This window comes from Conexibacter sp. JCM 18997 (assembly GCF_055391915.1).
Genome location: NZ_AP043885.1, coordinates 1,154,354 through 1,208,122, shown reverse-complemented (window position 1 = coordinate 1,208,122; position 53,769 = coordinate 1,154,354). Strand labels below are relative to the sequence as shown.

Below are 53,769 nucleotides of genomic sequence, written 5' to 3'. Positions count from 1 at the left end.
TCGTCGGCGCCTGAGCGCCAACGCGCCAGCGCGTACGCGCCACCGAGGTGTGCGTTCGGCCACACTGGCCGACTACTGGGGGCGCAGCACTCAGCATCTTCCCCCCAAAGAGGCAAGGACGTCTCCCCACATGCGCCTGACCCTGCAGACCAAGCTGCTGGGCGGGTTCGCGATCGTGCTGGTCCTCAGCGCGTTCGTCGGACTGTTCGCCATCAGCAAGATGAACTCCCTGTACGGCACCGTCGACAAGCTCGGCACCGATGATGTGCCCGCCGTCGCGGCGATGGGCGAGATCACCACGCTCGCCAACAAGATCCGCAAGGACCAGCTCCACTACATCTCGGCCTCCCCGGCCGACCGCCCGGGCGTCATCGACGACCTCGACGGCGACGCGACCGACTACGCGGCGCTGAAGCAGAAGTACGCCGCCGTCGCCCCGGGCGACGCGAACCTCCAGCGCTTCGACACCGCGCTGAGCGACTACCTGGGCAAGTCCGACGGCTTCCGCAAGCTGGCCGACGCCGGCGACCAGCAGGGCGCGGGCGACGTGCTGGGCACCGGCGCCGCCGACAAGGCCTGGGACGACGTCAAGGCCGCGATCGCGACCTGGCAGAAGGCCCGCCTGAGCGCCGCCGACGCCAACGTCGACGCCGCGCGCTCGAGCTTCCACACCGCCCGCACGCTGGTGATCGTGGCGTTGATCGCGTCGATCGTCATCGGGCTGCTGATCGCCCTCGTCCTGTCGCGTCGCATCCGCGCGCAGGTCGTGATCGTCCTGGACCGCATGCGCGGGCTGGCCGAGCACGACACGACGGCGCTCCAGAACAGCCTGGACGCGGCCGCGGCCGGGGATCTGACCGTCCCGGTCGCGCTGACCACCGAGCCGATCGACGCGCCCGGCTCGGATGAGATCGGCGACATCCAGCGCTCGGTCAACCTGGTGCGCGAGAACCTGCACGCGTCGGTCGCCGCCTACGGCGGTGCGCAGCAGGCGCTGGGCACCATGCTCGGGCAGGTCTCCGTCGCCTCGGCGTCGGTGGCCACGCAGTCCGAGCAGATGGCCAACACCTCCGAGGAGTCGGGCCGCGCCGTCACCGAGATCGCCAACGCCGTCGGCGAGGTCGCCGCGGGCGCCGAGCGTCAGGTGCGGGTCGTCGACCAGGCCCGCGACGCCGCCGAGCGGACCGCCACGGCGGTCGGCGAGGCGCGGTCGGTGGCCGCCGACGGCGCCGGCGCTTCGGCCCAGGCGGCCGAGGCGATGGGCGCCGTGCGGGCCGCCACCACGGAGGCCACCGAGGCGATCCGCGAGCTCGCCGCCAAGTCGGAGCAGATCGGCGGCATCGTCGCGGCCATCACCAGCATCGCCGAGCAGACGAACCTGCTGGCGCTCAACGCGGCCATCGAGGCCGCGCGGGCCGGCGAGCAGGGGCGTGGCTTCGCGGTCGTGGCCGAGGAGGTCCGCAAGCTGGCCGAGGAGTCCCAGCAGGCGGCCGGCTCGATCGGCGACCTGATCGCCGAGGTGCAGGCCGACACCGAGAACGCGGTCAACATCGTCGAGGAGGGCGCCCGCCGCTCCGACGAGGGCGCGACCGTGCTCGACGAGGCCCGTGCCTCGTTCACGCAGATCGAGGAGGCCGTCCGCGGCGTCGGCGATCTGATCACCGAGATCACCACCGCGACCAGCGAGGTCGCCGCGGTGGCCGAGCAGTCGTCGGCCGCCACCGAGCAGGTCTCGGCCTCGACGCAGCAGACCAGCGCGTCGACGCAGGAGATCGCCGCGAGCGCCCAGGAGCTGGCCGGAACGGCCGAGCAGCTGGCCGCGCTCGTCTCGCAGTTCCGCTTCGCGGGCGCTGCGGCGACCACGGAGGCCTGACGGCGCAAGGGCATCGCGCGGCGGGGTAGCCTGCCGCGCGATGCCCACCGTTGACACGCCCCGCCTGTGGACCTTCCGCCTGTCGCCATTCGCCGGCAAGGCGCGCGCCGCGTTCGCCGAGAAGGGCGTCGCGGTCGAGCTCGTCGAGATCCATCCCGGCCGCCGGCCGCCGCGCCTGAAGGAGCTGAACCCGTTGGGCCGCGTGCCGGTCCTCGAGGTCGGCGACGTGGCGATCCGCGAGTCGTCGGTCGTCTGCGAGTGGATCGAGGAGACCTATCCCGATCCGCCGCTGTGGCCGGCCGACCCGGAGCTGCGGGCCTGGACGCGCGGTTGGTCGCGCTACATCGACGACGTGCCGGTGGCCAACTTCTTCCTGGGCATGAACAAGCTGGCCTTCGGCCTGCGCGACGGCGACCCGCCCGACGAGGTCGAGCGCCTGCACCGGCGCGTTCCCAAGTCCTGGCCGCTGCTGGAGACCGCGCTGGCCGAGCACGACGGGCCGTGGCTGGCCGGCGAGCAGTTCACGCTGGCCGACCTCAGCGGCATGGCCATCTCGGTGCGCCTGCCCGAGTGGATGGCGCACCTGGCGCCCGATGCGCAGGAGTACCCGCTGACCGCCGCGTGGATGGACGCCCTGCGCACGCGGCCGTCGGCGGAGGCGATCGACGCGAAGGGCGACACGGTCCTCAGCGCCGACGGCTAGGGACGCGGGTCAGCGGGCATACCGCCTGCAGATCCACCGAAACGGAGTTCCGTCGTATGCGCATGTTGTCCCGTTCCACCCTTGCCGCCTCCGTCGTGACGCTTGCCGTCGTCACCGGCCCGGCCACCGCCGTCGCGGACGACGCCGCGATCAAGGCGTCGATCCCGGCCGCGTTCGACGCGCTGGCCAAGAAGGAGCGCGCCGCCTCCAAGGCCATCGCGCGCTTCAACAAGCGCGACAGGGCGACCGAGGCCGACCGCCAGGCGATCCGCGCGGTGCGTACCGCCGTGCGCAACTTCCAGACGCTGCTCGGTGCCCAGCAGGCCTCGACGCCTCAGGGCGACGCGGCCAAGAAGGCACTGCTGAAGGCGCTCGATCTGGAGGCCACGGCGTCCACCCGCATCGATCTGGCCATGAAGTCGGCCGGCCACTCGTCGACCGCCCGGACCAACCGCATCATCGCCCGGGCCAACACGACGCTGCGCAAGTCCAGCGCGGCGGCCTCGAAGGCGATCAAGCAGATCGCGGCGCTGTAATGCCTAGTGACGGCCGGCGGTGAGCTCGACGGCGTCGAGCTCGCGCCGGGCGCACCAGGTGACGAACTGCCCCTCGGGCGTGTCGAGCCAGGCGTGTAGCCCGTCCTCGAACCGACGCCACTGGCGCGCGCGGGCGCCCAGGACGGGGAACTCGGTGCGTTCTTCGGCGGGAAGATGCTCCATCTGGGTACAGCTTAGGGCACCCGAAAATGCAGTGACGTGAGGCTGGCGGGCCGCAGCGCGCCCGGCTAGCGCCTTTGAGCGGGACGTTATTTTGAGAGACTTGTTATAGTCCCTCAGGCAACGACCGTTTCGACCCGAAGGAGCAGCCGATGGCAACGACCAAGAACGCCGGCGCCGGCATCCTCTCAGAGGCCAATGCCGCGAAGCGCGAGGAGATCGTCGAGCTCCTGATCCAGGCGTACTGGATGGAGATGGAGACGGTCATGAGCTACCTCGCCAACGCCTCCAACCTCGACGGCATCCGCGCCGAAGAGGTCGCCGAAGCCCTCGACGAGGACGTCAACGAGGAGCTCGGCCACGCGCGCGCCTTCGCGCAGCGCATCAAGGAGCTGTACGGCACGCCTCCCGGCTCCGCCGACTTCACGTACTCGCAGCCGTTCCTCCAGCCGCCCGCTGATTCCGCCGATGTGGCGACCGTGATCAAGGGCGTCATCGAGGCCGAGAGCGGCGCGATCGAGCACTACAACCGCATCATCGAGGCCACCGACGGCGTCGACTGGGCGACGCAGGACATGGTCATCGACATCCTCCGCGACGAGGAAGGCCACCTGCGCAAGTTCGAGCGCTACCTGCGCGAGTTCGACTGATTCGAACCCGGTGAGGTTTATCCGCGCGCGCCGCGGGTACTAGGCCGTCGACTCTCCTCCGCTCCGCAGGCTCGGGACTTGTGTGCACCCGGGCCTGCGGAGCTCTCCTCTTTCTAGGAGAGCTCTTCCTGGCTCTTGGCGGCCACCGACGGCCGCTCCGTGCTCGGCGTCCCGCCGATCCGGTCCAGCCACTTCTCGCGCCGCGCGTCCCACTTGGCCGCGCGGACGGCCGCCCTCTCGTACTTCTTCGTGCCCGGCCGGTAGCGGCGCTTGGCCCACCAGGAGTTCGGCCGGGCCAGCCGGATCGCGCAGATCGGGCCCAGGAACGGGATGAAGAAGCTCAGGATGGCCAGCCGCGCTTTGCCCTTGAGCACGATCAGCACGACCCAGAAGAGCTGCTCGGCGACCAACACGCCGACGCCCCACCACCCGCCGCCCGAGTCGTCGTAACGCGGCGCGGTGCCGGCCAGCACGAGCGCGCCGATGGCGAAGCAGATCAACGCCGCGTCGGTCGACGCCCGTCCCTCCTTGGCCCAGTAGACGTCCTCGACGTACAGCCACAACGCGAACTCGTCGACGGTCAGGCCGATGCCGATGCCGAAGCCGGCCGCGCAGATCTCCAGCCACGGCGACGGCGGATCCACGGAGAAGCCGATGAACCCCGTCGAGATCAGCAGGATGATCCCGAAGACCATGTGGTGGACGTGCACGCCCTCGGTCTCGATCGAGCCGGGCCACCACGGCACCCGCGGGCTGCGCATCAGGCGCGTGGAGAGCCGGATGAAGCCGAACGAGAGCAGGAACGCGGCGAACAGGATGACGCCGGCGCGGTGGTTGGCGGTGTCGAGGGCGATCTCCATCGTTCCTCGCTATCGGCAGCCGCGGCGGGCGCCTTCAGCCCCCACGGGGAACCACCAGGACGCTGCTGGGCGCGTCGCGCACCACGCGCTCCGAGGTGGAGCCGAGCAGCAGACGGCGCACTGGGCCCCAGCCGCGCGAGCCGACCACGAGCAGATCCAGGTCCGCGGCGCGGGCGGCCAGCGCCGCCGCCGGCTTGCCGGTGAGCGCCTCGACGCCCTCGTCGACGGACGCTTCCCCGTCGTGGACGACCGTCAGCGCCGTGAGCCGGGCGTCGGTGGCCTGCGCGACCGTCGCGGCCACCTCCCGCGCGTGCAGCGACTCGGGCGAGCCGTCGAAGCCCACGCCGACGGTGCGCCAGGGCAGGGCCGTGCGGGCGATCAGCACCGGGCAGGGCGCGTGATGCAGCGCCGCGACGGCGATCGGGCCCGACGAGCCCAGCACGAGCAGCCGGCCGCCGTCCTCCTCGCAGATCTCGTGCAGCGCGCGCGCCGGTGACGTGTCGGGCAGCACGCGGACCTTGGCCCCGGGCGCGAGCTCGTCGCGCACCGTCTCGGTCAGCCGCTCGGCCTCCTGGTGGATCTCCTCGCTGACCTGGACCTCGGTGACCGTGCCCTCCAGCGGGAGCAGGTCGTACGGGTAGGCGTGGGCGAGCTCGAGGTCGGCATCCAGTGCCTCGGCCAGCGCGTGGCCGGCGAGCACCGCCGCGCGACCGTGCGCGCTCCCGTCGACCCCCACCACGATCGTCCCGAACACGCCGGGGAATCTACTTCAGCTCGGCGGCTTGGGCTCGTCGGGCCAGTGGCCGTGCTCGTCGTAGAAGTCGCGCGCGCGCTCCTCGCGCGTGCGGTCCTTGAGGTCGCTGAAGGAGAACCGGAAGATCGAGTTGGCCACCACGACGCACACCGCCGCGGCGATCAGCGCCTCCCCCACGCCCTCCTCGATGCTCGTGCCCCAGGTGATGACCGCGCCCACGACGAACAGCGTCAGCGGGAGGCCGTAGCGGACCAGATGGACGAGCTTCATCGGGCCTCCTTGCGGATCATGGCCCAGCGACCGTGGCGATGACCTTGGAGAGCTGACCGCCCTGCCAGGCGATCGGCGACTTGCCGGGCTCCTCGACGAGCAGGCGCGCCTCCGGGATCTCCGCGGCCCAGCGTTCGCCGGTGGCCAGCGGGTGCTCGGGATCGACCTCGTCACGGTCCGCGACGACGATGACCGGCAGATCCAGCGCGTGCAGGTCGCTCCAGGCCTCGAAGGGGCGTGAGCGCGGGATCTGCTGCAGCGCGTCCGCGACCGCCTCGGGATGCGCGTGGCGGCCCAGGCGCTGGCGCAGGACGGTCTGCACGGTCTCCTGCCAGGCGTCGGGCACGGGCGGGCGCCCGTAGGCGGCCAGGAAGCCCTCGACGCCGCCCTCGCGCAGGCCGGCGCTGAGTCGATCCCAGCGGGCCAGGTCGACGACATCGCGCTCGGGGTCGAACGCCGGCGTGGCCAGCACCAGGCCGAGCACGCGCTCGGGGTGGTCGAGCGCGATCCGCGTGGCCGTGTGGGCGCCCATCGACGCGCCGGCGAACACCGCGCTCTCGATGTCCAGGGAGTCCAGCAGCTCGATCACGTCGGCGGCCAGCGACGGGTAGTCGTAGCGGTCGCCGGGATCGGACTCCCCGTGGCCGCGCGCGTCGGGGGCGATCACCCGGTGGCCGGAGCGCTCCAGCGTCTTGGAGCCCATCACGACGTAGCGCCGGGTCGCGGTCAGGCCGTGCAGCAGGACCACCGGCGTGCCGGTTCCGCTGTCGTCGTAGGCGAGCTGCATGTCGTGTCCTAACGTATTGCAGGCCATGACCGTGATCGACGTCTCCGAAGCAGATTTCCAGCAGCAGGTCATCGACAAGTCGCACGAGATGCCCGTCGTCGTCGACTTCTGGGCGGAGTGGTGCGGCCCGTGCCGCCAGCTCGGCCCGGCGCTCGAGAAGGCGGCCAACGCACGCGAGGGTGACGTCGTGCTGGCCAAGCTCGACACCGACGCCAACCAGCGGCTGGCCCAAGCCTTCGACATCCAGGGCATCCCCGCGGTGAAGGCCTTCAAGGACGGCAAGATCGTCTCCGAGTTCGTGGGCGCGCAGCCGCCGGCCCAGGTCGAGCGGTTCTTCGACGAGCTCGTGCCCTCCGAGGCCGACCGCCTGGTCGACGTGGGCGACGAGGCCTCGCTGCGCGCCGCGCTTGAGCTGCAGCCCGGCCGGGCCGACGCGGCCGTGCCGCTGGCCCGCCTCCTGCTGGCCCGGGGCGACCGCGACGGCGCGCTCGAGGTGGCCGAGAACGTGGCCGGGTCCTTCCAGGCCGACGGCCTGCTGGCGCGCATCCGGCTGGAGGGCGCGGACGGCCTCGACCTCACCGACGCGTGGGCCAAGCTCGACGCCGGCGACCGCGAGGGCGCCGCCGACGCGCTCATCGAGATCATCCCGTCGTCCGACGGCGCCAAGGACGACCTGCGCGCGGTGGTCGTGGCGATCCTCGACGAGCTCGGCGTCGATCACCCGTTCGCGCGCGACGCGCGCCGCCGCCTGGCCACCGCGCTGTTCTAGTGCGCTGAGTCGCGGAGCGCGCCCAGCGCGTGGGAGCGGATCAGCGCGGCGGAGTCCTGCGGGCGCTCCCAGAAGAACAGGTGCCCGACGCCGTCCCAGATCTCCAGGCGCGAGTCGGGGATCGCGGCGGCGATCGCGTGGGCGTTGGAGACCGGCAGCATCTCGTCCTCGGTCCCGTGGACGACGAGCGTCGGCAGGCCCAGCCAGCGCAGCCGGTTGATCGCGTCGTGACCGCCGATCGCGTGCATCTGCATCGCGATCACGGGCATCGCCACGGGCAGCTCGAGCGCGCCCGCCCGGAATCGCGTCCACGCCTCCTCATCGGCCGCGAACGCCGCGCTGACGTTGATCTCCCAGGTCGCCCGCAGCACGATCTCGCGGTCGCGGCTCTGCCAGGCATCGGCCAGCCGCGACAGCGTCGCGGCCGGCGAGAGCGCGGAGCCAGGTCCGCCCGCGTAGGTGCAGCCGAGCGTCAACGTCCGCACCCGCCCGGGCCAGCGCAACGCGAGCTCCTGGGCGACCATCCCGCCCATCGAGATGCCGAGCACGTGCGCGGACGTCCAGCCGACCGCGTCAAGCAGCGCGACGGCGTCCTCGGCCAGCCGCGCGATCGTGAACTGCTCGTCGACGCGCGCGGACCGGCCCACGCCGCGATGGTCGTAGACCAGCACCTCGAAGTCCTGGGCCAACGCCTCCAGGAACGGCGCGCCCCACGTGCGGTGCGTCCCGCTCATGCCCATGATGGCCAGCAGCGGCTCGCCGGCGCCACGCCGCTCGTAGTACAGCTCGTGGCCGTCGATCGAGGTGCTCGGCATCACCGAACCGTACCGGTCGAAAGTCTCGTTCGATCGACGAAATCTGTTTAGAGTTGGTTCATGCCCGCGCTCAACGTCTCCGGTGTTCATCGTCTTCGCCGCTGGTTTGTCGGGGCAGCGGTCGCGATGGCCGCGCTTCCCGCGACCGCTGCAGCCGACGGCATCTCCTTCACGCCGAGCGGAAGCAATCAGCTAGCCGGCGTCGGGACGTCTGTGGCGGGCGACTTCAACGCCGACGGCGACCTCGATCTCTTGGTCACAACGACGAATTGGCCCAATTCCGCACTGGTCATGCTGCTTGGCGCCGGAGACGGAACCTTCACCGCGCTGTCACCGATACCACTCTCCCTCGAGTACGGCCCCATCAGCCTCGTGTCCGCCGACTTCGATCATGACGGTCATCTCGATATCGCAACCAGTGGCAACAACCACAGCGACACCGTGTCGATCTTCCTCGGTGATGGAACGGGACTTCTGACGGAGGCAGGTGGTTCGCCGATCACCGTCGGCGCCTCCCCCGAATTCGTCACCACGGCGGACGTCGACGCCGATGGCAACGACGACGTGATCGTCGCCGATTGGGGGGACGGGAACGCCGGAACGGGCGATGTGATTGTGCTCCTCGGCGACGGCACCGGTGGCTTCGACACGGCGCCCGGCTCGCCCATCGTGCCGGCGATCGATTTCGTCGGTTGGGTGGGCATCGGCGACTTTGACGGCGATGACGCCGCGGACATCGCGGCCGTCGGCCCGAAGAGTCCCGGTCCGAGTGGCGGTTGGCCCGGCACCGTCCAGATGCTGCTTGGCGACGGGACTGGGCAGTTCCAGTCCGGTTCGGGGCCATTGGTCACCGTCGGTGCCTGGGCGGGATCGGGCGCGGTCGCTGACCTGGACCACGACGGGAACCTCGATCTCGCGATCGGCAACCAGGACGGGCACTCCGCCTCAGTCCTACTGGGGAACGGCGCTGGTGGGTTCACCGATTCCAACGGGTCGCCGTTCACCGTCGATGGACACCCCCACCGTCTGCAGCTCGCGGACATCGACGGTGACGGTGAGCTTGACATCGTGACCGCAGGCGCCGGCGAAGGCACTGTGACGGTGTTGCTTGGTGATGGCGCCGGTGACTTCACCACGCCGATCGGCTCCACGTTCACGGCCGCGCAGAACACGAGCGGTCTCACGGTCGCGGACTTCAACGGCGACGGCCGGCCGGACCTCGCGGTCTGCAACTGGCCCAACAGCGAGGTCAAGGTACTCCTGAACACAACCCCCCAGGCGACAGAGCCGACCCAAGTCGATGTCGTCTCGGACGCCAATCCGTCTGTCGGCGGCCAAGCCGGTCACATCTCCGCGACCGTCTCGACGGTCGCGGCAGGCGGCGCCACCCCCACTGGGACGCTGACGTTCCGTGAAGGCGCCGTGGTGCTGAAAGTCGCGCCCTTGGACGCCTCCGGCGTGGCGACGATCACGCTGAAGCCGCTGGCCAGCGGGACCCACACGATCGTCGCGACGTATGACGGCAGCTCGACGATGCGGACCAGCGCGTCCGACCCGTTCGTACAAGAGGTCACCGCTGCCCAGACGCTCACGGCGCTGACGTCGGACGCCGACCCGTCCGTTGTGGGCCAGTCGGGATACGTGACCGCGACCGTTTCGACTGTCGCCCCAGGTGCCGGCGTCGCGACCGGAAACGTCACCTTCAAAGATGGCTCGACCACGCTGGCCACGATCAACGTAGGCGCGGGAGGCAAGGCGAAGCTCACGCTGGCGTCGCTCGCTGCCGGAGCCCATTCGATCACGGCCACGTACAACGGCAACACGACCAAGGCGCCGAGCACGTCGAGCGCCCTGGCCCAGACGGTGCAGCAGGCGTCGACCCAGACCACGCTGGTCTCTGACGCCAATCCGTCGGTCCTCAGCCAAACCGGCTACATCACCGCCACGGTCGCGCCGCTCGCTCCCGGTGTTGGGACGCCGACCGGGAGCCTCACGTTTCGCGAGGGCAGCACGGTCCTGAAGACGGCGAACCTCTCGGGTGGCGCGACACGACTGTCGCTCAAGACGCTCAGCGCGGGAACACACGTGATCACCGCGATCTACACCGGAAGCGCGAGCATGCTCGGGAGCACGTCGAGCTCCCTCAGTCAGGTGATCACACCGTGACCGCGCGCTACACCGGCAGCGCCAGCTGGCCGGTGTCGACCTCGGGCACGCTCGGGGCGTCGAAGCCGGCCACGCGGACGCCGAGCAGGCGCACGGGCCGCGCGGGGTCGTAGGCGCGGAAGAGCTCGCGGGCGACGGCGAAGACCACCTCGTGGTCGGTCGTCGGCTCGGAGACGGTGCGGGCCCGGGTCACGGTGGTCCAGTCGTCGAGGCGGACCTTGATGGCGATCGTGCGGCCGGGGCGCTTCAGGCCGCGGCACAGCTTCTCGCTCAGCTCGCCCAGCACCGTCTCGAGCTGCGCGCGGTCTGCGACGTCCTCGGGGAACGTCGTCTCGCGCGACTCCGACACCGCCACACGCGTCAGCGTCAGCGTGGTCGAGCCGTGGAACTGGGCCCGGGCCAGCAGGTCGCGGCCGTGGTTGGTGCCGAAGCGCTGCTGCAGCATCGCCTCGTCGGCGGCGGCCAGCGCGCCCAGCGTCTCGATGCCCAGCTCGCGCAGGCGCTCGACGGTCTTGGGTCCGATGCCCGGCACCAGGCCTGGGCGCGCGGTGGCGAAACGCGCGCAGGCCTGCTCGCGCGACAGCGCCACGAACCCGGCCGGCTTCTCCGCGTCCGAGCAGACCTTGGCCACCAGCTTGTTGGGCCCGATGCCGACCGACGCGGTCAACCCGGTGCGCTCGCGAATCTGCGCGACGACGCGGCGCATCGCCGCGCGCGGACGCTGCAGGTCCGACAGATCCAGATAGGCCTCGTCGAGGCCGACGACCTCGACCCGCTCGATCTGCTCGCGCAGCACGCCCATCACCTGCTTGGAGACGGCGCGGTAGGCCTCGAAGTCGGGCGGGATGAAGATCGCCTGCGGACACAGGCGGCGGGCGCGGGACGCCGGGATGGCGGAACCCACCCCGAACTTGCGCGCCTCGTAGCTGGCGGTGGTGATCACCGCCCGCGGCCCGGTGCCCGAGACGACCACCGGCTGGCCACGCAGCTCCGGGCGGCGCAGCAGCTCGACGGACACGTAGAACGCGTCCATGTCGAGATGGGCGATCGTCGGCACCCGGGAAACGGTACGCCCCGGGGCCGACGAACACACGTTCCTACCGCATCGAGACCTGGACCGTCCCGACCGAGCCGAAGTGCAGCTTGGCGGCGGTCGCGGCGGTCAGGTCGAACTCGCGCGCGCCCACGTAGGGCCCGCGGTCGATGACGCTGGCCTTGACCACGTGCCCGCGGTAGCGCAGCGTGAGCTTCGTGCCGCACGGCAGCGTCTTGTTGGCCACGCCGACGGTGCCCGTGGTCAGCGTTCCGCCACAACCGAGGTTGTTGCCGTACAGGCCGGGGCCGTACCACGAGGCCAGCGCCGAACGGAAGCCGGCCACCTGGCCGATGCGCTTGGTCGTGGTCGCGTTGGCGGCATCGCCGGCGAAGCGCAGGCGCGCGGCCGAGCTCGTCGCCGAGGCCAGGCGCTGGTCCAGGCGGAAGCGGCCCTGGCCGTCGGTGCGGTCGCGATCGACGGTGAACCAGCCGTGCCTGCCCCGGAACTGCAGCGCCACGGTGCGGCCGCTGCCGCCGTTGGCGACCGCGCCGCGCACGAGCGTCTTGCGCCCGGCGGTCACGTTGCGGCGCACGCCATGGGTGACCAGGCGCGCGCCGACGGATACTCGTCGCTGCGCGCTGGCGGGCACCGCAGCAACATCGGCTCCGGCCGCCTGGGCGACGCCGGCCTGCACGACGCGCACGGCGCCCGAGCGGCGCGGGTGGGCCCGCAGCGCGAACGCGCCGCCGGGACCGGTGGTCCCGTCGGTCAGCTTCGTCCACGTGGTGGCGCCGGCGGGCAGGATCTCCAGACGCACGGGCGCGTCGGCCTGGCCCGAGGCCAGGCGGCCCGAGACGACGATCGGCTGTCCGGGACGCAGCGACGCGTCCTTGACCGCGGCCTGGATGGCCGGGCTGCTCAGATCTGATGCGGGCGCGCCCGCGGCGTTGGGAACGACGATGCCGAGCGCCCCGACCGCAACAGCGGCAGGCACGGCGCGCAGCAGGATGTGCGGCCTCAAGGAGGTCCTCCTTCATGACTGCGGGCCTACGAGGTCAGCTGTCGGGCTCGCGCGTCCGCGCTATGTGGGCATCAGCCCACGATTCGCCCCGTGCCGAGAACGGTCTCGACGAGTGGGTCCCCCGCTCGCCATGGATGGGCCACGGCGACTCGGCCTGCTGGAAACAACGCCCCCCAAGGTATCCGTCGAACGCGCGTTCGAAGCACTTGTGTGCCCGACGTCACACCCCGCTGCACGGGCGCTTGCGCTACAGGCGCGTGAGCGGAACGCGCGGCGTGCCGGCCAGCAGCTGAGCGGCGAGCATCGACGAGGCCTCCCCCACCCGGGTGGGCGAGAGCTCGCCGGTGGCGGGCGACGGCGGCAGCTCCTGCGCGGCCTCCAGGAGGACGTCGATCGCCCGCAGCAGCGCCTCCTCGTGATCGTCGTCCATGCCGCCGGTGGGGATCTGACAGGCCAGACGGCCGAGCGCCAGCGCTTCGGTGGCGTCGCCTCCGCGGAAGCGCAGCTGCACCGCGATGGCCGCGTAGGCGACCGCGCGCTCGCCGGCCAGCCAGCGCGGCCCCAACGCACCCTTGCCGGGCGGGCCACCGAGGTCGGCGGACGGCTCGCCGGCCAGCAGGCGCTCGACGTTGCCGCCGGCGATCGCGGCCAGGACGTCCGGCCCGTAGCCCACTTCGATCGCACAGCGCAGGAAGGCCAGGGCGGCGAAGCGGCCCGAGCCGTAGGGCATGTCGGAGGCGAACAGGATCCGGGACGGATCGACGGTCTCGTACAGCGTGAGCAGATCGGAGACCAGCCACCACGAGGTGTCGAAGAAGAGGTTGGAGAGCTCGTTGGCCGCGGGCGCGACGAGCCCGAGGTCGCTGATCCCGGCGTGGGCCAGGATGAACGAGGCGCCCGGGTAGCGCCGGGCCAGCGCGACCAGGTCCTCCCCCAGCGCCGGGATACCGCGACCGGCGTGCACCAGGACGGGCAGGTGCTCGGCGTCGGCCAGCCCGACCAGCGCCTCGACCGACGGGTGCGACATGACGAACGCGTCCGAGCGCGGGTGCAGCTTGAAGCCGCGCGCGCCCAGCGCGAGCGTGCGGCGCGCCTCCGGCAGCGGGTCGCCGGCGTTGGGGTCGATGCGCGCGAACGGCACGAGGCGCCCGCCCGACGCGTCCGCTTCGGCCAACACGCGATCGTTGGCGGGCGGGTAGCCGTCGGGCTCGGCGGTGGTGAAGACGATCGAGCGCTGGACGCCGGCGCGGTCCAGACCGGCCATCAGCTCCTCGGCGCTCGCCGTGACGCCGTCCGGGTCGTTGGAGCCCGTGTGCGTGTGGGCGTCCATCCAGGGCGTGTCGGCCGGCAGGATCGCCCGCGCCGCCTCCAGGTGGCCGACCAGGATGTCGTCGTACGGCGCGCCTGGGATCTGCACCAGCGGGAGCTTACGCGGCCTGCACCTCGGGCCCGGTCTCGGTCAGCGCGCCGCGCATGCGCTCCAGGCCCAGGCGGATGCGGCTCTTGGCCGTCCCCAGCGGCGTACCGGTGCGCCGGGCGATCTCGTCGGCGGTCAGCCCACCCCAGTAGGCGAGCACGAGCGCCTCGCGCTGGGCGCCGGGCAGCTCGCGCAGGGCGCCGCGCACGTCCGCACGCGCCTCGGAGCGGGCCAGGATCGCGTCGGGCCGGCTGTCGTGATCGCGCCCAGGGCTCTCGACGGCGACCAGATCGCGCACGCGGTCGCTGGCCCGGCCGGCGGCCTGCCCCTCACGCCACACGTCCAGCGCCCGCGAGCGCGCCATCAGCCGCAGGTAGGGCCCCAGCTCGCCGCGCTTGGCGTCGAACCGCTCCGGCCGCGACCACACGCGCATGAAGACGTCCTGCACGACGTCACCGGCGCGGGAGGCATCGCCGAGCACGCGCACGGCGACGGCGTGGACGGAGCGGTGGTGGTCGGCGTAGGCGCGGGCGAAGGTCTCGGAGTCGTGCAGGTCCATGTGTTCTTGATTACCCACTGTGTAAGTAGCTTACACAGCTTGTTGAAGTTTGCCAAGACCGGTCTGGCAGACCACAATCGAGCGCGTGGCCAATCCCGATCGGCTCACGGGCCTCGACGCCTCCTTCCTGCATCTCGAGCGCGGCGGCCAGGCGCACATGCACGTCGCCGAGGTGCTCGTCTTCGCGGGCCGTGCGCCCGGCTACGTCGAGCTCGTCGACCACATCCGCAACCGCCTCGACCTGGTTCCCCGCTACCGCCAGCGCCTGGCCTCGGTCCCGCTCGGCCAGGGTCGCCCGGTGTGGGTCGACGACGCGCACTTCAACGTGCGCTACCACCTGCGCCACACGGGCCTGCCCAGCCCCGGCGACGACGCCGCGCTGAAGCGCCTGGCCGGCCGGCTGTTCTCCCAGCCGCTGGACCGCAACAAGCCGCTGTGGGAGCTGTGGCTCGTCGAGGGCCTGTCGGGCGATCGCTTCGCGGTGATCGGCAAGACGCACCACGCGCTGGTCGACGGCATCGCCGGCGTCGACATCACCACCGTCCTGTTCGACACCGCACCCGACCCCGCCGACACGCCCCGCGCCGCCACCGCGTGGGTCCCGCGCCCGGCGCCCACGGCGGCGCAGCTGCTGGCCCAGGCGCTGCTGGAGCGCTCGACGGTCCCGGCGGAGATCGGCCGCGGCGCGCGAGCCGCGCTGCGCGCGCCGCGCAAGGTGGCCAGCGGCGCCGCCGAGCGCCTGGCCGAGCTGGGGGCCTTCGCCTGGGCCGGCTTCGAGCCCGCGCCGCGCACCCCGTACAACGTCCGCATCGGGCCCCACCGCCGCTACGAGTGGGCCGACGCCGAGCTGAGCACGTTCAAGGCGATCAAGGACGCGCTGGGCGGCACGATCAACGACGTCGTGCTGACCGTCGTGTCGGGCGCGCTGGGGCGCCATCTGCGCGCCCAGGGCCACCGCACGGCCGGTCTGGAGCTGCGCGCGCTGGTGCCGGTCTCGGTGCGCGCAGCCGACGAGCGGCCGACCGGCAATCGCGTCGCCGCGGTGTGGGCGCCGCTGCCCGTCGGCGAGACCGATCCGGTGGCCGCCCTGAACCGCGTGCACACGGCGATGGAGCACCTGAAGGCCTCCCACGAGGCGATCGGCGCGCAGACGCTGACCGAGATGGCCGACTTCGCCCCGCCGACGCTGATGAGCCAGGCGGCGCGCTTGCAGTCCCGCCAGCGGCTGTTCAACGTCGTCGTGACCAACGTGCCCGGACCGCAGATGCCGCTGTACCTGCTGGGCCGCCAGCTGCAGTCGATCTACCCCGTGGTGCCGCTGGCCGAGAACCAGGCGATCGGCATCGCGGTCATGAGCTATGACGGCAAGCTCGGCTTCGGACTGCTGGGCGACCATGACGCGCTGCCCGACCTCAGCGCGGTCACGGAGATGCTGCGCGAGTCGATCGCCGAACTGGCCGCGGCGGCCGGCGTGACGACGACGAAGCGGCGGTCGCGCACGCGCAACACCAACGGGCGCTTCACCAAGGCGCCCGCGTCCACGTGAGGCGGGTCCTCGGCTTCGTCCTGGCCATCGTGCTGGCCACCGCGGGCGCCGTCGGCATCCTGCTGGCGCTGCAGTCGCGCGACGACGGCACGATCGACCGACCGCCCCCGACCGCCGCCCCGGTCACGACGCCCACCGGTGCGCAGCAAATCCCGTAGCGGGTAGGAGACGACGGTGGAGTCGTCTGACCGCAACTTCTGGCACGTCTTCGAGGCCAGCCGCAACCCGCTGCTGCTGATCGACCCGCGCTGGCACTACAGCGCGGCCAACGACGCCGCCTGCGAGTGCTTCGGCGTCTCGCGCGAGCGGCTGCTGCGCATGCGCCCGGGCGACCGGACGCCGGCCGACCTGCACCGGCGCCTGCAGGAGGTGCGCCCCGCGGTGCAGAGCGGCGAACCGGTGACGATGCCGTGGTCGTTCATGCGCGCCGACGGCAGCCGCAGCGACGTCTTCCTGCACATCCACCCGCAGGCCAAGGACGGACAGGACCTGCTGATCTTCCTCAGCGCCCCGCCCCAGGTCCCGGCGGGCGGGCTGACCCCGCGCGAGCGCGAGATCACCGCCCTGCTGGCCGATGGGTCCGACGGCCGAGAGATCGCCGAGCGGCTGGTGCTGTCGCCGGAGACGGTGCGCACGCACATCCGCAACGCGATGGAGCGCGTCGGCGCCCGCACCCGCGCTCACCTGATCGCCATCGCGCTCCGTGAACGCTTGATCGATCCCTAGCGTTCACCGCTTTGCGGTATGGCCGGGGTCCTGGGTGGCGCCGACTATCTGGACAGATGTGGCGTTCTCTGACCTTTCGCGTGGCGCTCGCGGGTGTCGTGCTGGCCGCGCTCTTCGCCGTGCTCGTCGTGGTCTTCGTGCAGGCCAGCGAGTCGGCGTCGCAGAGCTGGGCGCAGCGCAACCAGGCCGATCTGGTGCTCGACGCGGTCAACCGGGCCAGCGACCAGGTGATCGACATCGAGACCGGGCTGCGGGGCTACGCGCTGACCCGCCAGCAGCGGTTCCTGGATCCGTTCTGGCGCTCTCAGGCCACGCTGCCCGTGACCACGACGCGCCTGACGGCGCTGGCCGGCGGCGACGCGCGCCTGAGCGGCGACGCCGCGGCGATCGAGATCGCCATCGCCCGGTACGTGCACGGATACGCGCTCCCGCTGATGCGCCGCATCGACGCCGGCACGCGCTCGAACCTGGACCGGGAGGCGATCGACGGCAAGCGGCAGGTCGACCGGCTGCGCGCGGCGTTCGACCACCTGCGCGCCGCGGTCCGCACCCAGCAGCGCGCCGCCACCGTGTCGGTCACCGCCGACAACCACCGCGCCCGCTCCATCGCGTTGGCCGGCCTCGTCGGCGCCATGGTCCTGCTGATCGTCACGATCTTCGTCGTGGCCCGCGGTGCTCGCGCGCTGGACACGGTCAACGACCGCCTGGAGCGCCGGGTGGCCCGCCGCACCGAGGAGCTCGAGCGCGCCCGCGTCGAGACGCTGCAGCGCCTGGCCCGGGCGGCCGAGTGGCGCGACGACGAGACCCACGAGCACGCCGAGCGCATCGGTCGCACGGCGGAGCTGGTCGGCGAGCGGCTGGGGCTGGACGCCGCCGAACGCGCGCACCTGCGCCGGGCGGCCCCGCTGCACGACATCGGCAAGATCTCCACACCCGACGCGATCCTGCTCAAGCCGGGACGCCTCACGCCGCGCGAGCTGGCCGTGATGCGCCGCCACGCGGAGGCGGGCGCGCAGATCCTGTCGGGCTCGGAGTCGGACGTGCTGCGCCTGGCCGAGGAGATCGCCCGCAGCCACCACGAGCGCTGGGATGGCCACGGCTACCCCAACGGGCTGGCCGGCGAGGCGATCCCGCTGTCGGGACGGATCGTCGCGGTGGCCGACGTGTTCGACGCGCTCACCCACGAGCGCCCGTACAAGCCGGCCTGGTCGGTTCCCGAGGCGCTGACCGAGATCCGTCGCGGCGCGGGCACCCACTTCGATCCCGAGGTCGTCGACGCGTTCGAGCAGCTCGACCACGTGGCGCTGGTCGGTGCGGTCGAGCCGACCCGCCGCCTGACCCGGGTCGCCTAGTAGGGCGCGCGGACGGCGATCGTCATGCGCGTCACCGCGCACAGACGGCCGGCGTCGTCGCTGAACTCGACGTCCCAGATCCACGTCGTGCGGCCCCGATGGCGGCGCAGCGCCAGCGCGTGGATGGTGCCCTCGAGGATCGGTCGCAGGAAGTTCGTCTGGTTGGACAGCCCCTGCGGCACGAGGCCTTCGGGCACGACCCCCGCGCCGGTGGCCAGCGACGCGACGGACTCGGCGATCGACGCGTACACGCCGCCGTGCACCAGCCCCATCGGCTGACGGATCGCGTTGCGCACGAGCACGTGCGCGGTGGCACGCTCGGGCGTCATCTCGTCGATCTCCAGGCCGTACAGGGCGTCAAAGCCCTCATCCCAGGGAACGACGGGCTGCCACTTCGGATCGATCGCCATCGCGGCGGCACGATACCCGTCAGGTTCGACTAGCCTTCGCCCGCCCGTGAGCCGCCTGGACGACCTCAGCCCCGATCAACGCGCCGTGCTGCAGCTGCTGCTGCGCCAGGGCAAGAGCTACGACGAGCTCGCCGCGCTGCTGCGCATCGACCCCGCCGCCGTGCGCTCCCGCGCGGCCGGCGCGCTGGGCGCCCTGGGCCCCGCGATCGACGAGGCCGACCGCGACGAGCTCAGCGACTGGCTGCTGGGGCAGCAGGACGAGCTGGAGACCGAGGACACCCTCGATCTGATCGACGACTCCCCGGCCGCGCTGGAATGGGCCATCGAGGTCGGCGACGCGCTGCGCGAGGGTGGCCTGGAGCCCCGCGGCGTGCTGCCCGACGAGATCGAGGAGGACGAGGCGCCCCTGTCGGCGCCGGCGCCGCCGCCGGTCACGCCACCCGCCGCCCGCGCCCCGGCCGAGGCGACCCCCGTGGCCGCCGAGCGCGCCGCGCCCGCCGCGCCTGCCGCGCTCCCCGGGTTCGGCGAGCGCAGCGACGACGACGAGCCGCGCCCGTCGCGCCTGGGCGGCATCCTGCTGATCGCCGGCGTCGCCGCGGTGGTGGTGATCCTGATCGTCGTGCTGCTGACCCGCGGCGGCGACGACAGCTCCAACACGTCGGCCAGCACGAGCACGCCGGCCGCCCAGACGTCGACCGCGGGCGCCCAGACTGCGACGACGCAGGAGCCGATCACCGTCGAGGCGCAGGTCAACATGCGCCCGACCGCGCAGGGCGGAAAGGCGCTCGGCGTGGCCCAGTTCTTCACCGACGGGACCGACCACGGTGTGACCGTCACCGCCCAGGGGCTGCCCGCCAACACCAGCAAGGACGTCTACGCGCTGTGGCTGGCCGGCGGCACCAAGGACAAGGCCACGACGCTGCTGGGCTTCTCGCCCAACAAGGTCACCAAGAACGGCCGCTTCAGCGGCTCGATCACGCTGCCCGACGACGCCGGCGACTACCGCGAGATCGTGCTCACGCGGGAGACGCGCTCCAGCCCGACCGATCCGGGCACGGTCATCCTGCGCGGCGCGCTGGGCAACTAGAGCGCCGCTTCGAGGCCGTCCAGGGCCTCGCGCAGCTGCTTGCCGGCCGACCGGCGCACGAGCAGCCCGCCCAGCCGCGCGGCCCCCTTCATGCGCTGGCGCAGCTCGATCGTCACGCGCGTCCCGTCGCCCTCGGCGGGATCGAGGCTGATGTCGACCTCGTTGAGCACGAACACCCGCTCGAACGGCGTGCCCGCGACCTCCAGCGCCCAGGCGCGGCGCCGCGGGCGGCTGCTGGCCAGGATCCGCTGGTCGGCGCGCACGTCGACCCCGCGGTTGGACTTCAGCACCAGCGTGAAGCCCTTGGCCCCGACGCGCTCGACGCGCATCGCCCGCGGCCACCAGCGCGGCAGCTGATGGGCGTCGCCGACGATCGCCCACACGTCGCCGGGAGGCGCCGCCAGCGTGCGGCGGGCGCGCGTCGTGGGCACGCGGGCGCTCAGCCCCGGTCGTCGTCGATCACGGCGTGCACGTCGCGTCCGACGAGGCGCTCGCGGCCCGGCAGGTAGGACAGCTCGATCAGGAACGCGCAGGCCACCACGGTCCCGCCGGCGGTCTCGACCAGCTCGCACAGCGCCGCGGCGGTGCCGCCGGTGGCCAGCAGGTCGTCGTGCACGAGCACCCGGTCGCCCGGGCCGATCGCGTCGGTGTGCACGTGCAGCGAGTCGACGCCGTACTCGAGCTCGTAGGACACGCTGACGGTCTCGCGCGGCAGCTTGCCCGGCTTGCGGGCCAGCACGAAGCCGGCGCCCAGCTGGGCGGCCACGGCGGGGCCGAACAGGAACCCGCGGGCCTCGGCGGCGATCACGTGATCGGGCGCGTAGGGACGGGCCAGCGCGGCCAGGCCGTCGACGGCCGACTGGAAGCCCTCGGGTGAGGCCAGCAGCGGCGTGATGTCACGGAAGTTGATGCCGGGCAGCGGGTAGTCCGGGACCTCGCGGACCAGCTCGCGCAGCTGCTCGGCCGACAGGCCGGTCATCCGACCAACCCGCGCAGGTCGCGCACGAGCAGCAGGTGCTTGAGGTGGCTGGTCACCGCGGCCAGGTTCTCCAGGGCCTCGACGGCCTCCTTGCGGCGCTCCGGATTGCGCGAGCGCAGCGCCGGAGCCAGGATCTGCTGCAGCAAGGCGGCCTCCCGGTCGGCCGAGGAGCGGAACACACGCAGGTTGCGCCCGCCGACCCCGTAGCGGGCCAGCTCGGTGACCGCGCGGATGATCTCGCGCTCGGTCTCGTCGTAGTACTTCACGCCGGCCCGGTTCTCGCCCTTGATCACGCCGTACTCCTCGAGCTCGCGCACCAGGGCGGGATCGGCCCGCGTCTCCTCGACGACGTCGTCCATCGAGTACAGCGGGCCGCGCTCGCGGACGCTGACCGAGGGGCGCCGCTGGGCGCGACGGCCGCCATCGGGACCGGCGGCGGGCACGGGGGCGTCGACGTTGCGTCCGGCGGCCAGCTCCTGGCGGATGACCCGCAGGGGCAGGAACTCGTCGCGCTGCAGGCGCAGGATCGTGCGCAGCCGCTGCACGTCGGAGGGCGAGTAGAGCCGGTAGCCGCCGGGCGTGCGCCGCGGCGAGAGCAGCTTCTGATCCTCGAGGTAGCGGATCTTCGAGATCGAGATGTCGGGGAACTCCTGGACCAGCGCCTTGGTCACGGCGCCGATCGTCATCGCCTTCTCCCGCACGCCGGGTTCGGCGATGAGTGCGTCCTCGGGGAGTGGAAGCTCGAGCTCGGGGCCGTCCATGACGCTCAACGCTGGAGGAAGGTGAGCTTGTACTTGCCGATCTGCAGCTCGTCACCGTCCTCGAGCCGGTGCGACTCGATGCGCCGGCGGTTGACGTAGGAGCCGTTCAGCGACCCCAGGTCATCGAGGTACAGGTCGCCGCCGCGCCGCACGAGCAGCGAGTGGTCGCGCGACACCGTCACGTCGTCGAGGAACACGTCGGAGTCGGGCCGCCGCCCGATCGTCATGCGGTCCCGATCGAGCGGGAAGGACTCGCCCACGCGGCCGCCGCCGGACCGGATGACCAGCACCGGACCTTCGGAGGTGGCGGAGTCCAGATCGACCGGGATCAGCTCGCCGGTGTCCCCCACGCGGTAGGTCGCGGTGACCGGATCGCCGCCCGGGGTCGTCTCGGGCGGCACGAGGAACGCCCCGCACTTCTGGCAGTAGTTGGCACCGTCAGTGTTGACGAAGCCGCATTCCGGGCAGTGCAACGCCATCAGCGATCGGGGTCCCGCGGTCCTCTGGCGCGCGCTTACGCGCTGGGCTCGTCGCCGGTGCGACCGGCCAGGATGTCTGTGAGGCGACGCACGTCGTCGCCGGTGATGACGTCCTCGCCACCCTCGTGCTTCTTGCGCAGGCGGTTGACCAGCTCGGCGCGGAGGATGTCGATCTTCCCGTGCAGGATCCTGCGCTTGTAGGAGATGTCGACCTCCTCCTCCGTCAGCTGCTGGATGAGGTCCTTGAGTTCCTGATCGGAAAGTGACCCGAGATCGGGGAAGGTGTCCATGCGTTGACTCCTACCAAAGGGGGGAGGTCGAAGGGCGGCAGCATAGCCGATTCGCCCGCACCGTCAAGCTGACGTTGAGGGTTCCCGCAGCTGCGCCACCGCGGACGTACCGTAGAGCACGGTCGCCCACAGGGAGAGTACGAGACCCACGTACAGGAGGATCGCCGCGATGTCCTCCACCCCACAGAGGCCCAGCCCGATCGCACCCATGAGCGGCCAGACCGACCAGCGCCCCGGCCAGTTGATGTGCAGCTGGACCCCCCGGCGCACGACGAACGGCCCGACGACGAGCATGAACGCCTCGCGCGCGGCCAGCACGGCGATGGCCCAGCGCGGGAGCAGCTCGAAGTGCCAGCAGACGACGACGCCGGCCAGGATCGCCGCGCGGTCGACGATCGGGTCCATCAGCGCTCCGAGGCGGCTGTACTGGCCCGTGACGCGCGCGGCGATGCCGTCGGCGTAGTCGCCCGCGGTGGTCACGAAGAACAGCAGCACGATCGCCACGCTCGTCCCGTCCGGGCTGGAGAAGGCGACGATCAGGAAGACCGGGATCAGCGCGGCCCGCAGGTAGCCGATCGCGTTGGGGATCGTCCACGGGCGCAGCGGCTGACCGGCCTGCGTCTCGACCGGGTCAGGCCCCGAGCGGTCCAGGCCGCTCAGACGGCGAAAGGTCAGGGGGCGCTTCGCCACAGCTCGGCCACCGCGGATCCCCCACCGCGTAGCGCGACCCCGCCCTCGTGGTCGACGCGACCACGACGGATCTGGACCTCGGCGTTGCCCGACTCCAGCGAGCGCTTGCCCACGGTGACCCGCAGCGGGCACCCGAGCAGCTCGGCGTCGGCGAACTTCTCCCCGGGCCGCAGCGGACGGTCGTCGAGCAGGACGCTCAGGCCGGTCGCCTCGATCTCCTCGGCCAGCGCGGTGGCGGCGGCCAGCGGCTCCTCCTCGTTGCCCAGCGCGACCACGTGGACGTCCCACGGGGCCAGCGCCTTCGGCCACGAGATGCCCTTCTCGTCGGCGTACTGCTCGATCGCGGCGGCGGCGATGCGGGCCGGGCCGATGCCGTAACAGCCCATCCAGATGTGCTGCTCGGTGCCGCTCTCGTCCAGGTAGGTGGCGTTCAGCGGCTTGGAGTAGCGGGTGCCCAGCTTGAAGATGTTGCCGACCTCGATGGCCGGCTCGATGCGGACCGGGTGGCCGTCCACGGTGTCGCCCTCGACGACGGTGCGGATGTCCACGCGGTCGCCGGCGGGCACGTCGAGGACGACGTGGTGGTCGGGCTTGTTGGCGCCGACCACGTAGCGACCCGGGGCGACGGCGGCGTCCAGGAGCAGCTCGACCTGGTCGTTGGGCCCCATGAAGCCGCCGACCAGGCCCTTGGCGGCGAGCTCGTCGGCGTGCGCGGGCCGGAACGCCTCCCCCAGCGCGTTCTGCAGCTTGACGTCGTTGACGCGGTGGTCGCCGCGGACCATGACCAGCACGACGCCGCGGTTCTCGGTGACCACGGGGAACGCCTTCAGCAGCGCGCCGGGATGCACGTCCAGCGCCTGGGCCAGCGCCTCGATGGTCGAGGCGTCGGGCGTGAGCAGCTCGCCGGTGATCGCGTCGGGCAGCGCCGGCACGGGCTGGGGCTCGGCCGTGGCCACCTCGAGGTTGGCCGCGTAGCCGGGGGCCAGCACGACGTCGTTCTCGCCGGCCGCGCAGGGCGCCATGTACTCGTGCGCGCCCACGCCGCCCATCATCCCGACGTCGGACTCGACCGAGTACCACTCCAGCCCGGCCCGGTCGAAGATGCGGTCGTAGGCGCCCGCGTGGGCCTGGTAGCTGACCTCCAGGCCGTCCGCGTCGCGGTCGAAGGAGTAGGAGTCCTTCATGATGAACTCCCGGGTGCGCAGCACGCCGGCGCGGGGGCGCGGCTCGTCGCGCTCCTTGATCTGGATGTGGTAGAGCGAGAAGGGCAGGTCGCGGTAGCTGCGCACGACCTGCGCCGCGTGCGTGGTGACCGTCTCCTCGTTGGTCATCGACAGCACGAGGTCGGCGCCCTTGCGGTCGTTGAGCTTGAACAGCTCGTCGGCGGCGTAGCGGCCCGTGCGCTTCCACAGCTCGGCCGGCACGAGCACCGGCATGAGCATCTCCTGCGCGCCGATGCGGTCCATCTCCTCGCGCACGATCTGGGCGGCCTTCTGGTGGACGCGCCAGCCCGCGGGCAGCCACGACCAGATGCCGCTGCCGATCTGGCGGATCAGGCCCGCGCGCACCATCAGCTTGTGGGAGATCGCCTCGGCGTCGGCCGGCGGCTGGCGTTCGGTGGGAAGGAAGAGCTGCGACTGTCGATGCATCCGGGGTGACAGCCTACGCGGCCCCGTCCCGTAGGGTTGCGCCATGGGTCGCCTCCTCCTCTGCGCCGCGTTGCTCGTCGCGCTCGTTGCCGCAGCACCCGCCGTCGCCGCCCCCAAGGCCCCTCCGGTCGGCTCGCTCACCCAGCTGCGCGGCCCCAGCGGATGCATCGTGGGCGCCGGCAGCAAGGCGCGCAACTGCGCCACCGCGCGAGCGCTGGCCGGCCCCGGCCCGTTCGTCGGCTCCCACGCGATCGCCACCAGCCCCGACGGGCGCAACCTGTACGTGGCCTCGTCCAACGCGGACGCGATCGTCATCTTCTCCCGGGACGCGAGCACGGGCAAGCTGACCCAGCCCGACGGCGCCGGCGGGTGCATCGCGGCCGGCGGCGCCGACGGCTGCGCCCCCACGACGTCCCTGGACGGCCCCAACGCGGTCGCCGTCAGCCCCGACGGCCGCACGGTCTACGCGACCGCTCGCGACAGCAGCTCGATCGTCGTCTTCGCCCGGGACACCACGACGGGCGCGCTCACCCAGACGGGCTGCTTCGCCAGCGCCGACCCGGCCTGCACCGCCGGCCCGGCGCTGGGCGGCGCCGACACCGTGGACGTCAGCTCCGACGGGCGCAACGTCTACGTCGGCGCGTTCACGGGCAACGCGATCGCCGTCTTCGTCCGCGACCCGTCCAGCGGAGCCCTGTCGCAGACCGGTTGCCTGACCGCCGACGCCACCCAGGGCTGCACGACCGTGCCCGGCCTGACCGGCGTCGAGGGCGTCACGGTCTCCCCCGACGGCGCGAGCGTCTACGCGGCCGGCGCGCTGTCCAACACCCTGCTGACCTTCAACCGCGACAGCGCCACCGGCGCCCTGTCGTCGGCCGGCTGCGCGTCGGCGACCGGCACCAACGGCTGCACGCCGGCACGCTCGCTCGGCGGGCCCAACGCGGTCGCGGTCAGCGCGGACGGCACGACGCTGTACACGACGACCGTGCTCAGCAACGGCATGTCGATCTTCGCCCGCGCACCGGGCGGGGCGCTGACCCAGGCGACGACCGCCGACGCGTGCATCGCGGCGCTGCCGGCCGCGGGCTGCTCCCTGGGCCGCGGGTTCCGCCAGCCCGAGGGCCTCGGCCTGTCACCCGACGGGCGCACCGTCTACATCGCCTCGTTCGGCGGCGGCATCGAGGTGTTCGACTCGACCTCCCGCCAGCTGTCCGGCCGGGCCGGATGCCTGACGACCAAGCCGACGCGGGGCTGCCAGCGGGCGCGCGCGCTGCTGGGCGCCAGCTCGATCGTGGTCAGCCCCGACGGGCGCAACGTCTACGCGACGTCGTTCTTGTCCGGCGCCGTGACGGTCTTCTCGCGCCGCTAGCCCCCGCCGGCCGTGCGGGAGCTGCTGCTCGGCGTCACGCTGGGGCTCGGCGCCGGGGTCGCGCCCGGGCCGCTGCTGGCGCTGGTCATCCGCGCGGCGCTGGAGCACGGCCTGTGGGCCGGCGTGCGCGTGGCGCTGGCGCCGCTGCTCACCGACGCGCCGATCATCGCGCTCTGCGTCCTGGTCGTCGACCAGCTCCCCGGCGCGGTCGTCGCGGCGCTGTCGATCGCCGGCGGCCTGTTCGTCGTCTGGCTGGGCGTGGCCGACCTCCGCGCGCACCCGTCCGCGGACACGCCCGCACCGCCCGGCTCGCTGGTCCGTCGGGCGGTCACGATCAACCTGCTCAACCCCGCGCCGTGGGTGTTCTGGATCGGCGTCGGCGCCCCGATCCTCACCGACGCCGGCTCGGTCAGCACGGCCGCCGTGTTCATCGCGTTCTTCTACGCCACGCTGGTGGGCACGAAGGCGACGATCGCCGCGCTCGTCTCCGCGGGCCGCAAGCGCCTGCTGGCCGGTCGCGGCTACGCGATCGCCCTGCGCGGGGCCGCGCTGCTGATGGTGGCCACCGGCGTCCTGCTGGTGATCGAGGGCATCCGCGCGCTCTAGGCGCGGGTGAAGCGGCGCCCGGCCACGGGCGAGCTGGCCTCGTCGACCAGCGAGAGCTCGGGCTCGGCCGCGTCGGCCTCCTCGCGCGCCTTCTCGGCCTCCAGGGCGGCCAGGCGCTCGGGGGTCATGGCCGTGGCGTCCTCCTCCTCGGCCAGCCAGGCGGCGGCCTCGGCGGCGGCCGCCTCGTCGCGGACGATCGTCTTGCCCGCTGCGTAGTAGCGGTCGATCTCCAGGAAGAGCTCGTCGACCAGGTTCTCCGTGGCCACCTTCTTCAGCGGCTCGCCCTTGGAGTAGATCATCCCCATGTCCTTGGCCCCGGTGATGCCGAAGTCCGCGTGGCGGGCCTCGCCGATGCCGTTGACCGCGCAGCCCAGGATCGACACCTCGATCGGGTCCTCGTAGGCCTCCAGGCGCTGCTCGACCTCGGCCACGACGGAGTCCATGTCGAACTGCAGGCGCCCGCAGGTCGGGCAGGCGATCAGGACCGGCCCCCGCTCGCGCAGCTTCAGCGCCTTGAGGATCTCCCAGGCCACCTTCACCTCCTCCTCCGCGTGGAAGGTGGAGAGCGAGATGCGGATCGTGTCGCCGATGCCGTCGGCCAGCAGCGTGCCCAGACCGACCGCGCTCTTGATCGACCCGGTCCACTTCGTGCCCGCCTCGGTCACGCCGAGATGCAGCGGGTACGGGATCCGCTCGGCCAGCAGCCGGTTGGAGGCGATCGTGTTCGGCACCGACGTCGACTTCATCGAGACCTTGAAGTTCTGGAAGTCCAGGCGCTCCATCAGCTCGACCGTCTCGACCGCCGCGCTGACCAGCGCCTCGACGGGGTTGGTGTACTCGAGCTCGAGCAGGTGCTTGGGCAGCGAGCCGGAGTTGACCCCGACGCGGATCGGCGTGCCCTTCTCCTTGGCCTTGGCGATCACCTCGGCCACCTTGTCGGGGCCGCCGATGTTGCCCGGGTTCAGGCGCACGCAGTGGGCCCCGGCGTCGATCGCCTTCAGCGCCAGCGTGTGGTTGAAGTGGATGTCGGCGATGATCGGGATCGGCGACTGCTGCACGATCGTCTTGAGGGCCTCGACGTCCTGCTCGCGCGGGACGGCGCACCGGACGATGTCGGCGCCGGCGTCGGCCACGCGACGGATCTGGTCCATCGTGGCCTGCAGGTTCGCCGTCTCCGTCTTGGTCATCGTCTGGACCGCGACGGGGGCGCCGCCGCCGACGGGAACCGGCCCGACGTGGATCTGTCGCTCGGAGGCCATTGCCTCTTAGTGTAGGAAGCCGTCCTCCTGCGCCTGTGAACGTCTACGCCACCGCCCGGGGCCCGCTGGCCCGCATCGCCGAGCCGTTCGCCCAGCGGGCCCGTGCCGCCCGCCATCAGCAGTTCCTCCAGCGCACCGGCGTCACGGCGACCACGCGCATCCTCGACGTGGGCTGCGGCACCCTCGGCCTGCGCGGCCTGGCCCCCGACCTGGACATCACCGGGACCGACGTCGCGCCGCGCCCCGGCTACCCGGGTCCGTTCGTGCAGGCCGACGCCACCCGGCGTCTGCCCTTCGCCGACGGCGCCTTCGACCTGGCCTACTCCTCCAGCGTGGTCGAGCATCTCGCGCCCGCCGACCGCGCCGCCTTCGCCGCGGAGTTGCGCCGGGTCGCGCGCGGCTGGTGGGTGCAGACGCCGGCCTACTCGTTCCCGGTCGAGCCGCACGCGCTGCTGCCCGTCGCCCACTGGCTCCCGGTCGCCCTGCGACGCCCGTACTGGCGCCTGGGCGCCGCCGGCGGCTGGGAGGACATCGCCCTGCTGCGCCGCGGCGAGCTGGCCGCGCTGCTGCCCGGCTCGGAGCTCGTGGCCGAGCGGTTCGGCCCGCTGGCCAAGTCGTGGATCGCGGTGCGCCGCCCATGAGCTGGCAGGAGGCCATCAACACCGCCGACTTCGCCGCGCTCGCGGCGGACGTGCTCCCCGAGGGCGTCCTCGGCTACTACAACGGCGGCGCCGGCGACGAGCACACGCTGCGCGACAACGTGGCGGCCTTCCAGCGCCGCCGGCTGCGCCCGCGCGTGCTGATCGACGTCGACCACACGACGACGCAGACGACGGTGCTGGGCACCCCGGTGTCGATGCCGCTGCTGATCGCCCCCGCCGCGCTGCACCGCCTCGCCCATCCCGACGGCGAGCCGGCCACCGCCCGCGCGGCCGCCGCGGCGGGCACGATCTTCACGTTGTCGACGCTGGCCTCGTCGCGGCCATCGGAGGTGGCCGAGCACGCGCCCGCCGCGCCGCGCTGGTTCCAGCTCTACCTGTTCCGCGACTCGGCGATCACGCGCGCCCTGTGCGAAGAGGCGATGGGCAGCGGCTTCGGCGCGGTGGTGCTGACCGTCGACGCACCGCGCCCCGGGCGCCGCGAGCGCGACTTCCGCACCGGGTTCCACGTCCCGCGCGACATCGACCTGCCCGCCGCGCGGGCGGCCCTGGGCCTGGATGCCTCGCCCTCGCCCCAGGAGTTCTTCTCGGTGGTCAGCGGGGGCCTCACGTGGGACACCGTGGCCGAGCTGGCCGACGAGCTCGCGGTCCCGCTGATCCTCAAGGGCATCCAGACCGCCGAGGATGCCGAGCTGGCCTGCGCGTCGGGGGCCAGCGCGATCATCGTCTCCAACCACGGTGGGCGCCAGCTCGACGGCGTCGCCGCGACGCTCGACCTGCTGCCCGAGGTGGTCGACGCCGTCGGCGGGCGGATGGAGGTCTACGTCGACGGCGGCGTGCGCCGCGGCACCGACGTGGTCATGGCCCTGGCGCTGGGCGCGCGGGCGGTGCTGATCGGGCGCCCGGTGCTGTGGGCGCTGGCCGCGGGGGGCGAACCGGCGGTCACGCGGCTGCTGGCGCTGCTGCGCGACGAGATCGAGCTGGCGCTCAGCCTGCTGGGGGCGCCGTCACCGGCGCACGTGACGCGACAGCACGTCGCGCCGTAGCGGCGCACTGCGCCAGCGGCGTCGTGTAGAGCTCGGACATCAGGCGGCCCGGCTGGGCATCGTGATCGTGCCCGGCCAGATGGCCGAACTCGTGGACGATCACCGTGCAGAGCTTGGGCCAGTCGAAGGCGGCCGCGGGGTTCAGGTCGATGGCGCAGTCGCGGTTGGCCGCCGGATCGGCGTAGGCGTCCTCGGTCGGGCTGGACCAGGTCGACAGCGCGTTGATGTCGCGGGCCTGCTTGCGCCACGACACGGTGACCTGACCGTCGCACGGGTCGGTGCCCCAGTAGCTGCGGGCGATCTGCTCGGCCTGGGCGATGGCCGGCGACGTCGGGGCGAAGCGATCGGCGGCGGAGCGCTGCGCCGCCGGACCGGCGGACGCCGTCGCCGCCAGCAGGCCGGCGAGCGACAGAGCGCCCAGCAGAAGGGCGAGCGTGATGCGCGGGGGGAACGCCACGCCTCATGTGTCGGCGCCCCCCTGGGGATCCTTTACTGCGTTGTTCTCTCCCGGGCAAATGTACGAGACACGAGGTACAGAACCACGCCCAGGACGAGCAGACCGCCGGCGAAGGCGAACGTCTTGGCCTCCTGGCGGGTGAGCAGCCCGGCGCACACGATCGCGCCGATCACGGGAAACACCGTAGGCGCGTGGAAGTGGTCGTGGTCGGCGTCGTCCCGGCGCAGCACCAGCACGCTGATGTTGACCAGGATGAACACGGCGAGCAGGAGCGTCACCGTGGTGTCGGCCAGCGTCGACAGGTCGCCGACGATGATCAGCACCGCGCACAGGGCGGTGGTGAACAGGATGGCCAGCAGCGGCGTCCGGCGGCCCTCCAGCACGTTGGCGAACGCCTTGGGCACGATCCCCTCGCGGGCCATGCCGTAGGTCAGCCGCGAGGCCATGATCAGGTTGATCAGCGCCCCGTTGGCGATCGCGAACAGCGCGATCGCCGAGAAGATCTTCGTGTTGATGGCCAGCGGTCCCACCTGCGCGACCTCCAGCAGCGGGCCGCTGGACTCGCTCAGCTTGTCGGTGGGCACGACCATCGAGGTCAGCAGCGTCACGGCCAGGTAGATCACGCCGGCGACCGCCAGCCCGCCGAACAGCGCCCGCGGGTAGGAGCGGCGCGGGTTCTGCGTCTCCTCGGCCACGTTGACGGAGTCCTCGAAGCCGATCAGCGCGTAGAAGGCCAGCGCGGCGCCCGACAGGATGGCCAGCGGAACCGCCTCGCCGGACTTGAACTCGAACGCGCGCCCCGCGTCGGTGCCGCTGGCGCCGTCGCCCAGCGCGGCCGCGGCGATCACCACGATCAGGATCAGGCCGCCGACCTCGATCATGGTCAGGACGATGTTGACCTTGACCGACTCGGAGATGCCGCGGATGTTCAGGGCCATCACCACGGCCAGGAAGACCAGCGCGGCCAGCGTCGTGGGCACGTCGATGAACTCGCCCAGGTAGTCGCCGGCGAACGCCGTGGCCAGCGTGGCCGCCGAGGTGACGCCGGACGCCATCACGGCGAAGGCGACGAGGAAGGTCAGGAACGGCATCCGGAACGCCTTGTTGACGTACAGGGCGGCGCCGGCCGCCTGCGGATACTTCGTGACCAGCTCGGCGTAGGCGAACGCGGTGAACACGGCCAGCAGCAGCGCCAGGCCGAAGGCCGTCCAGATCGCGCCGCCGACCTCCGCGCCCACCTCGCCGACGAGCGCGTAGATGCCCGCGCCCAGCACGTCGCCGAGCACGAACACCAGCAGCATGTTCCGCGTGATCGCCTTCTTCAGCGGAGTGCCGTCCGCCCCGCCTGTCCCGGTGGGTACCGCTTCGGCCGCCATGCGCGGCCTGTACCCAACGGGGCGGGCTGTCAGTCGGAGTACAGCGCGGCGATCTCCTCGGCGTACTTCTCGTTGATCGGCCGGCGCTTGAGCTTCATCGTCGGCGTCAGCTCGTCGCCGCCGGGCAGCCAGTCCCCCACGACGATGTGGAAGCGCTTGATCTGCTCGACCCGGGCCAGCTTCGCGTTGGCGGCATCGACGCCGGCCTGGACCGCGTCGCGGGTGCTCGGATCGGTGGCCAGATCCTCCAGCGCGGTCACGCTCAGCCCCTGCTGCCCCGCCCAGGCCGGCGCGAAGTCGGCGTCGAGCACGATCAGCGCCGTGTTGAAGGGCCGGGCGTCGCCGATCACGGCGGCCTGGCCGATCAGCGGCGAGGCGGCCTTCAACGTCGCCTCGATGTTGGCCGGCGACATGTTCTTGCCGGCCGCGTTGATGATGATCTCCTTCTTGCGATCGACGATGCGGACGTAGCCGTCCTCGTCGATCTGGGCGATGTCCCCGGTGTGCAGCCAGCCGTCGGGGTCGATCGCCTCGGCCGTCTTGTCGGGCAGGTTGCGGTAGCCGGGCATCACGACGTCGCTGCGCATGAGCAGCTCGCCGTCGGAGGCCAGCTTGAGCTCCACGCCGGGCGACGCGGGGCCGACCGTGCCGATCTTGATGCGCTCGGGCGGGTTGACGCAGCCCGCGCCGGTGGTCTCCGACATCCCCCACAGCTCGGCCACCGGGATCCCGATGGCGTGGAAGAACTCGAGCACCTCCACGGGCGTGGGCGCGGCGCCGACGTTGACCGCCTCGAACCGGTCGAACCCGAGCTGCGCGCGCAGCGGCGCGAACACCTGCGCGTCGGCCTGGGCCCAGGCCGCCTCGAGCTCGTCGGGCACCGGCTCGCCGGCCTGCTGCAGGCGCACGCGCTGCAGCGACGCGGCCAGCGCCTTCTGCGCGCCCTCGCGCTGCTCCTCGGGCAGCCCGGCGAACATCGCCTCCAGCCCGGACTTCAGCTTCTCCCAGATGCGCGGCACCGCGAAGAACCACGACGGGCGCACCTCGGGCAGCACCGCGATGATCTGCCGCGGGTCCGGGCAGGTGGTGACGGTCAGCCCGTAGGCGATCGGCAGGTAGTGGTGGGCGACGCGCTCGGCCACGTGCGCGGCCGGCAGCCAGGAGATCACCCGGCCGTGCTCGGGCAGGCGGATCAGGTCGTTGACGATCCGCACCGCCGTCATCACGTTGCGGTGGCACAGCTGGACGCCCTTGGGCGGCCCGGTCGTGCCCGACGTGTAGATCAGCGTGATCACGTCGTCGGGGTCGATCAGCGCGATCGAGGCGTCGGCGTCGAACTCGGGATCGCCGTCGGCGACGACCTCGTCAAGGGTCAGGCAGCCCTCGGGCGCGTCGCCATCGATGACGATCAGGCGCTCGAGGTCGGGCAGCAGCTCGCGGGCGGCCAGGGCACCGGGCAGCAGCGCCTGCTCGACGATCAGCACGTGGGCGTCGGCGTCGGAGATCACGAACTCGATCTGCTCGGGCGCGTAGGTGTTGTAGATCGAGAACGGCGTGGCGCCCAGCGTCATCACGGCCAGGTCGGCGACGTGGAACTCGGGCCGGTTGCTCATCAGCAGCGCGACGCTGTGACCGCGCTTGACGCCGAGGCGCGAGAGCCCCGAAGCCAGCGCGTCCACCCGATCGCGCAACTCGCCCCACGTCCACTCGATGGCGCCGCCCTGGCTGCGCACGGCGAGGTCCTCGGGCCGCTCGTCGGCGGTGATGCGAAAGGCTTCGGCGACCGTTGCCGCATCCAGCGCGCTCGGCCGATATCCAGCAGCGGTGGGCTCCACCGTTTCTCCTCCCTCGGGGCTTGAGCGGGAGGCTAACGCACCTGAAAGCCGCCGTCGGCGATACGCCCGATGTCGTTGCTCAGGCCGAGCACGAACAGGCAGGCGACGAGGGCGAAGCCGATCAATCCGGCGCGCTCCATGACCTGGAAGGCGATCGGCTTGCCGCGCACCTTCTCGGCCAGCGCCCAGAAGATGTGACCGCCGTCCAGCGGCAGGAACGGGAACAGGTTGATGACGGCCAGCGAGAGCGAGATCAGGGCCAGCACCCAGATCGCGCGGGCGGTGTCGAACTCGAAGGACTGGCGCGTGGCCTCGTAGGAGCCGACGACGCCCGAGACCTCCTTGCGCGCCTGCGAGTCGTAGAAGATCTTGCCGATCGCGCTGACCGTGGTGTGGGTCACGAACCACATGCGGTCCAGGCTGGTGACCGCCGCCTCGCCGACGGGCTGCGTGACCTTGGGCGCGTGGTAGTCGGGCGAGAGCCCGTAGGAGAACCCGACCCGGGTGCGCTTGGCGTCGGGGTCGTAGACCGGGGTCAGCGTCAGCGTCTTGCGCTGCCCGTCGCGCTCGACGACCATCGTCACGGGCGTCGCCGCCTGGCATCCGTCGGTCGGCGTGCCCTCGCATTTGTGCGAGCTGATCGCGGTGCTGAAGTCCTGGACGCGCGTCTTCCCGTCCACCGAGACGATGCGGTCCTCCGGCTGCAGCTGCCCGGCCGAGGGCGAGCCCTTCTCGATCACGCTGACGTAGCGCTGCTGCTGGGGATCGGGGTTCTCCAGCCCGGAGAACATGACCAGGCCCCAGATCAGCAGGAACGCGATCACGATGTTGACGAACGGGCCCGCGCCGATGACCACGATCCGCTTCCACACCGGCTGGCGGTAGTAGGCCCGGGGCAGGACGTCCGGCGGGATGTCCTCCGCCGGGTTCATGCCGGTGATCTTCACGTAGCCGCCCAGCGGGATCGGGCCGATCCCGTAGGTCGTCTCGCCGCGACGGAACTTCGCGAACATCGGGCCGAAGAACAGCGAGAACTTCTCCACGCGCATGCCCGTGGCCTTCGCGGCCGCGAAGTGCCCGAGCTCGTGCAGGACGATCAGCGCCGAGAAGCCGACGAAGGCCAGGACCCAGCTCATCCGAGCACCCTCAACTCGTTCCCCGCCCCGGGTCGTTCCAGTGGGTGGTGCCCGTGACGAACTCCTCGACCAGCGCCGCCGCCTCACGGCGCGCCTCGCGATCGGCCTCGTACAAGGTCTCGAAGGCTCGGATCGGCTGACCGCCGAGCGCGCCCAGCGTGTCCTCGATCACCGCGGCGATGCCCAGGAACGGCAGCCGTCCCTCCAGGAAGGCGTGCACGGCGATCTCGTTGGCCGCGTTGAGCACGCAGGGCGCGGTGCCGCCGGCCACGGCTGCCTCGCGCGACAGGCGCAGGCACGGGAACGCGTCCAGATCGGGCGGCTCGAAGGTCAGGCTGCCGACCTCCTCCAGGCGCAGGCGGCGGGTGGGCAGCGGCGCCAGGTCGGGGTGGTGCAGCGCGTAGGCGATCGGGATGCGCATGTCCGGATGCCCCAGGTGGGCCAGCGACGCGCCGTCGATCAGGTCGACGACGCCGTGGACGATCGACTGCGGATGCACGACGACGTCGATGCGGTCGTACGGGGTGCCGAACAGGTGATGGGCCTCCATCACCTCGAGGCCCTTGTTCATCAGCGTGGCGGAGTCGATGGTGATCTTGCCGCCCATCGCCCACGTCGGGTGGTTGAGCGCCTGCGCGACGGACACGTCGGACAGCTCGTCGCGGGTGCGGCCGCGGAACGGGCCGCCCGACGCGGTGATGACCAGGCGCTCGACGGCCCCGATGGGCAGGCCGGCCATCAGCTGGTGCAGCGCGGTGTGCTCGGAGTCGACGGGGATCAGCGCGGCGCCGGTCGCCTCGGCCAGGGCGGTGACCAGCTCGCCGCCGACGACGAGCGACTCCTTGTTGGCCAGCGCCAGGTCGATGCCCTCGCCCAGCGTGGCCACGGTCGGCCCCAGGCCGGCGGAGCCGACGAGCGCGTTGAGCACGAGGTCGGCGCCGCTGGAGACGACCAGCTCGACCAGCCCCTGCGCCCCGACCAGCACCTCGCCGTCGGTCCACGCCTCGCTGGCCCGAGCGCCCGCGATCGGGTCGGCCAGCGCGATGCGCTTGACGCCCAGGCGGATCGCCTGCTCGACGAGCGTCTCCCAGGAGCGCTCGGCGGAGAGCCCGATGACCTCCAACTCGCCCCCGGAACGCTCGACGACGTCGAGGGCCTGGGTGCCGATGGAGCCCGTCGAGCCGAGGATGAGGACGCGGCGCGGCATGCCAATCCAGGGTAGGGGCGCGCCTCAAGCGTGCGTAACGACCGCGATGCCCAGCTCGCGGAACGGAGCGAGCGTGCTCTCAGAGACGCTCGCCTCCGTGGCCAGGTGGGTCAGCGCGGTGGCCGGCGCGCTGCTGAACGCGGCGGCGGTGTTCAGCTTGTCGGCCGAGCACAGGCCGACGACGCGGTCGGCGCGCTGCACCATCACGCGGCGCACCTCGGCCTCCTCCGGGTAGCGGCCGGCGATGCCGCCGCCAGCGCTGAGGCTCCAGACGCCGAGGAAGCACACGTCCGCGCTGATGCGCCCGTAGGCCCGGATCGTCTCCGCCCCCACGGCGACCATCGCGCGGCGATCGAGGATGCCCCCGAGCTGGACGACCTCGACCTCGGTGTGCCGGGCCAGCGCGGCCGCGACCAGCGGGCTGTGGGTGACGCAGGTGGCCGCGAAACCGGGCGGGATCGCGTCGACCAGCGCCAGCGCGGTGGTGCCGCCGTCGAAGATGTGCACGCCGCCGGGTTGCAGCAGCGTGGCGGCGGCCAGCGCCACCGCGCGCTTGCCCGCCGGCTCCTGGGCGCGGCGCTCGTCGTAGGTGCCGCCGACGCGCGAGCGCGCGACCGCGCCACCGTGCACGCGCTGCAGGCGCCCGGCCTCCGAGAGCTCCTCGAGATCCCGGCGCACCGTGTAGCCCGACACGCCCAGTCGCTCACCCAGCTCGGAGGCCACCAGGCGCCCCTCGCGGCCGAGCAGCTCGAGCATCCGCTGCTGGCGCTCCTCCTTCAGCACGGTCGCTCGCGCTCGGCCCACTGCAGCAGCAGGACCGTCTTGCCGTCGATGATCTCGCCCCGGCGCATCGCGGCCAGCGCCGCGTCCAGCGACAGCTCCACCACCTCGGTCTCCTCCCCCTCGTCGGCCACGCCCGCGATCCGGGCCCGCTCGCCGCTGCGATACGGCGCGGCGAAGAAGGCCAGGCGCTCGGTCACCGAGCCGGGGCTCATGAACAGCTCGAACAGCGGCGTGACCTCCCCCACGCGCACGCCGGTCTCCTCCTCGGCCTCGCGCCGGATGGCCGCCTCCGGGGCGTCGCCGTCCAGCAGCCCCGCGGGCGCCTCGAGCAGCATCCCGTCGGGGTGGCCGTTGACGAAGGCGGGGTAGCGGAACTGGCGCACGAGCAGGACCGTGCCGGCGTCGGGCTCGTAGAGCAGGATCGCCGCGCCGTTGCCCCGGTCGTAGGTCTCGCGCGTCTGGCGCGACCAGGTCCCGTCGCTGCGCCGCACGTCCAGCACGGTCCGCCGCAGCTCGGACCAGTCGTCGTGCAGCACCTCCGACTCGACCACCTTCACCTGCGTCATGTTGCCCTTTCCTGCCCGTTGTTCTGCGCAGTATTGCGCATCTGCACAATGAGACACAGATTCTCAGGGTTCGGGTCACCGAAGTCCGGGGTTGGCGCGGAGCGGCCGGCGACCTAGGTTCGCCCGGTGCGGGGATTCACGACGGGACTCGTAGTGGCGGTGGCAGCGCTGGCGGGCAGCGCAAACGCGTGGGCGGGCTGGTCGTCGCCACCGGGTGACCCCGGGGAGCTGCTGCTCGGCAACGGCTCGGGCTGGAACCACCACGACCCCAGCAGCGGCGCGGTCGTCGGCGTGACGCGCCACACGAGCTTCTCCAACGTGCCGGCGCTCTCCCCCGATGGGCGCTCGTACACGCTCGTGGACACCATCCAGCGCCGCTTGTTCGTGATCAGCCCGAGCCATCCCGCCGGGCGCATGACGCTGGCCGACGTGGACTTCTCCGACCTGCCGGCCAGCGGGCGGCTGAAGCTCGACACGGTGATCGACACGAGCTTCTCCCCGGGTGGCGATCGCCTCGCCGTGGTCGGTCTGGCCGCGGGCCACTACGGGCTGTGGGTGTTCGAGCTGACCCAGCTCGACCCCACCGCGCAGGACGCCGACGACCTGCCGGCGATCCCCGCGCCGGTCCGGCTGATGGACGTCCAGGGCGGGCCGAGCGAGCGGGTCCCGACCAGCGTCGTCTGGGACCACGTCACCGACCGCCTCGTCATCACGATGATCTCCGACAGCGGGCAGAACGACGCGATCGCGTCGATCGACCCCGACGGCGGCGGGACCACCATCCTGCGCTCGGGCATCTCCTCCGCGGGGCCGGCGGCGATCGGCCCGGACGGCACGATCCACTACCAGAGCCGCCAGCTCACCTCCGAGACCAACAGCCACGGGCTGGTGATCAGCGTGGACGACGACCTGTTCACGATCCCCGGCGGCAAGATCGTCGACAACCCGACGGTCGTGCACGTGCCCAACTGCCAGCACACCGACAGCTGCAGCACCGCCGCGGTGATCGGCGCGGCGCTGCCTGGGCCCGACGGGCGCTTCCTCGTCTACCGCACGCAGTACCACGCCGACGGCACGGCGACCACGACCGTGTCGATCCGCGCCACGCCCGGCGGCCCCGTCCAGCACGAGCTCACCGCCGTTCCCGGCGCCATGGCGTTGGGGTGGCAGCGCATCGCGCCGCCGATCGTCTACCTGCCCGGCTTCCTGGGCTCCGAGGTGACCTGCGACGGCACCGGCGACGGCGGCGAGCTGTGGCCCCGGATCCCGCTGTCGCCCAACACCGAGGCGATGCGCCTGGACAGCGACGGCCTGACCAACCTGGGCCTCGACGGGTGTGACCAGGCCGGGCCGACGGAGATCCTGCGCAGCGCCGGCGGCAAGGACGTCTACGGCAGGGCGGCCGACACCCTGGAGCGGATGGCCGACACCGACGCGCACACCTACGGCTGGGACTGGCGCAAGGCGCCGTCGGCTTCGGTGGCCGAGCTGGACCTGTTCATCGACGACCTGCTGGCCGAGTCGGGCGCCTCCCAGGTGGTGATCGTCGGGCACAGCATGGGCGGGCTGCTGGCCCGCGAGTACGTCTCCGATCCCGCCCGACGCGACAAGGTCGCCCGGGTGGCCACGCTGGGCACGCCCTACTGGGGCTCGCCGAAGTCGTTCTTCCCGCTGCTGGCCGGCGTCGAGGCGCCCGGTGACGAGATCGGCATGGACCTGTTCTTCGACAACGAGGAGCTGCAGCGGTTCGCGCGCACGCTCTCGGGGCTGTTCACGCTGTTCCCGTCGGCCAGCTACGGCCCGTGGCTGTTCGACGAGGCCGGGGCACTGGACGCCGCGGGCGTGAGCTCGACGGTCGCGGCGCTGGGCGGCGTGCCGGCGCTGCTGGCGCAGGCCCAGGCCCGCCATGCGTCGACCTTCGACACCTTCGCCGGGATCGGCGACCTGCCCTGGGAGGTGATGGTCGGCGACGGCGTGCCCACCGTCCGGCGCATCACCGTGCGCGGCGCGGACGATCCGCAGGTCGAGCTGCTGCTCGCTCCGGGTGATGGCACCGTGCCCAGCCGGTCGTCGATGATCGGGACCGAGTTCGACGGCACCACCCCGGGTGCGCAGCGGCCGGTGCACCGGGTGTGCGATGTCAGCCACGTCGCGCTCGGCGGCGACCGCGGCGCCCTGCGCCGGCTGGTGCCCTACCTGACCACCGGCACGCCCGTGGATGTGGCCGACGACGTCGCCTCGTGCCCCAGCGAGGGCTGGATGGTGGAGATCGACGACATCGACGACTTCACGCCGAGCCCGCGAACGGCGAGCACCGCGCGGGCGGCCACGGCGATCACGCTCGACCAGGCCGAGGCCGACCCTGGGCTGACCGTGGTCCGGCTGGCCCACCGGGTGTTCGTGATCGTGCCCGCGTCGCGGGAGCTCGCGCTCACGCTCGACGACCCGAGCGCCCGGGTGACCGTCACGCAGATCGATGGCGAGGCGACGGGCGCCGTGACCCGCTTCCCGGCGCTGGGCCAGTCGCGCACGCTGACGCTGGGGCCGGGCGCCGAGCCGCAGATCCCCGGTCTCACGCCCGGCGGCTCGGGCGGATCGGGCGGGTCGGGTGGCTCGGGCGGGACGGGTGGCTCGGGCGGGACGGGTGGCTCGGGCGGCTCGGGCGGGACCGGTGGCTCCGGCGGCCAGGCCACGACGCCGTCGGCGGACCCGACCCCGACCCCGGCCACGCCGGCGCCGGTCCCCGCTCCGACCCCCACCGGCCCGACCACGGGCGCGCGCGACCGCACGGCGCCGCGGACCACGATCACCGTGCGACGCCTGGCCCACGGCCGCGTGCGCGTGACGCTGCGCGCCCGCGACGGCGCCGGGGGCAGCGGCGTGCGGGCGATCCGCTATCGCCTCGCCGACGGCCCCGTCCGCCGCTACCAGCACGCGTTCACGCTGCGCCGCGCGCAGCTGCCCCAGCTGCGCGTGTGGGCGACCGACCGCGCCGGCAACCGCGAGCGTCCGCGCCGGACCCGGGGGTAGCGCAGCGCCCGCGCGTAGGATCGGCGCGATGATCGACCTGCGCTCCGACACCGTCACGCGACCGTCGCCGGGGATGCGGGCGGCGATGGCCGCGGCCGAGGTCGGCGACGACCAGTTCGGCGAGGACCCGACGGTCAACGCGCTGCAGGAGCGCGTCGCGGCGCTGCTGGGCAAGCCGGCGGCGCTGTTCGTCCCCTCCGGGCACATGGCCAACCAGCTGGCCCTGAAGCTCTGCTGCCGACCGGGCGATGACGTGATCGTCGGGCGCGAGACGCATGCCGTGTGGCACGAGACCGGCGCCGGCGCCGCCAACGCGGGCGTGCAGTTCACCGAGATCGGCACCGACGGGCGCTTCACCGTGGGCGAGCTGGACGCGGCGATCCGTCCGCGCGGCCACCTGCTGCAGCCGCCGACGACGCTGATCGAGGTCGAGGACACCCAGAACCGGATGGGCGGGCTGGTGTGGGACGTGGCGGTGCTCGAGCGCGTCGGCGACACCGCGCGCGAGCACGGGATCGACTCCTACCTGGACGGCGCCCGGCTGCTCAACGCGGCCGTCGCCCGTGGCGATGATCCGGCCGCGCTGGCCGCCCCGTTCACGCTCGTGTCGCTGGCCCTGTCCAAGGGTCTGGGCTGCCCGGTCGGCTCGCTGCTGGCCGGCTCGCGCGAGCACATCGACGCGCTCGTGCGCTACCGGCGGATGCTCGGCGGGGCGCTGCGCCAGTCCGGCATCCTCGCGGCGGCCGGGCTGTACGCGCTGGACCACAACGTCGACCGCCTGACCGACGACCACGCCAACGCGGCGCTGATCGCCCGGCGGGTGGCGGCGCTGGATCAGGTCGACCTCGATCCCGCCACCGTGGAGACGAACATCGTCGTGATCCGCCTGCGCGACGGCGGGCCCGATGCCGCGACCGTCGTGCAGCGGGCGGCCGCCGACGGCGTCGCGGTGATGGCCTTCGCGGCGCGCACCGTGCGAGCCGTCACGCACATGGACGTCGACCGCGCCGACTGCGAGCGCGCCGCGGACGTGCTGGCCCAGGCGATCACCGGATGAGCGGCTTCGCCGTCGAGCCCATCGCCCGGGTGCTGGGCGGGCGCGAGGAGGTGCGCGACGACGACTGGGGCGCCGAGCGGGCGATCATCCGCCTGCACGCGCGCTTCGGTCCGGACGCCGTCGCCGGCCTGGCCGAGTTCTCCCACCTCGAGGTCGTCTACCTGTTCGACCGCGTCGATCCCGCGGAGGTCGAGACCGGCGCCCGCCACCCGCGCGGCAACGAGGACTGGCCGCGGGTGGGGATCTACGCGCAGCGCGCCAAGGACCGGCCCAACCGCCTCGGCGTCTCGCGCTGCACGCTGTTGCGCGTCGACGGCCGCGACCTGCACGTCCAGGGCCTCGACGCGATCGCCGGGACGCCCATCCTCGACATCAAGCCGTGGATGGACGAGTTCGGCCCCACCGGCGCCACCCATCAGCCCGCGTGGTCGCGCGAGCTGATGGACGGCTACTGGTGAGCGCTAGCGGCGTGGCGTCCGCCCCAGCGGCCGCGGAAACACGGTCGTTGTCGGCCTGGCGTCGCATGGCGACGCAGACCTGACAACGGCGTCGTTACAGCTGGGCGATGACCGTCTTGGTCTCGAGGTAGTTGTTGAGCACCTCGGCGCCCATCTCGCGTCCCCAGCCCGACTGCTTGTAGCCGCCGAAGGGCAGCTCGGCGCTGAACACGTGGTACGTGTTCAGGTGCACGGTGCCCGCCTGGATGCGCTTGGCCAGCTTGTGCGCGGTGGAGATGTCGCGCGTCCACACGCCGGCGGCCAGGCCGTACTCGCTGTCGTTGGCCTTGTTGGCCAGGTCGTCGATGTTGTCGAACGGCAGCGCGGCGATGACCGGGCCGAAGATCTCCTGGTCGACGACGTCGTGGCCGTGCTCGGCGCCGACGAGCACCGTGGGCTCGACGAAGTAGCCCGGGCCGTCGATCGCGCTGCCGCCCGTCGTCGCCCGTGCGCCCTGCTCGACGCCGCGGTTGAGGTAGTGCGTCACGCGGTCGAACTGCTCGGAGGAGACGAGCGGGCCCATCTCCGTGTCGGCGTCCAAGCCGCGGCCGACCTTGATCGCCTTGGCCGCGTTGGACACGCCCTCGACCACGCGGTCGAAGTGCTCGTTGTGCACGTACAGGCGCGAGCCCGCGCTGCACACCTCGCCCTGGTTGAAGAAGATCCCCGACGCGGCGCCCGCGATCGCGGCATCGACGTCGGCGTCCTCGAAGATGATGTTCGGGGACTTGCCGCCGAGCTCCAGCGAGACCTTCTTCAGGTTGCCCGATGCGGCCTGGACGATCGACTTGCCGACCTCGGTGGAGCCGGTGAAGGCGACCTTGTCGACGCCCTTGTGCGCGGCCAGCGCGGCACCCGGCTCGCCGAAGCCCGTGACGACGTTCAGGACGCCGTCGGGGACGCCCGCCTCGGAGATGAGCTCGGCCAGGCGCAGCGCGCTCAGCGGGGTCTGCTCGGCCGGCTTGAGCACGACCGTGCAGCCGGTGGCCAGCGCCGGCCCGAGCTTCCACGCCGCCATCAGCAGCGGGAAGTTCCACGGGATGATCTGGCCGACGACGCCGACCGGCTCGCGCAGCGTGTACGCGTGGAACTCGGCGCCCGGCATGTAGGGCACCGAAGGGTTGATCGTCCCGCCGTTCAGGCGCGTCGAGGCGCCGGCCATGTACCAGAACAGGTCGGCGGCCAGCGCGCAGTCGGCGGCCTTGGCCACGCCCACCGGCTTGCCGTTGTCGAGCGAGTCCAGCTCGGCCAGCTCGTCGGCGTTGGCCTCGATCAGGTCGCCGATGCGGTGCAGGATCCGGCCGCGCTCGGACGGGTTCAGCCTGCTCCACGGGCCGTCGAACGCGCGGCGCGCGGCGGCCACGGCACGGTCGATGTCCTCGGCCTCCCCGCGCGCGACCTCGGCGAGCACCTCGCCGGTGGCCGGATCGAGGGTCTCGAACGTCTCGCCGGCGGCGGCGTCGACGAACTGCCCGTCGATGAACAGCTGGCGCGGTGCGCCGTCGAAGAACTGTGCACGGGTGGTGCCTTGGACCTCGGTGGCCATGCCGGAACCTCTCCTCTTCGTTTGCGATGCCCGTCGTGGGACCTCAGAGCCGAGTGTGCGAGCAACGGGGTTGCAGCGGGGTTGCATTGGCGTTGCGGACGAGCATCGCGATCCCTAGCCTGCAGGGCAGTCGGCAAAGGAGAGCAGACAGGGTGGCCAGTCCGTGGGTCGCCATCGATTCGACGACCGATCGTCACGAGCGAGCGCGCAGCCTCGCCGTGGCCCGCGAGTCCGTGCTCGCCGGCGCCGCTCCCAGCGGCGTGGTCCGGGACGTCATCGGCGACTCCTGGGAGCGCTGTCGCGACGCGGGTGTCGACGCCGACGGCGCGATGGCCCCGGTGCCGGTGGCCGAGGACGACGCGCGCGCCCGCTGGGAGGCGCACCCGCTGGCCGCCGCGGTTCCCGCCGTCCGCGAGCTGCTGGGGGACGTCGGAAACGCGGCCCATCAGGTGCTGCTGTTCTGCGACGCCGACGGCACGCTGCTGTGGATCGAAGGCGAGCACACCGTGCTCAGCCGCGCGCGTGAGGCGCACCTGCGTCCCGGCGCGGTGTGGAGCGAGAACGTCGCGGGCACGAACGCCATGGGCACCGCCCTGGCCACCGGACACCCGGTGCAGGTCTTCTCGGCCGAGCACTACGCGCGCCCGGTGCACGACTGGACCTGCAGCGCCGCGCCGGTGCACGACCCCGACAGCGGTCAGGCCGTCGGCGTGCTCGATCTGTCGGGCGCGCTGGACACCGCCCATCCGCATTCGCTCGCCGTGGTCAGCGCGGCCGCGCGGATCGTCGAACAGGAGCTGCGCCGCGCCGCCGACGAGGCCGCCGCGCAGCTGGTCGACGCGTTCGGCGACCGGATCGGACACGGCCCGTCGCACCCGCACGCGCTGACCACCGTGACCGGGCGCGTCCTGCTCTCCGCGCGCGACGGCCTCACCGGTCGCCGCATCGCGCTCCCCCCCGAGGGCGGCGTGATCGCGCTGCCCGGCGGCGGCGCCGCGCTGGCCGAGCCGCTCCCCGGCGGTCGCGGCTTCCTGCTGTGGTCGGTCAGCGCGCGCGAGGCCTCCGCCGAGCCGGCCGCGACCGCCACGCTGGAGATCCTCGGTCGTGATCGGGCCCGCCTGACCGTCGGCGGGCAGACCCACACGCTGTCGCCGCGCCACAGCGAGCTGCTGCTGCTCATGAGCCTGCGCCCGAGCGGCTGGCGCGCCGAGCAGCTGGCCGCCGAGCTGCTGGGCGACTTCGGCAAGCCCGTCTCCATCCGCGCCGAGCTGTCGCGCCTGCGCCGCATCCTCGGGCCGCTGCTGCTGGCCCAGCCCTACCGCCTGTCCGGGCCGCTGTCCACCGACGTCGCCGTCGTCGAGGCGCTCCTGGCCGCGGGCGACGTCCCGGCCGCGCTGGAGCGCTTCTCGGCCGGCGAGCTGCTGCCCGGCTCCGACGCGCCGACGATCGCCGAGGCACGCTTCCGCCTGACGATGAGCGTGCGCGAGGCGGTCATCGCCGCCGCCGACCCGGAGCTGCTGCGCGGCTGGCTTCAGCTCCCCGCGGGCGACGACGACGCCCAGGCCTGCCGCGCCCTGATGGCGCTCTGCCCGCCGGCGGATCCCCGCCACGCGCTGGCCGCGGGCCGGCTGCGCCGGCTGGCCGGCGCGCGCTGAGGCTTCGCGGGCTCGGGCGAACGACCTCGATGATGCCGTTTGCCCCGCGCCACGCTCACGCGAGCATCGCGTTCCACACGTAGTAGCCCGCGACGGCCGCGAACAGCACCGCGTCCAACCGGTCCAGCGCGCCACCGTGGGCGCCGAACAGGGTGCCCGAGTCCTTCACGCCCGCGTCGCGCTTGACGTAGGACTCGAACAGGTCGCCCAGCGGGGCGACGAGCGCGACGGCGAGGCCGAGCAGCAGCGCCTGCGGGCCGGTCAGCCAGTCCTGGTACAGGCCGGCGAACCACACGCCGGCCACGGCGGCGATGACGCCGATGGCCCACCCTTCGACGGTCTTGTTGGGCGAGATGCGCGGGGCCAGCGGGCGGCGACCGATGGCCCGGCCGCCCAGGTAGGCGCCGGTGTCACCGACGAAGGTGCCGACGAGCACGTCGATGACGATCGCGTCGCCGTGGGGCAGGTCGCGCAGCATCACCGCATGGGCCAGCGGGACGCCGATCCACACCAGGCCGAGCACGGTCACGCTGAGGCCGGGCGCGCCCATCTTCGGCTGCGACGTGCCCAGCAGGAAGATCACCGGGACCGACGCGGCCAGCGCCATCAGCACCGACTGCGGGCCGCCCAGCTGCGCGGCGACCAGCATCCCCGCCAGCCCCAGGAACCCGGCCAGGCGGACCGGATGCCCGTGGCGGAGCATCGTGAACAGCTCGCCCAAGCAGGCGATGCCCAGCACGATCAGCGCGATCGCGAAGATCCAGCCGCCCCGGTAGACGATGAAGATGGCGAAGGCGATCGCCGGGATCGCGACCAGCACCCGCGCGCCGAGCTCACCGCCGGTGTTGCGCCGCCGGGCGGACGCGGCGCGGCGTCGGGACGGCGGGGGGCGGCGAGGGATCGGCATCAGCGGCCGCCGAAGCGCCGCTTGCGCGCCGCGAACTCCTCCAACGAGGCCTCAAAGGCGGCCCGATCGAAGTCGGGCCACAGCTCGTCGCGGAAGACGAGTTCGGAATAGGCGGACTGCCACATGAGGAAGTTGCTCAGGCGCACCTCCCCGCTGGTGCGGATCACCAGGTCGGGGTCGTGCATCTCCGGGGCGTACAGCAGCTTCGCGAAGTCCTCCTCGGTCCCTCCCTCGAAGCGCGCCGCCGCGTCGACGATCTCCGCCCGTCCGCCGTAGTTGAAGGCGATGAACAGGGTGATGCGGTCGTTGTCGGCGGTCAGCGCCTCGGCCGCGTCCATGCGCTCGATCAGCGCCGGCGAGATGCGCTCGCGGCGCCCGACGAAGCGCATGCGCACCCCCTCGGCGTGCAGCTCGGGCGTCTCCACGTCCAGGCGCTGGGCGAACATGGCCATCAGCCCGGTCACCTCCTCCTCGGAGCGCGACCAGTTCTCCGTGGAGAACGAGTAGACGGTCAGCTCGCGCACGCCCAGCTCGACGGCGTCGCGCAGGCGCGCCTTGACGACGTCGGCGCCGGCCTGATGGCCGGCCAGGACGGGCTGGTCGCGGGCCTGGGCCCAGCGACCGTTTCCGTCGGTGATGATGGCGACGTAGCGCGCCCGGGCAGGCGGCTCTGACATCACGAGGGCCGGACCCTCAGACCTCGAGGATGTCCGCTTCCTTGGCCTTCAGCACGTCGTCGAGCTCGGCGATGCGGCCGTCGGTCAGCTTCTGCAGCTCGGCCTCGGCCCGGTGCTCCTCGTCGGAACCGACGTCGCCCCCGTCCTTGAGCTCGCGCAGGTCCTGCATCACGTCGCGGCGCACGTTGCGGATCTTGATCCGCCCCTCCTCGGCGATGCCGCGCACGACCTTGACCAGGTCCTTGCGGCGATCCTCGGTCAGCTCGGGCAGCACCAGGCGCACGACGTTGCCGTCGTTGGACGGGTTCAGGCCGATGTCCGACTCGTTGATCGACTTCTCGATCGCCTTGATCGAGGTCTTGTCGTACGGCGTGACCGTGATCAGCCGCGGCTCCGGAGCGCTGACCGTGGCCAGCTGCTTGAGCGGGGTCTGCGACCCGTAGTACTCGACCGTGATGCGGTCCAGCAGCGTCGGGTTCGCCCGCCCCGTGCGCACCGAGGTGAAATCGTGCTTGGTCCCCTCGACCGACTTGGACATGCGGTCGGCCGCGTCGGCCAGAAGTTCGTCGATCAGCTCACTCATGTCTTCACCAGAGTCCCCACGCGCTCGCCGGACACTATCCGGTCGATATTGCGCTCGTCGTCCATGTTGAACACGTAGATGGGCAGCTTGTTCTCGGCGCACAGCGTCAGCGCCGTGGCGTCCATCACGCGCAGGCCGCGGCTGACCGCGTCCATGTGCGTGATCTCCGGGATGAACTCCGCGCTGGGATCGGTGTTCGGGTCGGCCGTGTAGACGCCCTCCACCCCGTTCTTGGCCATCAGGATCGCCTCGGCGTGCATCTCGATCGCCCGCAGCGCGGCGGCGGTGTCCGTCGTGAAGAACGGATTGCCGGTGCCCGCGGCGAAGATCACCACGCGGTGCTTCTCCAGGTGGCGCATGGCGCGGCGCCGGATGTACGGCTCGGCCACCTCCTGGATGACGATCGCCGATTGCACCCGCGTGTGGACGCCCTCCTTCTCCAGCGCGTCCTGCAACGCCAGCGCGTTCAGCACGGTGGCCAGCATGCCCATGTAGTCGGCGGTCGCGCGATCCATGCCCGCCGCCGCTCCCTTCATCCCGCGATAGATGTTGCCGGCGCCGACGACGATCGCCAGCTCGACCCCGCGCGCGTGGATGCGCGCGACCTGCTGCGCGACGTCACGCAGACGCGCAGGGTCGGTGCCGTAGTCGAGGGAGCCCATCAAGGCCTCCCCCGACAGCTTCAGCAGAATCCGGCGAAAAGCGGGTGCTTCCTCGCTCACTTACGCGCCGACGGCGAAGCGCGCGAAGCGCCGGATCTGGACGTTCTCGCCGGTCTTGGCGCGGACCTCGTCGAGGATCTGGCCGACGGTCTTGCCGTCGTACTTGTCCCCGTTGACGTGGGGCTGGTTGAGCAGCACGACGGTCTCGTACCACTTGCGCAGCTTGCCCTCGGCGATCTTGGCCCGCACGTTCTCGGGCTTGTCGGCCGCCTCCTGCTCGAAGATGCGCAGCTCGGAGGCCTTGCGCTCCTCGTCGACCTCGTCCTCGGTCACCCATTCGGGCGCCGCGGCGGCGATGTGCAGCGCGATGTCCTTGGCGAACGCGATCAGGTCGTCGTTGCGGGCGACGAAGTCCGTCTCCGTGTCGACCTCGATGAGCACGCCCACCTTGCCGTTGGAGTGGATGTAGGTCTGGATCGTGCCCTCGGTGGCGAGACGCTCACCGCGGTCCTCGATGCGCTTGCCCTGCTTGACGCGCAGGATCTCGATCGCCTTGTCGACGTCGCCACCGGATTCGGTGAGCGCCTTCTTGCAATCCATCATCCCCGCGCCGGTGCGGTCGCGCAGGGCCTTGACGTCCTTTGCGCTGATGGTGATGTCGGTCACTTGCTGGCTTCCTCGGTGGTCTCGGCGGGCGTCTCAGCGGGCGCGTCGGCCGGGGCCTCGGCGACGGGGCCGCCGTTGCCGTTGCCGTTGGTCGGCTCCTCGACGGCGGCTGCGGAAGCGGCGGACGCCGCCTCCTCCTTCGCCTCGGCGGCCGCGGCGGCCTCCTGGACGTCCTCGTTGGTGATGGGCTCGCCGGCCTCGGCGACCGGAGCCGGCTTGGGGTCGCGCGCCTTGCGCGGGCCACCGGCCTTGCGAGCGGTCTGGGCCTTCTCGCGGTCGGCCTCCTGGGTCACGACCGGGTCGGGCTGCTGGCGGTGCTCGGCCGCGGGCGCGGCCTCAGCGGCCGCCGGGGCGGGCGTCGACTCGGCGGGCACGGCGTTGGGGTGGGCCTGCTGCTCGGCGGCAGCCTGCGCGGCCGCCTCGCGGGCGGCCAGCTCGGCCTGACGCAGCGCGGCCTGCTCGGCCTCGCGCTTGGCGCGCTCCTCGGCCTCGCGCGCGGCGCGCTCCTCGGCCTCCTTGCGGGCCTTCTCCTCGGCCTCCTTGCGGGCCTTCTCCTCCTCGGCGCGGAAGATCGCGTGCGCCGAGCCGGCGACCTCACCGATCGCGCGGGTGATGAGCCCGCACGACTTGATGCCGTCGTCGTTGCCCGGGATGACGTACTCGATGCCGTCCGGGTCGCAGTTGGTGTCGACCAGGCCGATGATCGGGATGCGCAGGCGCTGGGCCTCCTTGACCGCGATCGCCTCGTTGTTGAGGTCGACCACGAACATCGCGTCCGGCGGGCGCTGCATGTGCTTGACGCCGCCCAGGTTCGCGCGCAGCTTGGCCAGGTCGGCGACCGCCGACAGGCGCTCGCGCGTCGGCAGCAGCGCCAGCTGACCCTCGCGCTCGTAGCGCTCGAGGTCGTGCAGGCGCTTGATGCGCAGCGAGATCGTCTGGAAGTTCGTGAGCAGACCGCCCAGCCAACGCTGGTTGACGTACGGCATGCCCGCCGCCTCGGCGGTCTCCTTGATGGAGTCGCGGGCCTGCTTCTTCGTGCCGACGAACAGCACGGTGCCGCCGCGGGCACCGACCCGGCCGGCGAACTCCTGAGCGTTGCTCAGCAGCTGCTCGGTCTTGAGCAGGTCGATGATGTAGATGCCGTCGTTCTCACCGTGGATGAAACGACGCATCTTGGGGTTCCAGCGACGCGTCTGGTGGCCGAAGTGGACGCCGGCCTCCAGCAGCTCGCGAATGCCGACAGTCTCGGCCATGGAGCTACTCCTTCTATGTGTTCGACTTGCCCTCTGCGGCCACTGCTCACGTTCAGGCACGCGGGCAGGGGATTCGGCCACAGAGCGGCCTGATTGCCCTTAGTGTAGCCCCATGCATCCGAAGACGGCCGCCTTCGCGGATGTCGCCGACGCCTACGAGCGCGGCCGCCCGGGCTACCCCCAGGAGATCGTCACGCTGCTGGAGCTCGGACCGGGCCTGGCGGTCGCCGACGTCGGTGCCGGCACCGGCAAGCTGACGCGCATCCTCGTGGCCTCCGGGGCCGACGTCACCGCGATCGAGCCGCTCCCGCGCCTGCGCGAGCGCATCCGCGGCGCCACGGTGCTCGACGGCGTCGCCGAGCAGCTCCCGCTGGCCGACGCCTCGGTCGACGTGGCCACCGTCGGCGAGGCCTGGCACTGGTTCGATCACGCGGCCGCGGCCGACGAGCTGGCGCGCGTCGTGCGCCCCGGCGGTCACGTCGCGCTGGTCTGGCAGCGCCCGGATCCGCAGGGCCGGCCGGCCTGGATGGAGAAGACGTGGGAGATCGTCCGCGTGCACCGCGGCAACCACCCCGCGTTCGGGGACGACGAGGCGGGCCGGCCGATCCTCGACGCGCATCCGGCCTTCGACGGGTTGGTGCTGCACGAGCTGTCGCACCTGCACCGCACCGACCACGACGGCGTGGTGGCCGAGGCGGCCTCGATCTCCTACGTCGCCGCGATGGACGCCCACGACCGCGCGACGCTGCTGGCCCGCCTGGCCGCCGTGGTGCCCCAGGGCTCGTTCGCCGTGCCCTACCTGACCGACGTGTACGTCACGCGCCGGCGCGGCTGAGCGCGTCCTGCAGGTCCGCCGGCAGCGGGGAGCTGACCTCCACGCGCCGGCCGTCCTGGGGATGGTCGAAGGCCAGCCGGGCGGCGTGCAGGAACTGGCGCTCGAGGCCGAACGTCCCGGCCGTGCCGTACAGCGGGTCGCCGACGACCGGGTGGCCGATGGCCTGCAGGTGCACGCGGATCTGGTGCGTGCGCCCCGTCTCCAGCCGCACGCGCAGCAGCGTCGCGGCGGGCAGCTGCTCGACGATCTCGAAGTGGGTGACCGCCTCGCGCGGCGCGTCGGTGTCGGTCGAATGGCGCGTGCGGTCGCGGCGGTCGCGGCCGATCGGCGCGTCGATCGTGCCGGTGCGCGCCGGGGGGCGGCCGTCGACCAGCGCCAGGTACTCACGCTCGACGCGGCGCTCGCGCAGCTCCTCCTGCAGCGCGCGCAGGACGGGCTCGGACTTGGCCGCCAGCAGCAGCCCGCTGGTGTCGCGATCGAGGCGATGGACGATGCCGCCGCGGTCGACCGCGATGCCCCGCGCGGCCAGCGCCTGCGACAGCGTGCCGCTCCAGTGCCCGGCGGCCGGGTGGACCACGAGGCCCGCGGGCTTGTCGACGACCAGCAGCGTGTCGTCCTCGTAGGCCAGCTCGAACGGGATCGCCGGGACGCCCGCGTCGATGTCCGGCGCGTCGCGCGCGGCCTCTTCCTGGACCTCGATCACCTCGCCGGCCGCGACCACGTGGCGCTTGGGCCGCGCGGCGCCGTCGACGGTGACCAGGCCCGCGTCGATCAGACGCTGGGCGCGCGAGCGCGAGCCGAGCGGCTCGGCCAGCACGTGGTCGAGTCGCTGGCCCGCTTCCTCGTCACGAATCGTTCTTCTCATCGAGCACGAAGATCAGCGAGATCACGCCCAGGGTGACCGCGATGTCGGCGACGTTGAACTGGGGCCAGTGCGGGAACTTGATGAAGTCGGTGACCGAGCCCTCGGCGACACGGTCGATCACGTTGCCCAGCGCGCCGCCGAGCAGCAGGCCGGTGGGCAGCCAGGCCCACGGCCGCGTGGCGTTGCGGGCGAAGACCACGAGGATCCCGGCCAGCGCGACGAAGACCAGCACCTGCACCAGCCAGGAGCCGCCCAGCGCGCCGAACGCGATCCCGTCGTTGCGCGTGTTGACCAGGTCCAGGAACGAGAAGATCTCGACGCGCTCGCCCGGGGTGATCGACGAGCGGACGAGCGCCTTGGAGACCTGGTCGACGACCAGCACACCGGCGACGACGAGCAGAGCCCGCGTCCATGCGGCGCGTTTGCTCACCCGTCGATCAGGCCGACGACGATGACCGCGACGATCCGCAGCAGGATGAGCGCGACGATCGGGCTGAAGTCGAACGGGCCGAAGCTGGGCAGGATCTTGCGGATCGGCGCCAGCAGCGGCTCGCAGATGTCGCGCAGGAACTCGAAGATGATCGTCAGCCAGCGCCAGTAGGGCACGCGGAAGAACGCGTAGACCATCGACAGGATGATGTACGCGAACAGCAGCAGCGTGTAGACGTTGAACAGCGCCGCGACGTAGTCGGCCACGTCATGGCGGTCGATCGCGGCGAGCACGGCGGTCATGGCCCGAGCACCGCCCGCGCGGCCTCGTCGAAGGCGGTGCGCACGCCGTGGCGCTCCAGCGCGGCCAGGCCGCGCGCGGTCGAGCCGCCGGGCGAGGTGACCTCGCGACGCACGGCCAGGGTGTCGCCGCCGCGGGCCTGCAGCAGCTCGGCGCTCCCGGCCAGCGTGGCCAGGAACATGTCGGTGGCCACGTCGGCCTTCAGCCCGCTGCGCACGGCGGCGTCGATCGCCGCTTCGGCGACCAGGGCGATGTAGGCCGGCATCACGCTCATCGTCGACGCCGCGACGGCCAGCTGGCTCTCGGGCAGGACGAACACGCGGCCGACGCGCTCGAACAGCGGCACCGCGAACTCGCCTCCGGCCGCGATGCAGGTGACGCCCTGGCCGATCGCCACCGGCGTGTTGGGGATCGCGCTGGCCACCTCGGAGTCCGGGTAGGCGGCGTGCAGCTGGGCCAGCGAGGTGCCGCCCAGGACCGAGATGACCGTCTTGCCCGCGCCGTCGACCTGCTCGGCCACCTGGGTCAGCTGGTAGGGCTTGTGGCCCAGCACGATCGTGTCGCAGCGGCGGAACAGCTCGGCGTTGTCGGTGCCCAGCGACTCGCCGCCGAGCGCGTCGACCAGCGCCTGTGAGCGCCCGGACCCGCCATCGGTGGCGAGCACGGGCTCACCCCAGCCGCGAGCGAGCGCACCCGCCATGTTTCCAGCCCCGACGATTCCGATCATCCGGCGCCGAGTCTACGAGGCACGCCTCAGGACTGGTTGAAGAAGCCCTTCTCGATCAACCGCGCGCGCTCCTCGGCGGAGATCTCCACGTTGCGCGGGGTGAGCATGAAGACCTTGTCGGCGATCCGCTGCATCCCGCCGTCCAGCGCGTAGGTCAGGCCGGAGGCGAAGTCGATCAGGCGCTTGGACAGGTCGACGTCGACGCCCTGGAGGTTGAGGATCACCGGGATCGAGTCCTTGAACTTGTCGGCGACCTGCTGGGCGTCGTTGAACGACTTGGGCACGACCAGGTGGACGCGGACGTCGTTGGAGCGACCGTTGCCGGGGCGCGAGCCGCCGACGGGGCGCAGCACGGTCGTGGGCCGGCCGGCGGGCTCGTCGTCGGCGAAGATGTCGTCGAACTCGTCGCGGCGGCGACGGGTGGGCAGGCGCCGGACGCTGGGCCGCTCGCGGTAGCGGTCCTCCATCTCGCCCTCCGCCTCGCGCTCGACCGGTTCGTCATCCACGTAGTCGCGCTCGGCGCGGCCACCCTCGCGCTCCTCGGCGAGGCCGAAGTAGACGAGCGCGCTATGCCAGGAGTCTCGGAAGGCCATACGGGTTGCCCCTTTCGGGGACGCAGGGGAAATCCCTGCTAGCGCCGAGTGTAGAGCCGTGAGCCAACGCGAACGATCGTTGCACCTTCTCGTGCGGCGACCGCGTAGTCCTGCGTGGTGCCCATCGACAGCTCGCGCAGGTCGTGGGCCGCGGCCAGCTCGCGCAGCGCGGCGAACCAGCGCGCGTTCTCGGCCGGAGCGTCGGCCAGCGGCGGCATCGTCATGAGGCCCACGATCGACCAGTCGGCCGCGGCGGCCCGCTCCAGGTAGGCGGGCAGCGCCGCCGGGGCGATCCCCGCCTTGCCGGCGTCCCCGGCGACGTTGACCTCGACGAGCACCTCGGTGCCGGCCGTCGCGTGGCGATCGAGCTGATCCAGCGCCGAGTCGCTGGCCACCGAGTGGATCCAGCGCACGAGCGGCAGCACCTGCTTGACCTTGCGGCTCTGCAGCTGCCCGATGAAGTCCCAGGTCAGCTCGGGGTGGTCGGCGTGCTTGTCGGCCAGATCCTGGGCCCGGTTCTCGCCGTAGACCTGGATCCCCGCGTCGACCAGCGCGCCGAGCTCCTCGCGGGCCACGTACTTCGTCGCGGCCAGGACCTGCACGCCGGGCCCGACCTCCTCGCGCACCGCGGCGAGGTTCTCGCGCACCACGTCGGGATCCAGGTCGCGGATCAGCTCAACCATGCGACGCCCGCCTGGCGCCCCGTGTGTCCCCGGTCGCGGCGATGGGAGAAGAACAGCTCGGGCTCGCACACCGTGCACAGCCCGCAGTCCTCGACCTCCTCCACCCCGGCGGCCAGCAGCTCGCGCCGGGCGATCTCCT

The 53,769-nt window shown here is 72.3% G+C and carries 61 protein-coding genes and 1 riboswitch (2 of these 62 only partly in view); of the genes, 21 read left to right on the top strand and 40 right to left on the bottom strand.

The annotated features are described in order from the left end of the window. From ACZ5UI_RS06290 to ACZ5UI_RS06275, 4 genes are all read left to right on the top strand, one after another. A protein-coding gene (locus ACZ5UI_RS06290; RefSeq protein WP_464195349.1) for a hypothetical protein crosses the window boundary here: on the top strand, nt 1-14 show its 3' portion. It extends 1,561 nt beyond the left edge of the window; the window shows 14 of its 1,575 coding nt (coding positions 1,562-1,575); the start codon falls outside the window, past its left edge; its stop codon occupies nt 12-14. A gap of 116 nt (nt 15-130) precedes the next feature. Beyond that, nucleotides 131-1,873, top strand: a complete 1,743-nt coding sequence (locus ACZ5UI_RS06285) for a methyl-accepting chemotaxis protein (RefSeq protein WP_464195347.1) — start codon at nt 131-133, stop codon at nt 1,871-1,873. Nucleotides 1,874-1,913: 40 nt separating this feature from the next. Continuing rightward, nucleotides 1,914-2,576 (top strand): glutathione S-transferase family protein, encoded by a 663-nt coding sequence (locus ACZ5UI_RS06280; protein WP_464195345.1) that lies wholly within the window; start codon nt 1,914-1,916, stop codon nt 2,574-2,576. Nucleotides 2,577-2,671: 95 nt separating this feature from the next. Beyond that, nucleotides 2,672-3,112, top strand: a complete 441-nt coding sequence (locus tag ACZ5UI_RS06275; protein ID WP_464195343.1) for a hypothetical protein — start codon at nt 2,672-2,674, stop codon at nt 3,110-3,112. A gap of 3 nt (nt 3,113-3,115) precedes the next feature. On the opposite strand, the gene ACZ5UI_RS06270 is transcribed toward ACZ5UI_RS06275, so the two are convergent. Beyond that, nucleotides 3,116-3,295, bottom strand: coding sequence for a hypothetical protein (locus ACZ5UI_RS06270; protein ID WP_464195341.1), 180 nt, complete (start codon nt 3,293-3,295; stop codon nt 3,116-3,118). A 149-nt stretch (nt 3,296-3,444) separates the two neighbouring features. Here ACZ5UI_RS06270 and ACZ5UI_RS06265 point away from each other — a divergent pair, with 149 nt between their 5' ends. Next, on the top strand, nt 3,445-3,942 hold the full coding sequence (locus ACZ5UI_RS06265) for a ferritin-like domain-containing protein (RefSeq protein ID WP_464195339.1): 498 nt from the start codon (nt 3,445-3,447) through the stop codon (nt 3,940-3,942). A 113-nt stretch (nt 3,943-4,055) separates the two neighbouring features. Here ACZ5UI_RS06265 and ACZ5UI_RS06260 read toward each other — a convergent pair whose 3' ends face one another. From ACZ5UI_RS06260 to ACZ5UI_RS06245, 4 genes are read right to left on the bottom strand one after another with little or no spacing between them, the layout of a single operon-like run. Next, nucleotides 4,056-4,802, bottom strand: coding sequence for a hypothetical protein (locus ACZ5UI_RS06260; RefSeq protein ID WP_464195337.1), 747 nt, complete (start codon nt 4,800-4,802; stop codon nt 4,056-4,058). 34 nt (nt 4,803-4,836) lie between these two features. After that, nucleotides 4,837-5,556, bottom strand: coding sequence for a universal stress protein (locus ACZ5UI_RS06255; RefSeq protein WP_464195335.1), 720 nt, complete (start codon nt 5,554-5,556; stop codon nt 4,837-4,839). A gap of 15 nt (nt 5,557-5,571) precedes the next feature. Next, nucleotides 5,572-5,826: a hypothetical protein gene (locus tag ACZ5UI_RS06250; RefSeq protein ID WP_464195333.1), complete on the bottom strand. Its 255-nt coding sequence runs from the start codon at nt 5,824-5,826 to the stop codon at nt 5,572-5,574. Nucleotides 5,827-5,842: 16 nt separating this feature from the next. Continuing rightward, a complete protein-coding gene (locus ACZ5UI_RS06245) occupies nt 5,843-6,613 on the bottom strand; it encodes an alpha/beta fold hydrolase (protein ID WP_464195331.1) in 771 nt (256 codons plus the stop codon). 25 nt (nt 6,614-6,638) lie between these two features. Here ACZ5UI_RS06245 and trxA point away from each other — a divergent pair, with 25 nt between their 5' ends. Continuing rightward, nucleotides 6,639-7,382 carry a thioredoxin gene (gene trxA, locus ACZ5UI_RS06240; RefSeq protein ID WP_464195329.1) on the top strand — a complete coding sequence of 248 codons (744 nt, stop codon included), beginning with the start codon at nt 6,639-6,641 and terminating at the stop codon, nt 7,380-7,382. On the opposite strand, the gene ACZ5UI_RS06235 is transcribed toward trxA, so the two are convergent. After that, nucleotides 7,379-8,197: an alpha/beta fold hydrolase gene (locus tag ACZ5UI_RS06235; protein ID WP_464195327.1), complete on the bottom strand. Its 819-nt coding sequence runs from the start codon at nt 8,195-8,197 to the stop codon at nt 7,379-7,381. The two genes, trxA and ACZ5UI_RS06235, sit on opposite strands and share 4 nt — an antisense overlap. Nucleotides 8,198-8,257: 60 nt before the next feature. On the opposite strand from ACZ5UI_RS06235, the gene ACZ5UI_RS06230 reads away from it, so the two are divergent. Further along, nucleotides 8,258-10,363: an FG-GAP-like repeat-containing protein gene (locus ACZ5UI_RS06230; RefSeq protein ID WP_464195325.1), complete on the top strand. Its 2,106-nt coding sequence runs from the start codon at nt 8,258-8,260 to the stop codon at nt 10,361-10,363. Between the two features lie 7 nt (nt 10,364-10,370). Here ACZ5UI_RS06230 and dinB read toward each other — a convergent pair whose 3' ends face one another. The 4 genes from dinB to ACZ5UI_RS06210 form a co-directional block, all read right to left on the bottom strand. Continuing rightward, nucleotides 10,371-11,420: a DNA polymerase IV gene (gene dinB / locus ACZ5UI_RS06225; RefSeq protein ID WP_464195323.1), complete on the bottom strand. Its 1,050-nt coding sequence runs from the start codon at nt 11,418-11,420 to the stop codon at nt 10,371-10,373. A gap of 40 nt (nt 11,421-11,460) precedes the next feature. Next, nucleotides 11,461-12,393: a septal ring lytic transglycosylase RlpA family protein gene (locus tag ACZ5UI_RS06220; protein WP_464195321.1), complete on the bottom strand. Its 933-nt coding sequence runs from the start codon at nt 12,391-12,393 to the stop codon at nt 11,461-11,463. A 35-nt stretch (nt 12,394-12,428) separates the two neighbouring features. Continuing rightward, nucleotides 12,429-12,585, bottom strand: a riboswitch (cyclic di-AMP (ydaO/yuaA leader). A gap of 82 nt (nt 12,586-12,667) precedes the next feature. Next, entirely contained in the window at nt 12,668-13,837 is a 1,170-nt protein-coding gene (locus ACZ5UI_RS06215; RefSeq protein WP_464195319.1) for an amidohydrolase family protein, read from the bottom strand. A gap of 10 nt (nt 13,838-13,847) precedes the next feature. Further along, nucleotides 13,848-14,396 carry an RNA polymerase sigma factor gene (locus ACZ5UI_RS06210; protein WP_464195317.1) on the bottom strand — a complete coding sequence of 183 codons (549 nt, stop codon included), beginning with the start codon at nt 14,394-14,396 and terminating at the stop codon, nt 13,848-13,850. 85 nt (nt 14,397-14,481) lie between these two features. Here ACZ5UI_RS06210 and ACZ5UI_RS06205 point away from each other — a divergent pair, with 85 nt between their 5' ends. The 4 genes from ACZ5UI_RS06205 to ACZ5UI_RS06190 are packed head-to-tail and all read left to right on the top strand — an operon-like array spanning nt 14,482 to nt 18,020. Further along, nucleotides 14,482-15,942, top strand: coding sequence for a WS/DGAT/MGAT family O-acyltransferase (locus tag ACZ5UI_RS06205; protein WP_464195315.1), 1,461 nt, complete (start codon nt 14,482-14,484; stop codon nt 15,940-15,942). Further along, nucleotides 15,939-16,100, top strand: coding sequence for a hypothetical protein (locus ACZ5UI_RS06200; protein WP_464195313.1), 162 nt, complete (start codon nt 15,939-15,941; stop codon nt 16,098-16,100). Before ACZ5UI_RS06205 ends, ACZ5UI_RS06200 begins: the two co-directional genes overlap by 4 nt. A 16-nt stretch (nt 16,101-16,116) precedes the next feature. Then, on the top strand, nt 16,117-16,668 hold the full coding sequence (locus tag ACZ5UI_RS06195; RefSeq protein ID WP_464195311.1) for a helix-turn-helix transcriptional regulator: 552 nt from the start codon (nt 16,117-16,119) through the stop codon (nt 16,666-16,668). 56 nt (nt 16,669-16,724) lie between these two features. After that, nucleotides 16,725-18,020: an HD domain-containing phosphohydrolase gene (locus ACZ5UI_RS06190; protein WP_464195309.1), complete on the top strand. Its 1,296-nt coding sequence runs from the start codon at nt 16,725-16,727 to the stop codon at nt 18,018-18,020. Here ACZ5UI_RS06190 and ACZ5UI_RS06185 read toward each other — a convergent pair. Then, nucleotides 18,017-18,430 carry a PaaI family thioesterase gene (locus ACZ5UI_RS06185; RefSeq protein WP_464195308.1) on the bottom strand — a complete coding sequence of 138 codons (414 nt, stop codon included), beginning with the start codon at nt 18,428-18,430 and terminating at the stop codon, nt 18,017-18,019. The two genes, ACZ5UI_RS06190 and ACZ5UI_RS06185, sit on opposite strands and share 4 nt — an antisense overlap. A 46-nt stretch (nt 18,431-18,476) precedes the next feature. On the opposite strand from ACZ5UI_RS06185, the gene ACZ5UI_RS06180 reads away from it, so the two are divergent. Next, complete coding sequence (locus tag ACZ5UI_RS06180) at nt 18,477-19,517, top strand: RNA polymerase sigma factor (protein ID WP_464195306.1); 1,041 nt, start codon at nt 18,477-18,479, stop codon at nt 19,515-19,517. On the opposite strand, the gene ACZ5UI_RS06175 is transcribed toward ACZ5UI_RS06180, so the two are convergent. From ACZ5UI_RS06175 to ACZ5UI_RS06145, 7 genes are all read right to left on the bottom strand, one after another. Beyond that, on the bottom strand, nt 19,514-19,948 hold the full coding sequence (locus tag ACZ5UI_RS06175; RefSeq protein ID WP_464195304.1) for an SRPBCC family protein: 435 nt from the start codon (nt 19,946-19,948) through the stop codon (nt 19,514-19,516). The genes ACZ5UI_RS06180 and ACZ5UI_RS06175 overlap by 4 nt on opposite strands. A gap of 8 nt (nt 19,949-19,956) precedes the next feature. Further along, entirely contained in the window at nt 19,957-20,496 is a 540-nt protein-coding gene (locus ACZ5UI_RS06170) for an adenine phosphoribosyltransferase (RefSeq protein WP_464195302.1), read from the bottom strand. After that, nucleotides 20,493-21,257 (bottom strand): transcriptional regulator FtsR, encoded by a 765-nt coding sequence (gene ftsR / locus ACZ5UI_RS06165; protein WP_464195300.1) that lies wholly within the window; start codon nt 21,255-21,257, stop codon nt 20,493-20,495. Before ftsR ends, ACZ5UI_RS06170 begins: the two co-directional genes overlap by 4 nt. A gap of 5 nt (nt 21,258-21,262) precedes the next feature. Continuing rightward, entirely contained in the window at nt 21,263-21,736 is a 474-nt protein-coding gene (locus ACZ5UI_RS06160) for an FHA domain-containing protein (RefSeq protein WP_464195298.1), read from the bottom strand. A 35-nt stretch (nt 21,737-21,771) separates the two neighbouring features. Next, nucleotides 21,772-22,026, bottom strand: coding sequence for an RsiG family protein (locus tag ACZ5UI_RS06155; protein ID WP_464195296.1), 255 nt, complete (start codon nt 22,024-22,026; stop codon nt 21,772-21,774). 63 nt (nt 22,027-22,089) lie between these two features. Further along, the gene (locus tag ACZ5UI_RS06150; RefSeq protein ID WP_464195294.1) at nt 22,090-22,716 is read right to left on the bottom strand and encodes a CDP-alcohol phosphatidyltransferase family protein; all 627 of its coding nucleotides are present in this window, start codon (nt 22,714-22,716) and stop codon (nt 22,090-22,092) included. Next, nucleotides 22,698-24,365 (bottom strand): proline--tRNA ligase, encoded by a 1,668-nt coding sequence (locus tag ACZ5UI_RS06145; protein ID WP_464195292.1) that lies wholly within the window; start codon nt 24,363-24,365, stop codon nt 22,698-22,700. Before ACZ5UI_RS06145 ends, ACZ5UI_RS06150 begins: the two co-directional genes overlap by 19 nt. Before the next feature lie 43 nt (nt 24,366-24,408). Here ACZ5UI_RS06145 and ACZ5UI_RS06140 point away from each other — a divergent pair, with 43 nt between their 5' ends. After that, a complete protein-coding gene (locus ACZ5UI_RS06140; protein ID WP_464195290.1) occupies nt 24,409-25,734 on the top strand; it encodes a lactonase family protein in 1,326 nt (441 codons plus the stop codon). A gap of 12 nt (nt 25,735-25,746) precedes the next feature. Continuing rightward, nucleotides 25,747-26,340: a LysE family transporter gene (locus tag ACZ5UI_RS06135; RefSeq protein ID WP_464195288.1), complete on the top strand. Its 594-nt coding sequence runs from the start codon at nt 25,747-25,749 to the stop codon at nt 26,338-26,340. Here the strand turns inward: ACZ5UI_RS06135 and ispG are convergent. Next, on the bottom strand, nt 26,337-27,599 hold the full coding sequence (gene ispG, locus ACZ5UI_RS06130) for a flavodoxin-dependent (E)-4-hydroxy-3-methylbut-2-enyl-diphosphate synthase (protein WP_464195286.1): 1,263 nt from the start codon (nt 27,597-27,599) through the stop codon (nt 26,337-26,339). The two genes, ACZ5UI_RS06135 and ispG, sit on opposite strands and share 4 nt — an antisense overlap. A 35-nt stretch (nt 27,600-27,634) precedes the next feature. Between ispG and ACZ5UI_RS06125 the strand changes: the two genes are divergently transcribed. Together ACZ5UI_RS06125 and ACZ5UI_RS06120 are read left to right on the top strand one after the other, a co-directional pair. After that, nucleotides 27,635-28,240 (top strand): class I SAM-dependent methyltransferase, encoded by a 606-nt coding sequence (locus ACZ5UI_RS06125; protein WP_464195284.1) that lies wholly within the window; start codon nt 27,635-27,637, stop codon nt 28,238-28,240. Continuing rightward, nucleotides 28,237-29,304, top strand: coding sequence for an alpha-hydroxy acid oxidase (locus ACZ5UI_RS06120; RefSeq protein ID WP_464195282.1), 1,068 nt, complete (start codon nt 28,237-28,239; stop codon nt 29,302-29,304). Before ACZ5UI_RS06125 ends, ACZ5UI_RS06120 begins: the two co-directional genes overlap by 4 nt. Here the strand turns inward: ACZ5UI_RS06120 and ACZ5UI_RS06115 are convergent. The 7 genes from ACZ5UI_RS06115 to ACZ5UI_RS06085 form a co-directional block, all read right to left on the bottom strand. Next, entirely contained in the window at nt 29,246-29,761 is a 516-nt protein-coding gene (locus tag ACZ5UI_RS06115; protein ID WP_464195280.1) for a hypothetical protein, read from the bottom strand. The genes ACZ5UI_RS06120 and ACZ5UI_RS06115 overlap by 59 nt on opposite strands. 32 nt (nt 29,762-29,793) lie before the next feature. Next, on the bottom strand, nt 29,794-31,062 hold the full coding sequence (locus ACZ5UI_RS06110) for an APC family permease (protein ID WP_464195278.1): 1,269 nt from the start codon (nt 31,060-31,062) through the stop codon (nt 29,794-29,796). 104 nt (nt 31,063-31,166) lie between these two features. Then, entirely contained in the window at nt 31,167-32,972 is a 1,806-nt protein-coding gene (locus ACZ5UI_RS06105) for an AMP-dependent synthetase/ligase (protein ID WP_464195276.1), read from the bottom strand. Between the two features lie 32 nt (nt 32,973-33,004). Further along, nucleotides 33,005-34,108 (bottom strand): M50 family metallopeptidase, encoded by a 1,104-nt coding sequence (locus ACZ5UI_RS06100; RefSeq protein ID WP_464195274.1) that lies wholly within the window; start codon nt 34,106-34,108, stop codon nt 33,005-33,007. A 10-nt stretch (nt 34,109-34,118) separates the two neighbouring features. Further along, nucleotides 34,119-35,315, bottom strand: coding sequence for a 1-deoxy-D-xylulose-5-phosphate reductoisomerase (gene dxr, locus ACZ5UI_RS06095; RefSeq protein WP_464195272.1), 1,197 nt, complete (start codon nt 35,313-35,315; stop codon nt 34,119-34,121). A 24-nt stretch (nt 35,316-35,339) separates the two neighbouring features. Then, on the bottom strand, nt 35,340-36,119 hold the full coding sequence (locus ACZ5UI_RS06090; RefSeq protein WP_464195270.1) for a DeoR/GlpR family DNA-binding transcription regulator: 780 nt from the start codon (nt 36,117-36,119) through the stop codon (nt 35,340-35,342). Continuing rightward, nucleotides 36,092-36,664, bottom strand: coding sequence for an NUDIX domain-containing protein (locus tag ACZ5UI_RS06085; protein ID WP_464195268.1), 573 nt, complete (start codon nt 36,662-36,664; stop codon nt 36,092-36,094). Before ACZ5UI_RS06085 ends, ACZ5UI_RS06090 begins: the two co-directional genes overlap by 28 nt. A 159-nt stretch (nt 36,665-36,823) precedes the next feature. Between ACZ5UI_RS06085 and ACZ5UI_RS06080 the strand changes: the two genes are divergently transcribed. The 3 genes from ACZ5UI_RS06080 to ACZ5UI_RS06070 are packed head-to-tail and all read left to right on the top strand — an operon-like array spanning nt 36,824 to nt 41,209. Beyond that, a complete protein-coding gene (locus ACZ5UI_RS06080) occupies nt 36,824-39,694 on the top strand; it encodes an alpha/beta fold hydrolase (protein ID WP_464195266.1) in 2,871 nt (956 codons plus the stop codon). Nucleotides 39,695-39,722: 28 nt separating this feature from the next. Further along, nucleotides 39,723-40,751, top strand: coding sequence for a threonine aldolase family protein (locus ACZ5UI_RS06075; protein ID WP_464195264.1), 1,029 nt, complete (start codon nt 39,723-39,725; stop codon nt 40,749-40,751). Beyond that, entirely contained in the window at nt 40,748-41,209 is a 462-nt protein-coding gene (locus tag ACZ5UI_RS06070; protein ID WP_464195261.1) for an SAM-dependent methyltransferase, read from the top strand. Before ACZ5UI_RS06075 ends, ACZ5UI_RS06070 begins: the two co-directional genes overlap by 4 nt. A 94-nt stretch (nt 41,210-41,303) precedes the next feature. On the opposite strand, the gene ACZ5UI_RS06065 is transcribed toward ACZ5UI_RS06070, so the two are convergent. Beyond that, on the bottom strand, nt 41,304-42,794 hold the full coding sequence (locus ACZ5UI_RS06065) for an aldehyde dehydrogenase family protein (protein WP_464195259.1): 1,491 nt from the start codon (nt 42,792-42,794) through the stop codon (nt 41,304-41,306). A gap of 152 nt (nt 42,795-42,946) precedes the next feature. Here ACZ5UI_RS06065 and ACZ5UI_RS06060 point away from each other — a divergent pair, with 152 nt between their 5' ends. Further along, nucleotides 42,947-44,449: a helix-turn-helix domain-containing protein gene (locus ACZ5UI_RS06060; protein ID WP_464195257.1), complete on the top strand. Its 1,503-nt coding sequence runs from the start codon at nt 42,947-42,949 to the stop codon at nt 44,447-44,449. Between the two features lie 55 nt (nt 44,450-44,504). Here ACZ5UI_RS06060 and ACZ5UI_RS06055 read toward each other — a convergent pair whose 3' ends face one another. The 6 genes from ACZ5UI_RS06055 to rpsB are packed head-to-tail and all read right to left on the bottom strand — an operon-like array spanning nt 44,505 to nt 49,197. Further along, nucleotides 44,505-45,356: a phosphatidate cytidylyltransferase gene (locus ACZ5UI_RS06055; protein WP_464195255.1), complete on the bottom strand. Its 852-nt coding sequence runs from the start codon at nt 45,354-45,356 to the stop codon at nt 44,505-44,507. Then, entirely contained in the window at nt 45,356-46,033 is a 678-nt protein-coding gene (gene uppS, locus ACZ5UI_RS06050) for a polyprenyl diphosphate synthase (protein ID WP_464195253.1), read from the bottom strand. Before uppS ends, ACZ5UI_RS06055 begins: the two co-directional genes overlap by 1 nt. 16 nt (nt 46,034-46,049) lie before the next feature. Beyond that, nucleotides 46,050-46,607, bottom strand: coding sequence for a ribosome recycling factor (gene frr, locus ACZ5UI_RS06045; RefSeq protein WP_464197766.1), 558 nt, complete (start codon nt 46,605-46,607; stop codon nt 46,050-46,052). Between the two features lie 5 nt (nt 46,608-46,612). Next, a complete protein-coding gene (pyrH, locus tag ACZ5UI_RS06040; RefSeq protein WP_464195251.1) occupies nt 46,613-47,278 on the bottom strand; it encodes a UMP kinase in 666 nt (221 codons plus the stop codon). Nucleotides 47,279-47,338: 60 nt separating this feature from the next. Then, nucleotides 47,339-47,944 (bottom strand): elongation factor Ts, encoded by a 606-nt coding sequence (tsf, locus tag ACZ5UI_RS06035; RefSeq protein ID WP_464195249.1) that lies wholly within the window; start codon nt 47,942-47,944, stop codon nt 47,339-47,341. Continuing rightward, complete coding sequence (gene rpsB / locus ACZ5UI_RS06030) at nt 47,941-49,197, bottom strand: 30S ribosomal protein S2 (RefSeq protein WP_464195247.1); 1,257 nt, start codon at nt 49,195-49,197, stop codon at nt 47,941-47,943. The genes tsf and rpsB overlap by 4 nt, the downstream gene beginning before the upstream one ends. A 112-nt stretch (nt 49,198-49,309) precedes the next feature. On the opposite strand from rpsB, the gene ACZ5UI_RS06025 reads away from it, so the two are divergent. After that, complete coding sequence (locus ACZ5UI_RS06025; protein WP_464195245.1) at nt 49,310-50,032, top strand: class I SAM-dependent methyltransferase; 723 nt, start codon at nt 49,310-49,312, stop codon at nt 50,030-50,032. On the opposite strand, the gene ACZ5UI_RS06020 is transcribed toward ACZ5UI_RS06025, so the two are convergent. The 7 genes from ACZ5UI_RS06020 to ACZ5UI_RS05990 form a co-directional block, all read right to left on the bottom strand. Beyond that, entirely contained in the window at nt 50,013-50,897 is an 885-nt protein-coding gene (locus tag ACZ5UI_RS06020; RefSeq protein WP_464195243.1) for an RluA family pseudouridine synthase, read from the bottom strand. The genes ACZ5UI_RS06025 and ACZ5UI_RS06020 overlap by 20 nt on opposite strands. Beyond that, nucleotides 50,878-51,327, bottom strand: coding sequence for a signal peptidase II (gene lspA / locus ACZ5UI_RS06015; protein ID WP_464195241.1), 450 nt, complete (start codon nt 51,325-51,327; stop codon nt 50,878-50,880). The genes ACZ5UI_RS06020 and lspA overlap by 20 nt, the downstream gene beginning before the upstream one ends. Next, the gene (locus ACZ5UI_RS06010) at nt 51,324-51,629 is read right to left on the bottom strand and encodes a YggT family protein (RefSeq protein ID WP_464195239.1); all 306 of its coding nucleotides are present in this window, start codon (nt 51,627-51,629) and stop codon (nt 51,324-51,326) included. Before ACZ5UI_RS06010 ends, lspA begins: the two co-directional genes overlap by 4 nt. Further along, nucleotides 51,626-52,291 (bottom strand): pyrroline-5-carboxylate reductase family protein, encoded by a 666-nt coding sequence (locus ACZ5UI_RS06005; RefSeq protein ID WP_464195237.1) that lies wholly within the window; start codon nt 52,289-52,291, stop codon nt 51,626-51,628. Before ACZ5UI_RS06005 ends, ACZ5UI_RS06010 begins: the two co-directional genes overlap by 4 nt. An 89-nt stretch (nt 52,292-52,380) precedes the next feature. Further along, the gene (locus ACZ5UI_RS06000) at nt 52,381-52,947 is read right to left on the bottom strand and encodes a cell division protein SepF (RefSeq protein WP_464195235.1); all 567 of its coding nucleotides are present in this window, start codon (nt 52,945-52,947) and stop codon (nt 52,381-52,383) included. Between the two features lie 38 nt (nt 52,948-52,985). Further along, a complete protein-coding gene (locus ACZ5UI_RS05995) occupies nt 52,986-53,630 on the bottom strand; it encodes a YggS family pyridoxal phosphate enzyme (protein WP_464195233.1) in 645 nt (214 codons plus the stop codon). Beyond that, nucleotides 53,618-53,769: the end of a purine nucleoside phosphorylase YfiH/LACC1 family protein gene (locus tag ACZ5UI_RS05990; protein WP_464195231.1), read on the bottom strand. The gene runs 568 nt beyond the window's last position; 152 of the gene's 720 nt are visible here — the last part of the coding sequence; its start codon lies beyond the right edge, outside the window; the stop codon is at nt 53,618-53,620. Before ACZ5UI_RS05990 ends, ACZ5UI_RS05995 begins: the two co-directional genes overlap by 13 nt.

What these genes read in the sequence shown, in the direction of transcription:
- ACZ5UI_RS06250 (WP_464195333.1), bottom strand. Translation starts at nt 5,826, where the DNA reads ATGAAGCTCGTCCATCTGGTCCGCTACGGCCTCCCGCTGACGCTGTTC.
- ACZ5UI_RS05995 (WP_464195233.1), bottom strand. Translation starts at nt 53,630, where the DNA reads ATGGTTGAGCTGATCCGCGACCTGGATCCCGACGTGGTGCGCGAGAAC.
- ACZ5UI_RS06280 (WP_464195345.1), top strand. Translation starts at nt 1,914, where the DNA reads ATGCCCACCGTTGACACGCCCCGCCTGTGGACCTTCCGCCTGTCGCCA.
- ACZ5UI_RS06110 (WP_464195278.1), bottom strand. Translation starts at nt 31,062, where the DNA reads ATGCTGCTGGTGTTCGTGCTCGGCGACGTGCTGGGCGCGGGCATCTAC.
- ACZ5UI_RS06000 (WP_464195235.1), bottom strand. Translation starts at nt 52,947, where the DNA reads ATGGCCTTCCGAGACTCCTGGCATAGCGCGCTCGTCTACTTCGGCCTC.
- trxA (WP_464195329.1), top strand. Translation starts at nt 6,639, where the DNA reads ATGACCGTGATCGACGTCTCCGAAGCAGATTTCCAGCAGCAGGTCATC.
- uppS (WP_464195253.1), bottom strand. Translation starts at nt 46,033, where the DNA reads ATGTCAGAGCCGCCTGCCCGGGCGCGCTACGTCGCCATCATCACCGAC.
- ACZ5UI_RS06065 (WP_464195259.1), bottom strand. Translation starts at nt 42,794, where the DNA reads ATGGCCACCGAGGTCCAAGGCACCACCCGTGCACAGTTCTTCGACGGC.
- ACZ5UI_RS06270 (WP_464195341.1), bottom strand. Translation starts at nt 3,295, where the DNA reads ATGGAGCATCTTCCCGCCGAAGAACGCACCGAGTTCCCCGTCCTGGGC.
- rpsB (WP_464195247.1), bottom strand. Translation starts at nt 49,197, where the DNA reads ATGGCCGAGACTGTCGGCATTCGCGAGCTGCTGGAGGCCGGCGTCCAC.
- ACZ5UI_RS06070 (WP_464195261.1), top strand. Translation starts at nt 40,748, where the DNA reads ATGAGCGGCTTCGCCGTCGAGCCCATCGCCCGGGTGCTGGGCGGGCGC.
- ftsR (WP_464195300.1), bottom strand. Translation starts at nt 21,257, where the DNA reads ATGGACGGCCCCGAGCTCGAGCTTCCACTCCCCGAGGACGCACTCATC.
- ACZ5UI_RS06190 (WP_464195309.1), top strand. Translation starts at nt 16,725, where the DNA reads ATGTGGCGTTCTCTGACCTTTCGCGTGGCGCTCGCGGGTGTCGTGCTG.
- ACZ5UI_RS06085 (WP_464195268.1), bottom strand. Translation starts at nt 36,664, where the DNA reads ATGACGCAGGTGAAGGTGGTCGAGTCGGAGGTGCTGCACGACGACTGG.
- ACZ5UI_RS06100 (WP_464195274.1), bottom strand. Translation starts at nt 34,108, where the DNA reads ATGAGCTGGGTCCTGGCCTTCGTCGGCTTCTCGGCGCTGATCGTCCTG.
- ACZ5UI_RS06170 (WP_464195302.1), bottom strand. Translation starts at nt 20,496, where the DNA reads ATGACCGGCCTGTCGGCCGAGCAGCTGCGCGAGCTGGTCCGCGAGGTC.
- ACZ5UI_RS06210 (WP_464195317.1), bottom strand. Translation starts at nt 14,396, where the DNA reads ATGGACCTGCACGACTCCGAGACCTTCGCCCGCGCCTACGCCGACCAC.
- ACZ5UI_RS06260 (WP_464195337.1), bottom strand. Translation starts at nt 4,802, where the DNA reads ATGGAGATCGCCCTCGACACCGCCAACCACCGCGCCGGCGTCATCCTG.
- ACZ5UI_RS06075 (WP_464195264.1), top strand. Translation starts at nt 39,723, where the DNA reads ATGATCGACCTGCGCTCCGACACCGTCACGCGACCGTCGCCGGGGATG.
- ispG (WP_464195286.1), bottom strand. Translation starts at nt 27,599, where the DNA reads ATGGCCTCCGAGCGACAGATCCACGTCGGGCCGGTTCCCGTCGGCGGC.
- ACZ5UI_RS06120 (WP_464195282.1), top strand. Translation starts at nt 28,237, where the DNA reads ATGAGCTGGCAGGAGGCCATCAACACCGCCGACTTCGCCGCGCTCGCG.
- ACZ5UI_RS06155 (WP_464195296.1), bottom strand. Translation starts at nt 22,026, where the DNA reads ATGGACACCTTCCCCGATCTCGGGTCACTTTCCGATCAGGAACTCAAG.
- ACZ5UI_RS06265 (WP_464195339.1), top strand. Translation starts at nt 3,445, where the DNA reads ATGGCAACGACCAAGAACGCCGGCGCCGGCATCCTCTCAGAGGCCAAT.
- ACZ5UI_RS06285 (WP_464195347.1), top strand. Translation starts at nt 131, where the DNA reads ATGCGCCTGACCCTGCAGACCAAGCTGCTGGGCGGGTTCGCGATCGTG.
- ACZ5UI_RS06025 (WP_464195245.1), top strand. Translation starts at nt 49,310, where the DNA reads ATGCATCCGAAGACGGCCGCCTTCGCGGATGTCGCCGACGCCTACGAG.
- dxr (WP_464195272.1), bottom strand. Translation starts at nt 35,315, where the DNA reads ATGCCGCGCCGCGTCCTCATCCTCGGCTCGACGGGCTCCATCGGCACC.
- ACZ5UI_RS06235 (WP_464195327.1), bottom strand. Translation starts at nt 8,197, where the DNA reads ATGCCGAGCACCTCGATCGACGGCCACGAGCTGTACTACGAGCGGCGT.
- ACZ5UI_RS06010 (WP_464195239.1), bottom strand. Translation starts at nt 51,629, where the DNA reads ATGACCGCCGTGCTCGCCGCGATCGACCGCCATGACGTGGCCGACTAC.
- ACZ5UI_RS06160 (WP_464195298.1), bottom strand. Translation starts at nt 21,736, where the DNA reads ATGGCGTTGCACTGCCCGGAATGCGGCTTCGTCAACACTGACGGTGCC.
- ACZ5UI_RS06145 (WP_464195292.1), bottom strand. Translation starts at nt 24,365, where the DNA reads ATGCATCGACAGTCGCAGCTCTTCCTTCCCACCGAACGCCAGCCGCCG.
- ACZ5UI_RS06245 (WP_464195331.1), bottom strand. Translation starts at nt 6,613, where the DNA reads ATGCAGCTCGCCTACGACGACAGCGGAACCGGCACGCCGGTGGTCCTG.
- ACZ5UI_RS06230 (WP_464195325.1), top strand. Translation starts at nt 8,258, where the DNA reads ATGCCCGCGCTCAACGTCTCCGGTGTTCATCGTCTTCGCCGCTGGTTT.
- ACZ5UI_RS06020 (WP_464195243.1), bottom strand. Translation starts at nt 50,897, where the DNA reads ATGAGAAGAACGATTCGTGACGAGGAAGCGGGCCAGCGACTCGACCAC.
- pyrH (WP_464195251.1), bottom strand. Translation starts at nt 47,278, where the DNA reads ATGGGCTCCCTCGACTACGGCACCGACCCTGCGCGTCTGCGTGACGTC.
- ACZ5UI_RS06055 (WP_464195255.1), bottom strand. Translation starts at nt 45,356, where the DNA reads ATGCCGATCCCTCGCCGCCCCCCGCCGTCCCGACGCCGCGCCGCGTCC.
- ACZ5UI_RS06185 (WP_464195308.1), bottom strand. Translation starts at nt 18,430, where the DNA reads ATGGCGATCGATCCGAAGTGGCAGCCCGTCGTTCCCTGGGATGAGGGC.
- ACZ5UI_RS06140 (WP_464195290.1), top strand. Translation starts at nt 24,409, where the DNA reads ATGGGTCGCCTCCTCCTCTGCGCCGCGTTGCTCGTCGCGCTCGTTGCC.